Source organism: Alteraurantiacibacter aquimixticola, assembly GCF_004965515.1.
Classification (GTDB): Bacteria; Pseudomonadota; Alphaproteobacteria; order Sphingomonadales; family Sphingomonadaceae; genus Alteraurantiacibacter; species Alteraurantiacibacter aquimixticola.
The window spans coordinates 1189072-1243300 of sequence record NZ_SSHH01000001.1 but is presented as its reverse complement, the minus strand read 5'-3'; the positions used below and the strand labels follow the sequence as shown (position 1 = coordinate 1243300).

56 protein-coding genes, 4 tRNA genes and 1 other RNA gene (3 of these 61 only partly in view) are annotated in these 54229 nt (G+C 64.0%); 24 read left to right on the top strand and 37 right to left on the bottom strand.

The window, feature by feature from the left end; translation table 11 throughout:
• On the top strand, window positions 1-33 hold the end of the coding sequence (locus E5222_RS05730; RefSeq protein ID WP_136692722.1) for a hypothetical protein. The gene continues 180 nt to the left of window position 1, outside the view; the window shows 33 of its 213 coding nt (coding positions 181-213); its start codon lies beyond the left edge, outside the window; it ends in the stop codon at window positions 31-33.
• Here E5222_RS05730 and E5222_RS05725 read toward each other — a convergent pair.
• From E5222_RS05725 to E5222_RS05715, 3 genes are all read right to left on the bottom strand, one after another.
• On the bottom strand, window positions 1-730 hold the 5' portion of the coding sequence (locus tag E5222_RS05725; protein ID WP_136692948.1) for a CDP-alcohol phosphatidyltransferase family protein. 32 nt of this gene lie to the left of the window's left edge; the window shows 730 of its 762 coding nt (coding positions 1-730); the start codon lies at window positions 728-730; its stop codon lies off the left edge, out of view. The genes E5222_RS05730 and E5222_RS05725 overlap by 65 nt on opposite strands.
• Window positions 731-852: 122 nt before the next feature.
• Window positions 853-1602: a phosphatidylserine decarboxylase gene (locus tag E5222_RS05720; protein ID WP_136692721.1), complete on the bottom strand. Its 750-nt coding sequence runs from the start codon at window positions 1600-1602 to the stop codon at window positions 853-855.
• 308 nt (window positions 1603-1910) lie between these two features.
• Window positions 1911-1996, bottom strand: a tRNA-Tyr gene (locus E5222_RS05715).
• A 144-nt stretch (window positions 1997-2140) separates the two neighbouring features.
• On the opposite strand from E5222_RS05715, the gene rlmB reads away from it, so the two are divergent.
• Window positions 2141-2935, top strand: coding sequence for a 23S rRNA (guanosine(2251)-2'-O)-methyltransferase RlmB (gene rlmB / locus E5222_RS05710; RefSeq protein ID WP_211196093.1), 795 nt, complete (start codon window positions 2141-2143; stop codon window positions 2933-2935).
• A 26-nt stretch (window positions 2936-2961) separates the two neighbouring features.
• On the top strand, window positions 2962-3810 hold the full coding sequence (locus E5222_RS05705) for a hypothetical protein (protein ID WP_136692719.1): 849 nt from the start codon (window positions 2962-2964) through the stop codon (window positions 3808-3810).
• Between the two features lie 98 nt (window positions 3811-3908).
• Here E5222_RS05705 and E5222_RS05700 read toward each other — a convergent pair whose 3' ends face one another.
• The gene (locus tag E5222_RS05700; RefSeq protein ID WP_136692718.1) at window positions 3909-4181 is read right to left on the bottom strand and encodes an HU family DNA-binding protein; all 273 of its coding nucleotides are present in this window, start codon (window positions 4179-4181) and stop codon (window positions 3909-3911) included.
• Between the two features lie 251 nt (window positions 4182-4432).
• A complete protein-coding gene (gene lon, locus E5222_RS05695; protein ID WP_136692717.1) occupies window positions 4433-6817 on the bottom strand; it encodes an endopeptidase La in 2385 nt (794 codons plus the stop codon).
• A gap of 343 nt (window positions 6818-7160) precedes the next feature.
• On the opposite strand from lon, the gene E5222_RS05690 reads away from it, so the two are divergent.
• Window positions 7161-9230, top strand: coding sequence for a PAS domain-containing protein (locus tag E5222_RS05690; RefSeq protein ID WP_169053499.1), 2070 nt, complete (start codon window positions 7161-7163; stop codon window positions 9228-9230).
• Window positions 9231-9290: 60 nt separating this feature from the next.
• On the opposite strand, the gene E5222_RS05685 is transcribed toward E5222_RS05690, so the two are convergent.
• The 3 genes from E5222_RS05685 to E5222_RS05675 form a co-directional block, all read right to left on the bottom strand.
• Window positions 9291-10058 carry an energy transducer TonB gene (locus E5222_RS05685; protein WP_169053498.1) on the bottom strand — a complete coding sequence of 256 codons (768 nt, stop codon included), beginning with the start codon at window positions 10056-10058 and terminating at the stop codon, window positions 9291-9293.
• 161 nt (window positions 10059-10219) lie between these two features.
• Window positions 10220-10561, bottom strand: a complete 342-nt coding sequence (locus tag E5222_RS05680; RefSeq protein ID WP_136692714.1) for a YbaB/EbfC family nucleoid-associated protein — start codon at window positions 10559-10561, stop codon at window positions 10220-10222.
• 38 nt (window positions 10562-10599) lie between these two features.
• Entirely contained in the window at window positions 10600-12480 is a 1881-nt protein-coding gene (locus E5222_RS05675; RefSeq protein ID WP_136692713.1) for a DNA polymerase III subunit gamma/tau, read from the bottom strand.
• A 35-nt stretch (window positions 12481-12515) separates the two neighbouring features.
• On the opposite strand from E5222_RS05675, the gene E5222_RS05670 reads away from it, so the two are divergent.
• The gene (locus tag E5222_RS05670) at window positions 12516-13052 is read left to right on the top strand and encodes a DUF4188 domain-containing protein (protein ID WP_342773167.1); all 537 of its coding nucleotides are present in this window, start codon (window positions 12516-12518) and stop codon (window positions 13050-13052) included.
• Here E5222_RS05670 and ffs read toward each other — a convergent pair.
• An RNA gene (ffs, locus tag E5222_RS05665) (signal recognition particle sRNA small type) lies at window positions 13048-13142 on the bottom strand. The genes E5222_RS05670 and ffs overlap by 5 nt on opposite strands.
• Before the next feature lie 78 nt (window positions 13143-13220).
• Between ffs and E5222_RS05660 the strand changes: the two genes are divergently transcribed.
• Complete coding sequence (locus E5222_RS05660) at window positions 13221-13505, top strand: hypothetical protein (protein WP_136692711.1); 285 nt, start codon at window positions 13221-13223, stop codon at window positions 13503-13505.
• Window positions 13506-13721: 216 nt separating this feature from the next.
• On the opposite strand, the gene E5222_RS05655 is transcribed toward E5222_RS05660, so the two are convergent.
• Genes E5222_RS05655 through E5222_RS05640 form a run of 4 tightly spaced genes read right to left on the bottom strand, consistent with a single transcriptional unit; the run spans window position 13722 to window position 17898 of the window.
• Window positions 13722-14000, bottom strand: coding sequence for an ETC complex I subunit (locus E5222_RS05655; RefSeq protein ID WP_136692710.1), 279 nt, complete (start codon window positions 13998-14000; stop codon window positions 13722-13724).
• A 32-nt stretch (window positions 14001-14032) separates the two neighbouring features.
• Entirely contained in the window at window positions 14033-16459 is a 2427-nt protein-coding gene (gene hrpB / locus E5222_RS05650) for an ATP-dependent helicase HrpB (RefSeq protein ID WP_136692709.1), read from the bottom strand.
• Between the two features lie 23 nt (window positions 16460-16482).
• A complete protein-coding gene (locus E5222_RS05645) occupies window positions 16483-16872 on the bottom strand; it encodes a DUF1801 domain-containing protein (protein ID WP_136692708.1) in 390 nt (129 codons plus the stop codon).
• 3 nt (window positions 16873-16875) lie between these two features.
• Window positions 16876-17898 carry a polyprenyl synthetase family protein gene (locus E5222_RS05640; protein ID WP_136692707.1) on the bottom strand — a complete coding sequence of 341 codons (1023 nt, stop codon included), beginning with the start codon at window positions 17896-17898 and terminating at the stop codon, window positions 16876-16878.
• 114 nt (window positions 17899-18012) lie between these two features.
• Here E5222_RS05640 and E5222_RS05635 point away from each other — a divergent pair, with 114 nt between their 5' ends.
• On the top strand, window positions 18013-18312 hold the full coding sequence (locus E5222_RS05635; protein WP_136692947.1) for a chorismate mutase: 300 nt from the start codon (window positions 18013-18015) through the stop codon (window positions 18310-18312).
• A 6-nt stretch (window positions 18313-18318) separates the two neighbouring features.
• On the opposite strand, the gene E5222_RS05630 is transcribed toward E5222_RS05635, so the two are convergent.
• The 4 genes from E5222_RS05630 to E5222_RS05615 form a co-directional block, all read right to left on the bottom strand.
• Complete coding sequence (locus tag E5222_RS05630; RefSeq protein ID WP_136692706.1) at window positions 18319-19797, bottom strand: sensor histidine kinase; 1479 nt, start codon at window positions 19795-19797, stop codon at window positions 18319-18321.
• The gene (locus tag E5222_RS05625) at window positions 19730-20407 is read right to left on the bottom strand and encodes a response regulator transcription factor (RefSeq protein WP_136692705.1); all 678 of its coding nucleotides are present in this window, start codon (window positions 20405-20407) and stop codon (window positions 19730-19732) included. Before E5222_RS05625 ends, E5222_RS05630 begins: the two co-directional genes overlap by 68 nt.
• Before the next feature lie 95 nt (window positions 20408-20502).
• A complete protein-coding gene (locus E5222_RS05620; RefSeq protein ID WP_136692704.1) occupies window positions 20503-20832 on the bottom strand; it encodes a hypothetical protein in 330 nt (109 codons plus the stop codon).
• A 79-nt stretch (window positions 20833-20911) separates the two neighbouring features.
• Window positions 20912-21628, bottom strand: coding sequence for an SIMPL domain-containing protein (locus E5222_RS05615; RefSeq protein WP_136692946.1), 717 nt, complete (start codon window positions 21626-21628; stop codon window positions 20912-20914).
• 114 nt (window positions 21629-21742) lie between these two features.
• Between E5222_RS05615 and E5222_RS05610 the strand changes: the two genes are divergently transcribed.
• The 4 genes from E5222_RS05610 (at window position 21743) to E5222_RS05595 (ending at window position 25654) form a co-directional block, all read left to right on the top strand.
• Window positions 21743-23551, top strand: a complete 1809-nt coding sequence (locus E5222_RS05610) for an ABC-F family ATP-binding cassette domain-containing protein (RefSeq protein ID WP_136692703.1) — start codon at window positions 21743-21745, stop codon at window positions 23549-23551.
• 69 nt (window positions 23552-23620) lie between these two features.
• Window positions 23621-23842 carry a hypothetical protein gene (locus E5222_RS05605; protein WP_136692702.1) on the top strand — a complete coding sequence of 74 codons (222 nt, stop codon included), beginning with the start codon at window positions 23621-23623 and terminating at the stop codon, window positions 23840-23842.
• Window positions 23843-23900: 58 nt separating this feature from the next.
• Window positions 23901-25181 (top strand): SDR family oxidoreductase, encoded by a 1281-nt coding sequence (locus E5222_RS05600; RefSeq protein ID WP_136692701.1) that lies wholly within the window; start codon window positions 23901-23903, stop codon window positions 25179-25181.
• Complete coding sequence (locus tag E5222_RS05595) at window positions 25181-25654, top strand: DUF2269 family protein (protein WP_211196092.1); 474 nt, start codon at window positions 25181-25183, stop codon at window positions 25652-25654. Before E5222_RS05600 ends, E5222_RS05595 begins: the two co-directional genes overlap by 1 nt.
• A 15-nt stretch (window positions 25655-25669) precedes the next feature.
• On the opposite strand, the gene E5222_RS05590 is transcribed toward E5222_RS05595, so the two are convergent.
• Together E5222_RS05590 and E5222_RS05585 are read right to left on the bottom strand one after the other, a co-directional pair.
• Entirely contained in the window at window positions 25670-25954 is a 285-nt protein-coding gene (locus tag E5222_RS05590; RefSeq protein WP_136692699.1) for a hypothetical protein, read from the bottom strand.
• A 25-nt stretch (window positions 25955-25979) separates the two neighbouring features.
• On the bottom strand, window positions 25980-26450 hold the full coding sequence (locus E5222_RS05585; RefSeq protein ID WP_136692698.1) for a DUF6456 domain-containing protein: 471 nt from the start codon (window positions 26448-26450) through the stop codon (window positions 25980-25982).
• A 93-nt stretch (window positions 26451-26543) separates the two neighbouring features.
• On the opposite strand from E5222_RS05585, the gene E5222_RS05580 reads away from it, so the two are divergent.
• Together E5222_RS05580 and E5222_RS05575 are read left to right on the top strand one after the other, a co-directional pair.
• The gene (locus E5222_RS05580; protein WP_136692697.1) at window positions 26544-27116 is read left to right on the top strand and encodes a helix-turn-helix domain-containing protein; all 573 of its coding nucleotides are present in this window, start codon (window positions 26544-26546) and stop codon (window positions 27114-27116) included.
• A gap of 17 nt (window positions 27117-27133) precedes the next feature.
• Window positions 27134-28306 (top strand): glycosyltransferase, encoded by a 1173-nt coding sequence (locus E5222_RS05575; protein ID WP_136692696.1) that lies wholly within the window; start codon window positions 27134-27136, stop codon window positions 28304-28306.
• Between the two features lie 4 nt (window positions 28307-28310).
• Here E5222_RS05575 and secF read toward each other — a convergent pair whose 3' ends face one another.
• Genes secF through yajC form a run of 3 tightly spaced genes read right to left on the bottom strand, consistent with a single transcriptional unit; the run spans window position 28311 to window position 31235 of the window.
• Window positions 28311-29288: a protein translocase subunit SecF gene (gene secF / locus E5222_RS05570; RefSeq protein ID WP_136692695.1), complete on the bottom strand. Its 978-nt coding sequence runs from the start codon at window positions 29286-29288 to the stop codon at window positions 28311-28313.
• Window positions 29289-29304: 16 nt separating this feature from the next.
• A complete protein-coding gene (secD, locus tag E5222_RS05565) occupies window positions 29305-30897 on the bottom strand; it encodes a protein translocase subunit SecD (RefSeq protein ID WP_136692694.1) in 1593 nt (530 codons plus the stop codon).
• Window positions 30898-30914: 17 nt separating this feature from the next.
• Entirely contained in the window at window positions 30915-31235 is a 321-nt protein-coding gene (gene yajC / locus E5222_RS05560) for a preprotein translocase subunit YajC (protein WP_136692693.1), read from the bottom strand.
• Window positions 31236-31413: 178 nt separating this feature from the next.
• Here yajC and E5222_RS05555 point away from each other — a divergent pair.
• Window positions 31414-31490: transfer RNA gene (locus E5222_RS05555), tRNA-Pro, on the top strand.
• Between the two features lie 36 nt (window positions 31491-31526).
• Here E5222_RS05555 and E5222_RS05550 read toward each other — a convergent pair.
• The 8 genes from E5222_RS05550 to E5222_RS05515 form a co-directional block, all read right to left on the bottom strand.
• A complete protein-coding gene (locus E5222_RS05550) occupies window positions 31527-32834 on the bottom strand; it encodes a cytochrome b/b6 domain-containing protein (RefSeq protein ID WP_136692692.1) in 1308 nt (435 codons plus the stop codon).
• A gap of 103 nt (window positions 32835-32937) precedes the next feature.
• Complete coding sequence (locus E5222_RS05545; RefSeq protein WP_136692691.1) at window positions 32938-33453, bottom strand: MarR family winged helix-turn-helix transcriptional regulator; 516 nt, start codon at window positions 33451-33453, stop codon at window positions 32938-32940.
• A gap of 79 nt (window positions 33454-33532) precedes the next feature.
• Entirely contained in the window at window positions 33533-34906 is a 1374-nt protein-coding gene (locus tag E5222_RS05540; RefSeq protein WP_169053497.1) for an MFS transporter, read from the bottom strand.
• Window positions 34907-35038: 132 nt separating this feature from the next.
• The gene (locus E5222_RS05535) at window positions 35039-35833 is read right to left on the bottom strand and encodes a hypothetical protein (protein ID WP_136692689.1); all 795 of its coding nucleotides are present in this window, start codon (window positions 35831-35833) and stop codon (window positions 35039-35041) included.
• Window positions 35834-35857: 24 nt separating this feature from the next.
• Entirely contained in the window at window positions 35858-36235 is a 378-nt protein-coding gene (locus E5222_RS05530; RefSeq protein WP_136692688.1) for a DUF6152 family protein, read from the bottom strand.
• A gap of 18 nt (window positions 36236-36253) precedes the next feature.
• Window positions 36254-36667, bottom strand: a complete 414-nt coding sequence (locus tag E5222_RS05525) for a DUF6152 family protein (protein WP_136692687.1) — start codon at window positions 36665-36667, stop codon at window positions 36254-36256.
• Window positions 36660-37592 carry a hypothetical protein gene (locus E5222_RS05520; RefSeq protein ID WP_136692686.1) on the bottom strand — a complete coding sequence of 311 codons (933 nt, stop codon included), beginning with the start codon at window positions 37590-37592 and terminating at the stop codon, window positions 36660-36662. The genes E5222_RS05525 and E5222_RS05520 overlap by 8 nt, the downstream gene beginning before the upstream one ends.
• A 111-nt stretch (window positions 37593-37703) precedes the next feature.
• Window positions 37704-40166, bottom strand: coding sequence for a TonB-dependent receptor (locus E5222_RS05515; RefSeq protein WP_169053496.1), 2463 nt, complete (start codon window positions 40164-40166; stop codon window positions 37704-37706).
• Window positions 40167-40390: 224 nt separating this feature from the next.
• On the opposite strand from E5222_RS05515, the gene E5222_RS05510 reads away from it, so the two are divergent.
• The 6 genes from E5222_RS05510 to E5222_RS05485 all read left to right on the top strand — a co-directional run bounded on the left by E5222_RS05510 (window position 40391) and on the right by E5222_RS05485 (window position 45516).
• Window positions 40391-40804, top strand: coding sequence for a holin family protein (locus E5222_RS05510; protein WP_136692684.1), 414 nt, complete (start codon window positions 40391-40393; stop codon window positions 40802-40804).
• Window positions 40805-40893: 89 nt separating this feature from the next.
• Window positions 40894-41328, top strand: coding sequence for a type II 3-dehydroquinate dehydratase (aroQ, locus tag E5222_RS05505; protein WP_136692683.1), 435 nt, complete (start codon window positions 40894-40896; stop codon window positions 41326-41328).
• A 99-nt stretch (window positions 41329-41427) separates the two neighbouring features.
• A complete protein-coding gene (gene accB / locus E5222_RS05500; protein ID WP_136692682.1) occupies window positions 41428-41955 on the top strand; it encodes an acetyl-CoA carboxylase biotin carboxyl carrier protein in 528 nt (175 codons plus the stop codon).
• Between the two features lie 10 nt (window positions 41956-41965).
• A complete protein-coding gene (gene accC, locus E5222_RS05495) occupies window positions 41966-43318 on the top strand; it encodes an acetyl-CoA carboxylase biotin carboxylase subunit (RefSeq protein ID WP_136692681.1) in 1353 nt (450 codons plus the stop codon).
• Window positions 43319-43343: 25 nt separating this feature from the next.
• Window positions 43344-44336 carry a calcium/sodium antiporter gene (locus E5222_RS05490; protein ID WP_136692680.1) on the top strand — a complete coding sequence of 331 codons (993 nt, stop codon included), beginning with the start codon at window positions 43344-43346 and terminating at the stop codon, window positions 44334-44336.
• A gap of 109 nt (window positions 44337-44445) precedes the next feature.
• The gene (locus E5222_RS05485) at window positions 44446-45516 is read left to right on the top strand and encodes a hypothetical protein (protein ID WP_136692679.1); all 1071 of its coding nucleotides are present in this window, start codon (window positions 44446-44448) and stop codon (window positions 45514-45516) included.
• Window positions 45517-45537: 21 nt separating this feature from the next.
• On the opposite strand, the gene E5222_RS05480 is transcribed toward E5222_RS05485, so the two are convergent.
• The 3 genes from E5222_RS05480 to E5222_RS05470 all read right to left on the bottom strand — a co-directional run bounded on the left by E5222_RS05480 (window position 45538) and on the right by E5222_RS05470 (window position 47239).
• Window positions 45538-46275 (bottom strand): hypothetical protein, encoded by a 738-nt coding sequence (locus E5222_RS05480; RefSeq protein WP_136692678.1) that lies wholly within the window; start codon window positions 46273-46275, stop codon window positions 45538-45540.
• Window positions 46275-46667: a DUF6152 family protein gene (locus tag E5222_RS05475; RefSeq protein WP_136692677.1), complete on the bottom strand. Its 393-nt coding sequence runs from the start codon at window positions 46665-46667 to the stop codon at window positions 46275-46277. Before E5222_RS05475 ends, E5222_RS05480 begins: the two co-directional genes overlap by 1 nt.
• 104 nt (window positions 46668-46771) lie before the next feature.
• On the bottom strand, window positions 46772-47239 hold the full coding sequence (locus E5222_RS05470) for an Lrp/AsnC family transcriptional regulator (RefSeq protein WP_136692676.1): 468 nt from the start codon (window positions 47237-47239) through the stop codon (window positions 46772-46774).
• Window positions 47240-47452: 213 nt separating this feature from the next.
• Here E5222_RS05470 and E5222_RS05465 point away from each other — a divergent pair, with 213 nt between their 5' ends.
• The 4 genes from E5222_RS05465 to E5222_RS05450 all read left to right on the top strand — a co-directional run bounded on the left by E5222_RS05465 (window position 47453) and on the right by E5222_RS05450 (window position 50560).
• A complete protein-coding gene (locus tag E5222_RS05465) occupies window positions 47453-49264 on the top strand; it encodes a sensor histidine kinase (protein ID WP_136692675.1) in 1812 nt (603 codons plus the stop codon).
• A 30-nt stretch (window positions 49265-49294) separates the two neighbouring features.
• A complete protein-coding gene (locus tag E5222_RS05460) occupies window positions 49295-50293 on the top strand; it encodes a polysaccharide deacetylase family protein (RefSeq protein ID WP_136692674.1) in 999 nt (332 codons plus the stop codon).
• A 69-nt stretch (window positions 50294-50362) separates the two neighbouring features.
• Window positions 50363-50438: transfer RNA gene (locus tag E5222_RS05455), tRNA-Ile, on the top strand.
• Between the two features lie 45 nt (window positions 50439-50483).
• A tRNA-Pro gene (locus E5222_RS05450) sits at window positions 50484-50560 on the top strand.
• A gap of 108 nt (window positions 50561-50668) precedes the next feature.
• Here the strand turns inward: E5222_RS05450 and E5222_RS05445 are convergent.
• The 4 genes from E5222_RS05445 to E5222_RS05430 form a co-directional block, all read right to left on the bottom strand.
• Window positions 50669-50854 (bottom strand): hypothetical protein, encoded by a 186-nt coding sequence (locus tag E5222_RS05445; RefSeq protein ID WP_136692673.1) that lies wholly within the window; start codon window positions 50852-50854, stop codon window positions 50669-50671.
• Window positions 50851-51519, bottom strand: coding sequence for a hypothetical protein (locus E5222_RS05440; RefSeq protein WP_136692672.1), 669 nt, complete (start codon window positions 51517-51519; stop codon window positions 50851-50853). Before E5222_RS05440 ends, E5222_RS05445 begins: the two co-directional genes overlap by 4 nt.
• A 234-nt stretch (window positions 51520-51753) precedes the next feature.
• The gene (locus E5222_RS05435; protein ID WP_136692671.1) at window positions 51754-52377 is read right to left on the bottom strand and encodes a DUF6198 family protein; all 624 of its coding nucleotides are present in this window, start codon (window positions 52375-52377) and stop codon (window positions 51754-51756) included.
• A gap of 62 nt (window positions 52378-52439) precedes the next feature.
• A protein-coding gene (locus E5222_RS05430) for a glycoside hydrolase family 3 protein (RefSeq protein ID WP_136692670.1) crosses the window boundary here: on the bottom strand, window positions 52440-54229 show its 3' portion. 169 nt of this gene lie beyond the right edge of the window; the window shows 1790 of its 1959 coding nt (coding positions 170-1959); its start codon lies beyond the right edge, outside the window; the stop codon is at window positions 52440-52442.

The following is a 54229-nucleotide window of genomic DNA, read 5'->3' as shown; positions in this document are numbered from 1 at the left end:
TTCGCGCCGCAGCGGCCTTTCGCTGCCGCTTGACCTTCGCATAGCGGATTACGCCCACCGGCATCAGCGCCAGGTAGATCACGCAGATCAGCGCCAGCGTCCACCACGGCTCCGTCAGCAGAGCTGCGAAGAGCATTCCCACCAGCGCGATCGCCGGCAGGCGGATGTCCTTGCCCGGCCGGATCGACGCCCAGCTGAGCGTCGCGAGGTTGGAGATCATCAGCACGGCGATCAGCACGGTCCAGCCGGCCACCAGCAATTCGTCTCGGAAGAGGTCTTCACCGCTCGCCAGCCAGAAGAACATCGGCAGGAATGCGAGCCCCGCCCCTACCGGAGCAGGCACGCCGGTGAGGAAACCGGCCGATTTGTGCGGCTGTTCCTCCGTATCGATCTGGGCATTGAAACGCGCGAGGCGCAGTGCGCAGCAGATCGCGAAACCAAGCGCCGCGAACCAGCCGAAACGCGGCAGGTCCTGCAGCGACCACAGGAACAGCACCAGCGCCGGCGCCATGCCGAAGCTCAACGAATCCGCGAGGCTGTCGAGTTCCGCCCCGAAGCGCGATTGCGCTTTCAGCAGCCGCGCGATGCGGCCATCGATCCCGTCGAGGACGCCCGCCAGCACGATGGCGTAGAGCGCCTTTTCCCAATCACCGACAATTGCGAAACGGATACCCGTCAGCCCTGAACACAGCGCAGCGGCGGTGATGGCGTTGGGAATGACCGCACGCATGGACAGACCCCTGCCCTTGCGGAGCGCCGGTTCGGGCGGATCATCCTCGCTCGCGCGCGGCCCAATCCACTCGGCCTCGGTGTTGTCCTCGGGCTCCAGCCCTTCATCGTCGGTCGGCTCGCTCACAGGCTGACGCCTTCGAGCAGCCCCTGCTTGCCGGTCTCGGCGAGAATCGTTTCGCCCGCGATGACGCGCTGGCCCAGCAGCACCTTGGAATCGGTCCCGCGAGGCAAATAGACGTCGACCCGACTGCCAAAGCGGATCAAGCCGATGCGCTGCCCCACAGCCACCAGGTCGCCCGGCTTGACGAAGGGAACGATCCGGCGTGCGACCAGGCCGGCGATCTGCGTAAAGCCGATCGGCAAACCGTCCGCCCGTTCGATCAGGATGTGCTGGCGCTCATTCTCCTCGCTTGCCTTGTCAAGATCGGCGTTGAGGAAGCGTCCCGGCAAGTAGATGATGCGCCGCACCGTGCCGGCCACCGGGGCGCGATTGATGTGCACGTCGAACACCGACATGAAGATCGAGATGCGCGTCACCGGCTCACTGCCCAGCCCGCGCCCGCTGCCGTCATCGCCCTGCAATTCGGGCGGCGGCGGGACTTCGCTGATCAGTGAGACCAGCCCGTCCGCGGGCGAGACGATCAGGTTCTCCGCCTGCGGCACCACGCGTTCGGGATCGCGGAAGAAGGCGAATACGAAGGCCGAAAGGCCCAGCATCGGCCAGCCGATAATCTCCCAGTCGAGGCCCAGCAGCACAACGGCCGATGCGGCGATACCGATAAGGCCGAACTTGCGGCCTTCGGGGTGGATCGCGGGCCAACGCCATTCGGCATCCCCCCGCCCGCGATTGTCTTTAAGCTCTCCTGCCATGCTGCAGCATCTAGGGACAAGGAACGCACCGCACAAGCAGTAGGCGGTAACCAACGACACCGGATTGTGGAGACAGCGATGGTGAACAGGGCCGGAGTCCACCAGTTCAGACGCGGTTGCGCCTGACTAGGTCTTTGATTGTCCGGGAAAGGCGGCGGTGGTGGACAGGGCTGGATTGTCCGCTGCTTCGCTCTGGACGTCTCCGCTACGCTCCGCCTCCGAACCAGCGTCGAACCTGACGGTTCGATACGCTGGTTCAGGCACGAATGCGCCTGTCGCAACGGTCAGTGATGCATGGAAGGTTCCGGTGGTGGACAGGGCTGGATTCGAACCAGCGTACGCTTGCGCGGGCAGATTTACAGTCTGCTGCCTTTAACCACTCGGCCACCTGTCCACCGGATGCCGGAAATGGGAACGAACCCCAAAAAGTGAAGGGCGATTGGCACCGCCCCTCCGGCCGAGAGGCGCCCCAATGGCGAAGCGACGCTTGCCTGTCAATGGCCGTGCTGGCAGGAGCCGCCGGAAAGAAGGAATTACCATGGGTAAACGAGGCAAAGAGAAGAAGCTGCGCGGCCGTGCGGGCCGGATGCAGGGCGGGCGCGGATCGGGTCGCAGCACGCAGGGGCATGTGCGCCTGTGGGGCCGGCACGCGGTCGAAGCGGCGCTCAAGAATCCCGACCGCCAGCACCGCAAGCTGTGGGCAACGCACGAGGGCGTCGAATCGCTCGATGGCGAATTGCCGGCCGATTTCCCGCTCGAATATGCAGGGCCGCAGGACCTTGAACGCCTCGTCGCGCGCGATGCCCCGCATCAGGGCCTTGTCCTGGAATGCGAGCCGCTGGAGGAATTGCACCTTGAAGAAGTAATGGATGGCGATCCGGCCCGCCCCCTCGTCGTGCTCGACCAGGTGACCGATCCGCACAATGTAGGCGCAATCCTGCGCTCCGCCGCGGCCTTCAACGCCGCCGCCATCGTGACGCAGGACCGCCACGCCCCGCCCGAAGGCGGCGTGCTGGCGAAATCCGCCTCGGGCGCGCTGGAAATCGTGCCGTGGGTGCGGGTGGTGAACCTGTCGCGCGCACTGGAGGAGATGGCTGAGGCCGGCTATTGGCGCATCGGCCTCGCCGGGGAAGCAGAGGACGATTTCGCCTCCGCCCTGCCCGCCGGCCCTGTCGCCATCGTGCTGGGCGCGGAAGGCGAAGGCATGCGGCATAATATCGCCGCCCATTGCGACAATCTGGCGCGTCTGCCGATCAGTAACGCAATGGAAAGCCTGAACGTGTCCAATGCGGCCGCCATCGCGCTTTATGCAGCGGCGATGCGCGCGACCTGATTCACGTAATTCGGGAGACCCCGACAATGACCGTTCTTCGCATCGCCTTCGCCGCCGGAAAGACCGTGCTGGCGCTCGGCTCCGCCCTCGCCCTGTCCGGCTGTTTCATGACGCCGGGCCAGTTCACCGCAACGATGGACGTCCGCCAGTCGGGCGCCTTCAGCTTTGCCTATGACGGCGAGATCTTTATGCTGGCGCTGAGCGATCTTGCCGAAATGGCTGAGGCCTCGGAAATGAACAAGCCGTGCTATGACGAGGGCAGCTTCGAGGAGCGCCCCTGCACGCAGGTCGAGCTCAACGAGCGCCGCTCCGAACAGGATGAGGAAGCCGCGATGATGCAGGCCTTCCTTGGCGGCATGGACCTGTCCGACCCCGAGGCTGCCGGGGAATTCGCGGCCAAGCTGGAACGCCAGACCGGATGGAACAGCGTGACCTATCTCGGCAATGGCCTGTTCGACGTGGACTTCGCCATTTCCAGCCGCCTGACGCATGACTTCGCCTTCCCGACACTCGAGGACATGCCCACGGGCAATGTCTTTGTCTCCGCCTCACTTCGCGACGAAGACCGTGTGCGCATCGCGGCACCGGGCTTTGCGGCCCAGGGCGGCAATCCATTCCAGGCGATGATGATGACCGGCATGGCCGCAGCCTCCGCCGAAGCGGGAAGTGCAAAGGGCGGCAAGGGCTCCCAAGCCGCCACCATGCCCGACATGCCGCAGATGGAAGGCACGTTTCGGATCGTCACCGACGCGACGATCCTCGCCAACAACACCGATGAGGGGCCGCAGCCCGCTGCCGGCGGCCAGCTTCTCGAATGGCAGATCGAACCGGGCACCACCGCCGCGCCCACGGCCCTGCTGGTGATCGAACACTAAAACGCCGACCCGACGGCAAAAGAAAAGGGCCGCTTCCTCGTCGGAAGCGGCCCTTCTTTATTGCGGCAACCATTGCGGCTGCGCGCGCAAATCGCAGATCAGTTCACCGCGTCCTTGAGGCCTTTGCCCGCCTTGAACTTGGGCTGGGTGGAGGCCGGAATCTTCATCGGTGCGCCGGTGCGCGGGTTGCGGCCGGTGGACGCCTTGCGCTTGGCAACCGAGAACGTTCCGAAGCCGACCAGGCGAACTTCGTCCCCCTTCGACAGCGTGCCGGTGATGGTGTCGAACACGCTTTCCACAGCCTTTGTCGCATCATTGCGCGAGAGGCCGCTGGATTCCGCGACGGCTCCGATCAACTCGTTCTTGTTCATTGTCTGGAAAACCCCCTCACTGGTGTTGTCGTTCGACTGTTTTCAAATCGCGTCGCGATTGCGTGGGAATTGAGCGAGTTTTCCGCGCCCTGTCTAGGGCCAAAGCCCCGTTGAAAGGCGGAATCCTAGCATTTTTCGGGCCGATAGAGCCAAATCGCTTCAGACTGGAACGATCCCGCCGCTCCGCGCCCGCCCTTGTCGACAGGGGCAGGCGCGATTCGCTGCGTCGCAGCAAGCGGCGGCGCGATCGATCAGTGCGCGGTGGTGCCCGGTGCCGGTGCCGGATGCGGCTGGCTGGCGAGGTCGTCCGCCTCGGTCCATTCGATCGGAGCGGGCAGCGCGGTCAGCGCGTGCTCCAGCACCTGGTCGACATGGGACACCGGGATGATCTCCAGACCTTCCTTCACATTGTCCGGAATCTCGGCGAGGTCCTTCTCGTTCTCTTCGGGAATGAGCACGGTCTTGATCCCGCCGCGCAGCGCCGCAAGCAGCTTCTCCTTGAGGCCCCCAATGGCGAGCACGCGGCCACGCAAGGTGACCTCACCCGTCATCGCAATGTCCGGTCGCACGGAGACACCCGTCAGTGTCGAGACGATGGAGGTGACCATGCCGACACCGGCTGAGGGGCCATCCTTTGGCACCGCCCCTTCGGGCAGGTGGATATGGATGTTCTTGCGCTGGAAAAGGCTGGGCTTGATGCCATAGGCAGGCGCCCGCGCCTTCACGAAGCTGAAGGCGGCAGCGACACTCTCGTTCATCACCTCACCCAGCTTGCCGGTGGTCTTGATCTCACCCTTGCCCGGCGTGGTCACGCTTTCGATCGTCAGCAGCTCGCCGCCGACCGAAGTCCAAGCAAGACCCGTCACCGCGCCAACCTGTGCCTCTTCTTCCGACATGCCATGCTTGAACTTGCGCACTCCGGCGAATTCGGCGAGGTTTTCGGGCGTGACGGTCACGCTCTTGGTCTCACCTTCCAAGATCTGGCGCAGGCTCTTGCGGCACAGGCGCGCAATCTCGCGCTCCAGCGTACGCACGCCGGCCTCGCGAGTGTAGTAACGGATCAGGTCGCGCAGCCCCTCTTCTGTCAGGCTGAATTCGCCTTCCTTGAGGCCATGCGCTTCCACCTGCTTGGCGATCAGGTGACGCTGGGCGATCTCGACCTTCTCGTCCTCAGTGTAACCCTCCAGCCGGATTATCTCCATGCGATCGAGCAACGGCTGCGGAAGGTTGAGGCTGTTCGCGGTGCACACGAACATGATGTCCGACAGGTCGATATCCAGCTCCAGGTAATGGTCCTGGAATTTGGAGTTCTGTTCGGGATCGAGCACTTCGAGCAGCGCCGAAGCCGGATCGCCGCGGAAATCCTGGCCCAGCTTGTCAATCTCGTCGAGCAGGAACAGTGGATTGCTGGTGCCCGCCTTCTTGAGGTTCGACACGATCTTGCCGGGCATGGAGCCGATATAGGTGCGGCGGTGGCCGCGAATCTCGGCCTCGTCACGCACACCGCCGAGCGACTGGCGGATGAACTCGCGCCCAGTCGCCCGCGCAATCGACTTGCCAAGCGAGGTCTTGCCCACGCCGGGAGGGCCGACGAGGCACAGGATCGGGCCTTTCAGCTTGTTGGTACGCGCCTGAACGGCAAGGTACTCGATGATCCGGTCTTTCACCTTGTCCAGCGCATAGTGATCGGCATCCAGCACGTCCTGCGCCTTGGCGATATCCTTCTTCAGCTTCGACTTCTTGCCCCAGGGCAGGCCCAGCAGCACGTCGAGATAGTTGCGCACGACGGTCGCTTCCGCGCTCATCGGCTGCATGGAGCGCAGCTTCTTGAGCTCGGTCTCGGCCTTGGTCTTGGCTTCCTTGGAGAGCTTGGTCTCCTCGATCTTCTTGGTCAGCTCGGCGATCTCGTCGCCATCCTCACCATCGCCGCCGCCCAGCTCGGACTGAATCGCCTTGAGCTGTTCGTTGAGATAGTATTCGCGCTGCGTCTTCTCCATCTGCCGCTTCACACGGCCACGGATCTTGCGCTCCACCTGCAGGACGGACAGCTCGCCTTCCATGATCGAGAAGACCATTTCCAGCCGCTTGAGCGGATTGGTCTCCGCCAGCGCCTGCTGCTTGGTGGCGACCTTGGCGGACAGGTTTCCGGCGATCGCATCGGCCAGCTGGCCCGGATCCTCGATCTTCGCCAGCTCTTCCTCGATATCCTCGGGCAGCTTCTTGGAATGCTTGGCATAGTCGGTGAACTGGTCGAGCGCGGAGCGCATCAGCGCCGTCGCTTCAGCCGTTTCAACCTGCTCTTCGTCCAGCATCCGCGTCTGCGCCATGACGAAACCTTCGGTTTCGCGCAGCTCGGTCATTTCGGCGCGCGCATTGCCTTCGACCAACACGCGCACGGTACCATCGGGCAGCTTCAGCATCTGCAGCACTTGCGCCACCGTACCGACGGTGAACAGGTCGTCCTGTTCCGGATCGTCGCAAGAGGGGTCCAGCTGCGAGAGCAGGAAGATGTCCTTATTACCATCCATCGCCGCTTCCAGCGCCGCCACCGACTTGTCGCGCCCCACGAAGAGCGGGACGACCATGCCGGGAAACACGACGATGTCGCGCAAGGGAAGGAGGGGGAATGCAGTCATGTTCAATCAGTATCCATCGGGTTGCTTGCCTGCGAATATGGGGACGCCACCCCCGCCCTGCAATGCCAGCTTCTGGCAGGGCTGTGGATGGGGGCTTGGAACACATGGAACAGTGTCCTGAAGCGACAATCCCGCCGCCTCCCGCGCGAGGATAGAAATGCGCATGCTGCTGGGCAGAAGCAGGTCGGATCGACCATGATTGGAGGCGCTGCAACGGCTGTCCTGGCGTGGGAAAGCACAGGAATGCATGCCGCCCGGATAGGCAGTTCTGCCTAGGAGTGCGTTTCCGGTCTCGCGAAGATCGCCTGTCATTCATTGGTTAATGAAGGAACAGGATCCTCGCGTGACAGATGATCGGGGCACGGCAGCCGCAAGCGAGCGGCGCCGGATGGCGCAGTCTTTTCTCCGCCAGAGCCAGTTCATTGTGATGGCACTCGCCCTCACCGTCTGGGCCTGCGGAGCCTTTGTCCTTCTGGTCGGCTGGGCCCTGGGGAACGCAGCAGCAACGCATATCATCGCCGACCTCCCCGCCATGGTCCCGAGCACGGCCTTCCTCTTCATCGTGGCCAGTCTCGCCATATTGTCCGATCTCGATCTTGCCAGAACCGCACGGCGCCGGCTCCAACACGGTGCCAGCCTGCTGATTGCCCTTGTCGCCGCTGCCAACCTGTTGGTGATGTCCCTTTCCAGCCTGTCGGGCATCGACCAAGCCCTCTTCTCGGACATGAGCGGCCTTGGCGAGGATCACATGTCGCTCGGCACTTCGCTCAGCTTCCTGCTGGCCGCTGTCGCCATCGCGCGCCTGAGGGAGCGGCAGGGCGCAGACCGGATATTCGTCTCATCCGCCACTACCGGCCTGCTGGTCAGCCTGTTGGCCATTGTCGGGTCGGCCTTCCACGTGGAATCGCTCTACGCAATCACCGTCTTCGCCAATATGGCGTTGCACACTGCGCTTTGTTTCGCCGCTGCCTTTTCCGCCTTGCTCTTGCTGCGCCCCGCACGCGGCTGGATGGGCGTGTTGAGCGGGCGCGGAGCGGGCAGCGCCGCGGCGCGCCACATCATGCCGACGATATTGATCCTGCCTTTTGCCACCTGCCTGACAGTTCTGGCAGCGCTCGATGCCGACTATTTCGACTATCCCTTCGGCCTCAGCCTGATTGCCATAGGCATGGTCATCACCCTGACCGCAATGAGCTTGCTCGATGCACAGAAGGTCAACCGGCTGGAGGAAAACCACTTCGCGCAGGTCAGGGCGCTTGCCCGGCGCCAGGCTATGGCGCAGGCGGGACAGGCCAGCGAGGACAATTTCCGGGAACTGGCCGAAGCCTTGCCGGTGGCAGTCTACCAGACGAGCTCCGAGGGTCTGGTCACCTATGCCAATCGGCAGATGCAGGAATTGACCGGGCACGATCTCGACCATCTGCTGGGGAATGATCTGAGGGACCTGCTGAAACCCTGCCCGACCGATTACTCCAAGTGTTCGCAAACGCAGGCCGTGTTTCCCGGCGAAGGACAGTGTTTCATTATCGGCGAACAGGTGATCTGGGCCGTGAACGAGACGCGGCCGTTCCACCGGCTGGAGGATGGCGATCCTGGCATGATCGGCACGCTGCAGGACGTCAGCGAAAACCGCAAAGCCTTGGGCGAATTGCGCGCGGCGCGCGATGCCGCACAGGCTGCCGCGCATGCTAAATCAACCTTTCTCGCCAATATGAGCCATGAAATCCGCACACCGATGAACGGCATATTGGGCTTTGCCGAATTGCTGATGGAAAGCGATACCGACCCGCGGCGGCGTCAGTATGCCAAGCTCATCCACGATTCCGGAAAGTCGCTGGTCAAGATCCTCAATGACATCCTCGACCTCTCGAAGATCGAGGCAGGCAAGCTGGTCCTGCGCGAAGAGCCATTCGATCTCGGCGGCGCGATAACCCGCACCGCCCAGCTGATGCGCGGGGCGGCGCAGCACAAGCAGATCGCGCTCGACCTCTCGCTGGACCCCGCCCTGCCCTGTCAGGTCTTCGGCGACGAGCTGCGGCTGGGACAGATCCTCACCAACCTCGTCGGCAATGCGATCAAGTTTTCCGATCGGGGAAGCGTGCGGATCGACGCGCGTTGCGACGACCGCATGGGAACGAGATGGCTGACGGTCACCGTGACCGATCAGGGCATCGGAATCGATCCGGAGCGGCTGGAATCGCTGTTCGGCGAATTCGTCCAGGACGATACCGGGCGCATGCGGCAACATGGCGGCACCGGCCTCGGCCTGCCCATCGCCCGCCGCCTCGCCGAAACCATGGGCGGCCGGCTTACGCTGGATAGCACGCCGGGTGAAGGCACGGTGGCAAAGCTGGAGGTGCCGGTGGTTGTGGCTGGTGGCAGCGGAGCGGTGAAAAGGCGCGCGGTGGCTTGAAGCCCGTTTCACCGGTCGGTCTGGTTCACCACGCAAACAACCGAGCGAGCGAAAACTCCCTCAGGAGGTCCGATACGCTATGCTCGTGACCCAATAGCTTTCGATCGGATCGCCATTGGCATCCAGGGCCGGATCAAATTTTGCATGGTCCATCAATGTGCGGCAAGCTGCTTCCTCGAAATCCGGATGTCCGATAGCAATGGGAATGTGGCAGGAAACGGCGCGCCCATCCGTTCCCACGATCAGACGCACGCGAACGATCGCATTCTCGCCCCGCCTGATCATGCTGCGGGGGAAGCCGGTATTGACGATTGTGTGCACCCAGCCGTCGTAGTCTTTCGGCTCGACCTGGCGTTGGAGCGACCTGTGAGCTTCGACGTCGATACCCCAATGGGTCAGCAATTCATCCATGCAGTTGCGCAAGGCGCCTACCGGCGCTGCCATGGACCCGGTCTGAAAAACGGTCTCTTCACGAAGGATTCCGCTGATCGAAATCCCCGTCATTGCCGCCTCACGCGTTTCGCGGACCGCCACCGTTTCCGGCTCCGCTTCCGCTTCGCCATCCGCGACAGGATGGAGGCTGATATCAAGAGTTATACCCCGCCCAAAGCCCTCGACCTCAAGAAGCTGCGCATTTTCACGGCTCTGCTCCTCACCAACCGGCTCGAACCGGAACAACGCGGGCCGCATCCTCGTCCGGAGCGGCTCGCCATAGGCAGTGAACATCATGCCGTCACCGGGCTGGAACTGGCGAAGCTCGATCACGACTTCCTGCCCTTCGGCACCAAAGGCCCGCCGCAAGGCGCAACTGTCCTCAGCGTAATCCATTAACCAAGGGGAAGCCGGTTCAAGAACTACCGTTTCGGCGTGGGCAAGATTCGGCATAGTGGCCGCAAGAGCCGAAGCAACTACAACTGCTGCATGATATCGCGCGAATTCCCCCTTTGGCCGCTTCCTATAACGTCATCACGCCCACCGGAGCGTGCCGATCAACCCATCCCCGGCAGATTGAACCCCGGTGGCAGGCCCATGCTGCCCTGGATTTCCTTCATCTGCTCATTGGCCGCGCGGTCGGCCTTGTCGCGGGCGTCGTTGAAGGCAGCGGTGACGAGGTCTTCGAGGATCTGCTTTTCCTCCGGCACCATCAGGCTGTCATCGATATTGACACCGAGGATGCGGCCCTTTGCAGTGGCGCGGATTTTCACCAGGCCGCCGCCGGACGAGCCCTCTACCTCGATCGAATCGAGCTTCACCTGCGCGTCGCTCATCTGCTTCTGGATGTTCTGGGCCGCTTCCTGCGCCGCCTTCAGCATCTCTTCCATGGATTCCATTGGTCGTCTCTCGCTTGTTCGTGTGAAGCCAATTTAGGCTATCCAGCACGCCGGTTCCAGCGCGCCTCGCCCACCGGCATCTCTTCCGCGTCGAGCAGTTCGGCGGCGGGAAAGGCCGCCTTGGTCGCCTGCACCAGCGGATGGCTTTCGATCCGCGCGCGGTCGGCGGCCTGCGCCGCTTCGGCGCGTTCGCGCAAACTCGGTTGGCCCTCGCCCGCGCCTTTCGCCACATCCCACCGCTCGCCCGTGGCGCGCAGCAGCGCATCGCGCAGTTCGGGCAGGATATCCTCGTCGAATTCGTCCGAATGGGTGAAGCGCAAATAGCCGTCGCGTAGCTCGATGATACGTATCCAGTCGCGCATCACCTGACCCATGCGCAGCAGGCCTTCCTGCTCCACCCGGTCGCACATGATCGTCCATTCGATATGTGCATCGGGCATGGAGCCAGCCGCTTGCGGACCGTCCTGCGAGGATGCAGCGGCGCCCGGAGCAGCGGGAGCTTGCACGGCCCCCACACCGCGCTCGGCGGCCTCCTTCAGCAGCTTCTCCAGCTTGCCCGGATCGGGCATGTCGGCGGCGTGAAGGATGCGCAGCAGCGCCATTTGCGCCGCGACCAGCGGATCGGGCGCGCCCTTCACCTCGTCATGGCCCTTCAGCAGTAATTGCCACAGGCGATGGACCTGCCCGGCGGAGAGGCGATCGGCCCATTGCGCGATATCCTGCCGCTCTTCCTCGCTGACCGCCGTCACTTCGCCCTCACCCAGCTGGGCGACGGCAATACGATGCGTCAGCTCCATCAAGCCGCGCAGCAGCGCCAGCGGCTCGACGCCGAGCGAATACTGGTCGTTCACGGCAGCAAGCAGGCCCTGCGGGTCGCCATTGAGCAGGTGAGCGAATAGCCGCCTTTGTGCGCCCTTATCGGCAAGGCCCAGCATTTCGCGCACCTTGGCCGCGGTGACCATGGTCGCGCCGTCGCCTGCATCCATGTCGGCATGGGCGATCGCCTGGTCGAGGATGGAGAGGCCGTCGCGCGCCGAACCCTCGGCAGCGGCGGCGACCATGGCGATCGCTTCGTCCTCGGCCTCGACACCTTCCTGCCGGCACACGCTGGCGAAATGCTGGTGGAGCAATTCGGCCGGAATGCGCCGCAAGTCGAAGCGCTGGCAGCGGGAGAGCACCGTCACCGGCAGCTTGTCGACCTCTGTCGTGGCGAAAAGGAATTTCACATGCGCAGGCGGCTCTTCCAGCGTCTTGAGCAACGCGTTGAAAGCGTTGCGGCTGAGCATGTGCACTTCGTCGATAATATAGATCTTGTAGCGCGCGGAGACGGCGGCATAGCGGACCGCCTCGATAATCTCGCGCACATCGTCCACGCCGGTATGGCTGGCGGCGTCCATCTCGATCACGTCGATATGGCGGCCTTCCGCAATGGCCTGGCACGGCTCGCACACACCGCAAGGATCGATGGTCGGTCCGCCCTGCCCATCCGGGCCGACGCAGTTGAGCGCCTTGGCGATCAGGCGCGCGGTGGAGGTTTTGCCCACCCCGCGCACGCCGGTCATCAGGAAGGCATGCGCCAGCCGGTCGCGCGCAATGGCGTTGGCGAGCGTCTTCACCATCGGCTCCTGGCCGATCAGCTCGCTGAATGTCTGCGGACGGTATTTGCGCGCCAGCACGCGATAGGGGCCGGAATTGGCCGGCGGAGGTGCCGGGGCCGCAGCAGGCTGCTCCACGGACGCAGGCGCGGCCTCACTCGCCACGGCAGGGTCCTCTACAGGCGGGGGCGCGGCATCGCCGAACATGGCGGACTGGCCCGCAGCCTCAAGCTCGGCTGCGGAGGGCCCTGCCTGCTCCTGGGCCTCCTCTTCCTGCTCATCATCCCAGGGCGGGAGGTCGGTATCGTCTGGTGAATCACCCATCGCTTCAATCTAGGTGCGGCGCGTGCCGATGTCGAATGGTACAACAGCTTTGCCCCCCGTGCCATTCGGCAGCACCACTGGAGAATGTGATGATAGAGCCAGGTCGACTTACCGACAGACATGAAGGGTCGCTTGTCGTGTTCCTGATAGGAATGCGCATCAACCACTTCCTAAGGCCTCGGCAATGGTTGCCGGTGGCCCGGTCCATGGGGCCGATGATCGCCGAGTTGGAGGACAACCCCGAAAGCGGCTTCATTGGCGCCGAAACGTTGCTGGCAGGCATGCGTACCGTGTTGCTCGTACAATATTGGCGCGATTTCGCACGCCTCGAAGCCTATGCTCAAGACCGTGATCGCAACCATTGGCCCGCCTGGAGCGCTTTCAACAAGGCTGTGGGGGACAATGGCTCGGTTGGCATCTTTCACGAGACCTACTGCGTACCGGCCGGTGGCTTCGAGACGATAAGCGTCAATATGCCGCCTTTCGGCCTCGCTCGCTTTAGTGGGCGGCAACCGGCCACGGGCTCGCGCGTCGCCGCGCGCGATCGCATGTCTGCCATGTCTGAAGGGTAAAGGAGCCGAGCGACCCGCCGCAATTCACCTGGGCTGCTTCCTTCCGGACCTGACCCGGTGAGCGAACGCAAACGTCCACCCGACTCCCGGACCGCGATATGGCGATGCGGTTATAATTTTGCAACCCATCAGCGCTATCCGCCTCAAGACCTTTTGGGGAGGGTATTAATGATCAAGATTATCGTGCCGGCAAGTATGGTTCTCATTCTGGCAGCTTGCGGCGAACCGCCAATGGCCGCCAATGACCTGACGGCACCAGGCAATCCGGAGCTGGCCGCAACGGTCGATTTCGGTGACGACAATGGCGACTATTCGAATGATAGCGAATGCGACGACCCGCGCTTCGAAGGTCCGGGCATGACCGCTACGCCGCTGCTGGACGAAGATATCCGCCACGACGCGACCGACTGCCGCACGGCATTCGAACGTGGCGAGCTGCAATTGCGGAAATAATAGACGGAACATTGCGGGCGTAGCACGTCTTCGGGCCAAAGGCCCGCAAGCGCGAATGCGCGCCCCCTTCGGCTGGCTGCCTGCAGCAGCCGCTCAGGATAAACTACTCCACCCCGTAGTCCGTAGGACGAAGGGACTCAGGCGAGGATAGTCGATGCGAAGCACTGCCTAAGGCAGAACGCTGCGGATGCAGCCGCCGGCGATTGAGGCCGAATATTATCTAAAATTATCGGCGTAGGCCTGGATCTTCAGGCGCTTGGGCGGGACTGTGTGGACCACGGCGGGAATGCCGTGCTTGTCCGCATAGGCCTGCGCCGCCTCGCAGCTTTCGAATTTCAGCTGCACCTGCTGCTGCGTATCGCCGCTGCCGGCCCAGCCCATCAACGGGTCGGGCTTCTTCGCCTGCGCCGGAGCGAAATCGAGGATCCACTGGTCCACCAGAGCCTTGCCGCTCTGCATGGCGTTCTTCGGGCGTTTGTAGATACGGGCCTGCATAGGTTTCCCTTTGTTGATTCTCGCCCGCGAAATCAAGTGCGATTGAAGGCGTTCTTGGTCTTGAGGCTGGGCTTTTCCGCCCATGGTTCATCGGGCCAGCGGTGCTTGGGATAGCGGCCCTTGCCGTCTTTCTGCACATCGCGCCAGCTGCCCTGCCAGAAGCCGGGCAAGTCGCGCGTGGCCTGCATGGGCTTGCCACCCGGGTCGGTCAGTTTCAGCAGCAGAGGCGTGTTGCCGATCATCGGATGACGTTCGAGGCCGAAGACAGCCTGCACGCGCACTTCCACGCAAGGGGCATCGTCGCCTGCATAATCGATGGCGTGGCGCGTTCCGGCGGGGCTGGAGAATTCGCGCGGAGCCAGCCGGTCGAGCTGCTGGCGCTCGTCCCAGCTCAAGCGGCCGAGTAACGCATCGACCAGCTTGCCATTAGGAAGGTCGAGCCCGCGGCGACCATGTAGCAACGGGGCGAGCCATTCGGGTGCTTCCTCACCCAGCCGCTGCAGAGAGAGCGCTTCCAGCCCGGCGAAGCGAGCGCGCGCCAGAAGGTCGGCCGGGAGCAGTTCCCCCAGCTTATCCACAGCCTTCTCCACAAGGAGGTCCACAAGCGCTTGCGGGTCCGGATCGGGGTCGGGGCCGCTCTTCAGCGTGATCGCCCCTAGGCGACGCTCCAGCCGGGCCTCCACCCGCTTTTCGCTCGCATTCCAGCGGGCCGAATGGCGCCGCTCGATCCGCTCGCCAAGCCATTGCTCGACTTCGCCGGGGTCTAGCTGCATCGCGGCAGTGATCCGCGCGCCGCTCGCCCGGCCCTGCGCATCGGCGATCACCAGCCACTCGGCACGTGCGAGCGGCGATGCGGGATCGAGCTGGTAGCCGCGCCCGCCCGCCGACAGCCAGCTCTCCCCGCTCGCATCGCGGCGCTTCGCGACATTCGCGGGCAGCGCATGGGCGAGCAGGATGGCGAGTGGCGGACTCTCGCCCTTCTCGCTCTTCACCAGATCGCCTGCCTTGCGCGCCCAGCCATCGGCCAGCTTGCGCGCCGCCTCTGCTCTTTTCGAGCGGTCGCCGTTCCAACGCTGGAGGCGCTGCGCCAAGTCCTCGCCGCGCCCACCCAGCCCGCGTTCCTGCATCAGCAGCGCCAGCCGCGCCGCCTCCCTGCCCGCTTCGTGCTGCGCGCCATAGAGCACCATGGCGGCTTGCGGTGGCGACATGGGCAGCGCGGCAATCTTGCGCCCCCAATCGGTGATTCGACCCTCATCATCGAGCGCATCCAGCGCCTGCAAGCGCTCGTGCGCGGCGGAGAACGCAGGTGCTGGCGGGACGTCGAGCCATTTCAAGCTCGCCACATTCTCCACTCCCCATTGCGCCAGCGACAGTGTCAGCGGGGCGAGGTCGCTGGTGAGCATTTCGGGCGGATCGAAAGCCTCGCGCCCGGCATGGCCGCCTTCTTCCCACAGGCGATAGGCAACGCCCGGTCCTTGCCGCGCCGCGCGCCCCGCCCTTTGCCCGGCCGATGCCTGGCTAGCGCGCCGGGTGACGAGATGGGTGACGCCCGCTGCCACGTCGAATTCCGCGCGCCGCGACAGGCCGCTATCGACCACGACCGACACGCCATCGAGCGTGATCGAAGTCTCGGCAATGCTGGTGGCGAGCACGAGGCGACGGCGGCCTTCGACATCGCGGCGTATGGCCATGCGCTGGTCCGCTGGCTGCACCTGTCCGTGCAGCGGCAGGATGGGCACATTGGGCAGTCGCTCTTCCAGCCGCTCGCGCACGCGCTCGATTTCGCCAACGCCGGGCAGGAAGGCGAGGATATCGCCCTCCTCCTCGCGCCATGCTGCAAGGATCGCGGATGTCATCGCCTCCTCGATCCGCTTTTCGGGCGAGGCGCCGAGCCACTCCACCCGCAGCGGGTGCGCCTTGCCCTCGCTCTCGATCACCGGAGCGCCCTCGCCCAACAGCCGCGCGAACCGCGCGCCGTCGATGGTGGCGGACATGACCAGCAAGCGCAGGTCTTCGCGCAGCACGCCCTGCGTTTCCAACGCCAGTGCGAGGCCGAGATCGCTGTCGAGATGCCGCTCATGCGCCTCGTCGAACAGCACGGCGGAGATACCTTCGAGTTCCTGGTCGGAGAGGAGCCGCGAGACGAAGATCGCCTCGGTCACGACAAGGATGCGCGTCTTGGGGCCGGACTTGCTGTCCATGCGGGTGAGGTAGCCGACCGTCTCGCCCGGCTTCTCGCCCAGCATCTCCGCCATCCGCTCCGCCGCGGCGCGTGCAGCCACGCGGCGGGGGCTGAGGACGATCACTTGTCCGCTGCACCATTCCTCACCGATCAGCGCAGGCGCAACCGCGGTGGTCTTGCCCGCGCCGGGAGGTGCGATCAGCACGGCGGAATTGTGCGCACGCAAAGCGCCGAGCAGTTCCGGCAGGACGGCGTTGATGGGAAGATTCTGGGCCACGGCTTCGCCCTAACCGAACTTGCTCAGTAATTCGACAGGTCGCGCGGATCGCCCAGTTGCGCGTTGAGATCGGCAGCCTTGCGCGCCAGCTCTCCCAGCCGTTCCGGCAAGTCCTGCGAACCTTCGCGGAAGACGATATTGGCCAGTTCGTACTTGCCGCTCGCTTTCAGGCGCGGTTCCAGGTCACGCAAGCGCTTGCCGCGGAAAAACCCCAGGATCACACATTCCGGATCATGCCTGATGAGGATGCATTGGCCGTTATGCAGGAAGAAGAGATTGCCATGGCGGATCGCCATTTCGAACGGTGCCGCGTCAAGAATGGCCGCCCTGAACTTGTCGATTAGCGGCTTCTGCCAGTCTTCGGCATCGGCGAACCACTCTTCGGGCGAGGCATAGGCCTTCATCCCGGCCATCAATCAATACCCCCGCGTCACCGCGAATTGCGCCGCTTCCACCATCGCCCGGCGTGCCTCACTGTCGGGGAAGATAGCCAGCGCATCGCAGGCGCGCTGGGCATAGTGGCGCGCGCGTTCGCGGGTGTCGGCCACGGCATTGTGCATGTTGATGAGCGTGACCGCCTCGGCGAGGTCGGCGTCGGAGATGGTGAAACCGGCGATGCAGTCCTGCCAGAAGCGCCGCTCTGCATCGCTGCCGCGCGCATAGGCGAGGATGACGGGCAGCGTCATCTTGCCCTCGCGGAAATCGTCACCGCGATCCTTGCCCATTTCGGCAGCGTCCGAATCATAGTCGATCGCGTCATCCACCAGCTGGAAGGCGATGCCGAGATTGCGACCGTAATCGTCGAGCGCCTTTTCCTCCGTCTCGTCCCGCTCGGCCACCACGGCGGCGATGCGACTGGCGGCGGCGAAAAGCGCGGCGGTCTTGGCGCCGATGATGTGGAGGTAGCGCTCTTCCGAAGTCTCGATCTTGCGCTGCGAGACGAGTTGGTCGACCTCGCCCTGCGCGATGATGGCGCTGGCGGAAGACAGGATTTTCAGGACCTTGAGGCTGCCATCTTCCACCATCAGCTCGAAAGCGCGGGAGAAGAGGAAATCGCCCACCAGCACGGTGGCGGGATTGCCGTAGACGATGTTCGCTGCTTCCTTGCCACGGCGCGTTTCGGAGCCGTCCACGACATCGTCATGCAGCAGCGTGGCGGTGTGGATGAACTCCACGGCAGCGGCCAGCTTGTGGTGGCGCGTGCCCTGGTATCCGATCACCTCTGCCCCGGCGATGGTGAGCATCGGCCGCATCCGCTTGCCGCCGCCCGAAATCAGGTGTCCGGCCAGCGCCGGAATCAGGGGAATCTCGCTCTGCATCCGGTCCAGGATCACCTGGTTGACCGAATTCATCGCCGTAGCGGTGAGCGACAGGATCGGCGCGAGCGAGGGGCGGCCCTGCTCACTGCCGCGCTTGAGGGGGACGACATTGGACGTCATGGCGGCCCACCCCATGAGCGACCACGCGGGTGTTGGCAAGCGCGCAATTGCTGCTAGCTAGGGTCTATGGCAATGCGATACCCCCAACCCGAACCGCCCCAGCCGGTGGAGCAGATGACAAACGACACGCATTTCGACCCGGTTCTGGCCGCCTATCGCAAGAGCATCGACAATATCGATGCTGCGCTGATTCACATGCTGGCGGAACGTTTCCGCATCACGCAGGCGGTGGGCGAGTACAAGGCGAAGACGCATATGCCGCCCGCCGATCCGGGGCGCGAGCAGAAGCAGATCCAGCGCTTGCGGGCCCTGGCGGAAGACGCAGACCTCGACCCCGAATTCAGCGAGAAGTTCATCCGCTTCGTGATCGACGAGGTGATCCGCCACCACAATATCGCGCGGGGCGGAAGCTAGAAGCGGTCAGCTCGCCCGCGGCATCTTTGCCTTCACCAGCAGGCCGCCGAGGTCCTCGCTCTCATCGAGTTCCACCTTGCCGCCGTAAATCTCCACGACGTCGCGCACGATGGCGAGGCCGAGGCCCGTTCCGGGCTTCTCGGTGTCGAGCCGCGCACCACGGCTGAACAGCTCGTCGCGCTTGGCGACGGGGATGCCCGCGCCGTCATCCTCCACCCATACGGTGCATAGCTCGCTGTCCGGCTCTGCATCGACGGTGATGAACACGCTGCCGCCGCCATATTTGGCCGCGTTCTCGATGAGGTTGCCGAGGATTTCCTCGAGGTCCTGCTTCTCGATCGCAACCGCCGCATCGCCCTTCCCGGCAATATCAAAACGCACCTCAGGATAGAGGCGTGAAACGGCGCGTTCGACCGCCTGGGTGCTGTCCATGACGTTGGAACGCGCAAGGCCGATCGCCCGCCGGCCCACGGCCCGGGCGCGGGCGAGGTGGTGGTCAACTTGCCGCCGCATCACCGCCGCTTCGCGCAGCACGGTATGATCAAGATCGGGCGCATGCGCGCTCGCTGCATTGGTCAGCACGGTGAGCGGGGTCTTCAGCGCATGGGCGAGGTTACCCGCATGGGTGCGCGCTTCCTCCGCCTGCTTTTCCGAATGGGCGAGCAGCGCGTTCAGTTCCTCCACCATCGGCTGCACTTCAAGCGGCAGCGGATCGGTAACGCGGTTGGTGCCGGTGGTGCGGATGCGGGCGATGGCGAGGCGGATGCGGCGCAGGGGACCAAGGCCGTACCAGGTCTGCAGCATGGCCATCAGGAACAGGCCGATGGCAAGAATGGCGAAGGACCATGTCAGCACCGAGCGGCTGACCGCGATCTGCGATTCGGGATCGGACAGGGTGCCCGCCACCACGAACTGCCATTCGACCTCGCTGCCAGGTATGCGCAAGGTGCGCTGGGCGATGCGCACTTCGTCACCCGTCGCTGTCTCGCCATCGTAGAAGATCGGCTGTTCGGCGCGGACGTCCTCGCGGATTTCGATGGGCTCGTCCCACAGCGAGCGCGAGAGATAGGGCACGAACTCACCGCCCGAGATCTGCCAGTAATAGCCGCTATTCGGCTCGAGATAGCGCTGGTCGCCCAGGATACGGTTGAAATAGACCTCGCCGAAAGGATCGATCTCGGCCGAATTGGCCATGGCAGTGAGCGCGATTTCCAGCTGCTCGTCGAACTGCCGGGTGATGAGGTTGGTAAGCACGCGGTCGAGCGCGAAACCGCCGAGGCCGAGCAGGATCGTGATCCAGACCGCCGCGATCAGCATCATGCGGCGCTGGATACTACCGGTGTGGTTCAGCTCCTCCGTTTCAGGCACGGCGGCCTCTCCCGCATCAGCAGGACCAGCCGCCTGCGGGTCGCCCCCGCTATTCGCGCGGCTGGTCTGCGGGGTCGTCGAGGCTGTAACCGAGGCCACGGATCGTGGTGATGACATTGGCACCCAGCTTCTTGCGGATGCGGGTGACGAAGACCTCGATCGTATTCGAATCGCGGTCGAAATCCTGATCGTAGATATGCTCGATCAGTTCGGTGCGGCTGACCACCTTGCCCTTGTGGTGCATCAGGTAGGACAGCAGCTTGTATTCCTGCGCGGTCAGCTTCACCGGCTCGCCTGCCCTTGTGACGCGACCGGACCTTGTGTCCAGCCGCACGTCGCCGGCGGTGAGTTCGGAGGAGGCATTGCCCGAAGCACGACGGATCAGCGCGCGCAGGCGGGCGATCAGCTCTTCGGTCTGGAAAGGCTTGGCGAGGTAGTCGTCAGCGCCTGCATCGAGGCCTGCGACCTTGTCCGACCAGCTGTCACGCGCGGTGAGGACCAGTACGGGGAAGTTGCGCTTTTCCTTGCGCCACATGCCGAGCACGGTCAGCCCGTCGATCTCCGGCAAGCCAAGGTCGAGAATGGCCGCGTCGTAATCCTCGGTCGAGCCGAGGAAATGCCCGTCCTCACCATCGGTGGACAGGTCCACGGCATAGCCGTTCTGCTCCAGTGTATTCTTCAGCTGCTGACCCAGAGTGGGTTCATCCTCGACAATCAGGATGCGCATTCAACTTCCCCTGCTAGGCGCGCATTGGCGCCACATGTTGCCCGTTAAGTGGTCATTTGGGATCAACGCGTCAACCGAGCGAGCGTTTCCATGCCCTATCGCGATACGCGGAGGACGCGAGCGGTGCGCGCATCGACATCGACCCAGATCAGCCGGCCATCGCGAATGAACTTGAGGCGATAGGCCTGCGCAGAAGGATCGTATTCGAAGCCGATATACTCATCACCATCCATGCGCGGGATGATGCGCCGCTCGATCTCGCGAATCGGCATGTTGCGCCCGGCCTGCATTTGCTCACGGGCACTGGCCTGCTCGCCCCGCTGCTGTTGCTGCGCCTGCTGGCGGTCCTGCGCAAGCGCATCGCTGGCGGCGAAAGGGCTGGCCAGCATGGCAACAGCGGCAAGGGAAGCGAGAATCCGTTTCATGACGGCCTTTTGCCTAGGCTCAGCGCGTTGAACAAGCTGTGAATGCAAAAGGTGACGTTCAGAAAGAATGCCGCTTTCCTTAACGAGTCATCTCATATTTCACACTGACCGTCACGCTGGACTGCACCTGGCCAGGTACGACAGGTGTCGACTTCTCGGCCATATCCAGCGAGGCACGCTGCACCATCGGCATCGGATAGCCTGCCTGAACATTCTCGCTCACTTCCAGCAGGCGAATATCCGCATAACCCGCCATTCGCGCATAGGTCAGCGCCTGTTCGCGGGCATTGGCGAAGGCGGTATCGCGCGCCTGTTCGCGCGCCGCGCTGGCATCGTCGACCGACCAGGATATGCCGCCAAGGTCGGTGGCGCCGGCGGCCACAAGCGCATCGAGGACCTCGCCCGTCCGATCGATATCGCGCAAGGTCACGCTCACCCGGTTGGAGACGCGATAGCCGCGAAACACCTGTTGCTGCGCGCGCTGGTCGTAATCATATTCGGCATTGAGGGAGATGCCGCTTGTCTGGATATCGTCGCGATCGACGCCCTCCGCCTCGATCTGTGCGATCACGCGGTTCATCGCCTGCGTATTGAGGCGCATCGCCTCCACCGCGGTGCTTGCCTGCGTGGTCACGCCCGCGCTGATATCGGCGATATCGGGATCGCTGGCGACACTCTCGGTGACCGATAGTTCGACCACCGGACCTTCAACGGCGATCTGCACCTCGGCCGCCTGAGCGGCGCTTGCGGGCAGTGCCATGGCGGCAGCGGCGAGCGGAAGGGCGATATTCTTCATGGCGGTGTTCTCCATCACATATTTGCCGGCACGAATGCCTTTGTGCGAATTACGGCTGACTGAACCTGTCAGTTCCTTGCCAGCAAGCTTCGCCGCGCCTAACTGCGCCGCATCATGGCGGAACCACCGATACTTTCCTGGGAAGGACTGGGCCTGCATCAGGGCGAAGGCTGGCTGTTTGGCGGGCCTGACACCGATGGGCTGGACCTGCATATCGCCCCGCGCGACCGGCTGGCGCTGATCGGCCGCAACGGCGCGGGCAAGACCACCTTGCTCAAGCTCATTACCGGCGAGATCGAGGCCGATCGGGGTGTCCGCAAGGTCAAGCCCGGCACGCATATCGTGCTGCTCGAGCAGGAGCCGGATTATACCGGCTTCGCCACGCTGATGGACTATGCGCTGTCAGGCGACGACGCCCCCGCCCCGCACGAGGTGGAGGCGATTGCCGGGCAGCTCGGCATCGACATGACGACCGAGGCGAAGGGCGCATCGGGCGGCGAGCGACGCCGCGCCGCGCTCGCCCGCGCTTTGGCGCAGAATCCGGACCTGCTGCTGCTGGATGAGCCGACGAACCACCTCGACCTGTCCGCCATCGACTGGCTCGAAAGCTGGCTGGAGCGCTACAAGGGCGCTTTCATCGTCATCAGCCATGACCGCACCTTCCTGAAGCGCCTGACCCGCTCGACCATCTGGCTCGATCGCGGGAATTTGCGCCGCAAGGATGTCGGCTTCGGCGGCTACGAGGCTTGGGAAGAGCAGGTCTATGCCGAGGAAGCGCGCGCGGCCGAGAAGCTCGACGCCAAGCTGAAGATCGAGGCGCACTGGCTGGAACGCGGCGTCACCGCGCGGCGCAAGCGCAACCAGGGGCGGCTCGAAAAGCTGTGGCAGATGCGTGCCCAGCGCGCGTCGATGATCAACCCTGAAGGCACCGCCAAGCTCAAGCTGGCGAGCGATGCGGATTTCAAGTCCAAGTCGGTGATCGTGGCGGAAGAGATCACCAAGTCATACGGCGACCGCACGATTATCAAGCCCTTCTCCCTGCGCATCCAGCGTGGCGACCGCATCGGCGTGGTCGGCGCGAACGGCGCGGGCAAGACGACGTTGCTCAAGATGCTGACCGGTGAGCTGGAGCCCGACAGCGGCAAGGTCACCCATGCGAATACCCTGTCCGGCGTGATGATCGACCAGCAGCGCAAGCTGCTCAGCCCGGAGAAAACCGTGCGGCAGGTACTGGCCGAGGGCGGCGACTGGATAGACGTGCGCGGACACCGCAAGCATGTGCAGGCCTATCTCAAGGACTTCCTGTTCGATCCCTCGGTGATCGACGCCAAGGTCGGCAGTTTCTCCGGCGGTGAGCGTTCGCGCCTGCTGCTGGCGCGCGAATTCGCCCGCACGTCGAACCTCCTGGTGCTGGACGAGCCGACCAACGATCTCGACCTCGAAACGCTCGACCTGCTGCAGGAAGTGATCGCCGATTACAAGGGCACCGTGCTGATCGTCAGCCATGACCGCGACTTCCTCGACAAGACGGTGACGGTGACGCTCGGCCTTGACGGCAGCGGCCATGTGGACGTGATCGCGGGCGGCTATGCCGACTGGGAAGCGAAGCGGGCCGAGCGACGGTCTAAACCGGCCAAGAAGGCGGAGAAACCGGCCGAAAAGCCCTCAGCACCCCCTCCCCCGCCGCCAAAGTCGACCAAGCTCAGCTACAAGGACCAGCGCGACTACGAATTGCTGCCCGCGCGGATCGAGGAGCTGGAGGAGCTGATCGCGAAAGGCGAAGCGGCGCTGGCCGATCCGGACCTCTATTCTAAGGACCCGGATCGCTTCGCCCGCATCAGCAAGTCGCTGGAAATGGCGCGCGAAGAGAAGGACGAGGCGGAGCTGCGCTGGCTCGAACTGGCGGAGCTGGTTGAAGGCTGACGCAAGCGCCCTTGCCGATTTGCGCGCAATCAATTTTCCGCTGCAGCGCAACATGTATATACTGCCTCCATGGCCGACTCGATTGAACCCGTAGATCTCCCTCCGCATCTCGCCATGTTCGAGACGATGCTGGCCACGTGGAACGAGGCGATGCTCGCGGCAACGGACCAGATGTTCCGCTTCTGGTGCATGCCCTTCTGCGCCCCGCACCACCATGCGGCGCTGTTCCCCTTCCAGCTCGAAATTCCCGAACCTTTCGAGGATGACGAGGATCCGGACCTCTTCGCCTGATTAGTGGCTGACACGCCAATGGCGGGCGACTAGACCTTTCCCGCAAGGGGGTGGGTCAATGCATGTCTTGCTGCTCGGCGCGGGCGGATTCATCGGTCGGCATATCCTGACGGAATTGCTGGAACAGGGTCACGAGGTCACCGCCGTTGTGCGCGGGACCGGCACCCTCGCCCATGCCTTCCCGCAAGCCCGCTTCCGCGCGTTGGACCTGTCCCTTGCCACCAGCGAAGCCGACTGGGCCTCGCTTTGCACCGGCGTCGATTGCCTGGTCAATTGCGCCGGACTGCTGCGCGGCAAGGCGATGCAAGCGGTTCATGCCGACATGCCGCGCGCCCTTTATGCTGCCGCCGCGCACGCTGGTGTCAGGCAGGCGATCCTGATCTCCGCCATCAGCGCACGTGCGGATGTGAAGACCGACTATTCGCAGTCCAAGCTGGCCGGGGAAGATGTGCTCAAATCATCCCGCCTCGACTGGACCGTGCTGCGCCCGTCGCTCGTCTATGGCGAGGGCAGCTATGGCGGAACCTCGCTGATCCGCGGCATGGCTGGCCTGCCGCTTGCAGTACCGCTGCCCGGAAAGGGTGATTTCGCCTTCACCCCCATCCATGTGCGCGACCTTGCGCGCGGGGTGGTGCGCATTTGCGGCGATGCAGCCATGGCCGGCAGGAGCCTCGAACCGGTCGGGCCTGAGCGCCTGAGCTTGCGCGAAGTCCTTGCCCTCTATCGTGGCTGGCTGGGCTTCGGGGAAGCGCGATTCCTGTCGGTCCCCATGCCGGTGATGCGCTTCTTCGCGCGGGTGGGAGACCTGTTCGGCGCCGGGCCGGTCTCGACCAACAGCCTGGCGCAGATGGTCGCGGGGAACGACGGCGACAGCGCGGCCTATGAAAGCGCAATCGGCTTTCCCCAGCGCAGCATGGCCGCAGCGCTCGCTGCCAGCCCGGCGCAGGTGCAGGACCGCTGGCATGCGCGACTCTATTTCCTCGCCCCCGCGATCAAGGCCGTGCTGGTACTCATGTGGGTCGCCTCGGCGCTGCTCGGCTTGTTTTACGGCAGCGAAGCGGCAAGCGCGTTGTTGCACAATCTGGGCCTGCCGCAGCAATGGGTTCCCGCCAGCCTCGCCCTTGGGACCGCCATCGACCTCGCGGTGGCCGCCGTCCTGCTGCTCGACCGCAAGGCGCGCTGGTCCACCGCGGTCCAGCTCCTTGTCGTGCTGGGTTACACCGCCGTGCTCACGATCGGCCTGCCGCAACTGTGGCTCGAACCGCTCGGGCCGCTGCTTAAGAACCTGCCTGTGCTGGCACTGATATTGGTGCATGGCGCAATCGGAGACCGGCGCTGATGGAACTCTATCTGCTCGTCAAATGGGCTCACATCCTGTCCAGCACCGTGCTGTTCGGTTTCGGCGCGGGCACGGCCTGGTATTTCTGGAACGCCCACCTCAGCCGCGATCCGGCAACGATTGCCACGGTGGGCCGCATGGTGGTGCGGGCGGACTGGATATTCACCGGCACCAGCGGCGTTGCCCAACCGGCCACAGGCTTCTGGCTGGTCGGCATGCTGGGATACCCGCTCGATGCCCCATGGCTGGTCCTGACCTACCTGCTTTATCTGCTGGCCTTCGCCTGCTGGGTGCCGGTCGTATGGTTGCAGATCAGAGCCACGCGGCTGGCCGAAAGGGCGGAGCGAGACGGCACGCCGCTAGGTCGCGACTACGAAAGGACCATGCGCGCATGGTTCATCCTCGGCTGGCCCGCCTTCCTCGGCCTGACCGGCGTCTTCTACCTGATGGTGGCCAAGCCGCAGCTATGGTGAACGGGCAATGGCGCGCTATCGCCTGTCCCTGTGCACAATATCGGCCTCGGCGCCCTCTCCGAAACCCTGTATCACGCTGTCCTTGGCCTTGAAGCAGAGCCGGGCGAGCACGAGGAGGACGGCAGATACGAGCAATCCTGGCCAGTGCGTGACAAGGCTGAATACCTCGCTCGACAGTGACAGATAGCCGCCGAAAACGCCGAGCAGGGCAAGGACCGTACCGATCAGGCGGTTGACGCCCTTTTCTATGTCCCGGCCAACCTTGCGCCGGTACCAGCCCTCGTCCTGTTCCTCGTCCATCGCGCCCTCCCCGAAGGGGCGCAATCTATCGGATGCGGTAGAAGTCCGCCACCCGGTCCAGCGCCAACTTGAGCACCAGCTTGCCGCTGCGCGCGGGCCATTGCAGCGCCTTTTCGGCGACCGGCAGCGTCTCGCCCGCGCAGACGACGCGCCACAAGATATCCTCCAGCCCCCTGCCCGCCTGCGCCAGCGCGGCGTGGAAGCGTTCACGGGCGGCAACCTGCCGCTCGGTCTGCGTCAGCCCCGCTTCGCCACCCTTCACCCGCACCGGGTCCCAGCGCATGGTGACGCTCGGCCCCATCTGCGCGCGCTCATAATCGGCACGCAGGCGTTCACCCGCATCGAACAGGCGATCTTCGAGATGGCCATGCGCATGCAGCCAGCCCAGCGGGCTTTCGGCGACATTGACGGTGACGCTGGAGCTGCGGCGCCCCACTCCTGCGCGGCGGCGCGGCCCCTCACTGGTGAGTTCGCGTTCGGCCAGTTCCTGCTTCATAGGTGATTCTCCCTTGTGGTGAAGCGGCCCCTTGCCAAATGGAACCACTTGTAGGAAAGAGAAACCAATCTGGTTATTTTCAGGAGCTGCGCCGTGATCAACCGCATTCGCGACATCCGCAAGCAAAAGGGCATGACGCTGGCCGAGGTCGCCGCCGCCTGCGATCCGCCCACCACGGCGCAGACGATCGGGCGGCTCGAAACAGGCATGCGCAATCTCTCGCTTGTCTGGATGAACCGTATTGGCGAGGCTCTGGGCGTCGACCCGGAATTGCTGGTGAAAGGCGAGGAGGAGGCCGTGCCGCAGATCATCGCCCGCCTGACCGATCAGGGTGCCGAAGCGCTCACCAAGCCGCGCGATGCGATCCTGCCCACGCAGCTGAGCGATGGCGAGGCCTTGGTCTGTCTTGCGATCGAAACACCGCAAGGCGAATATCGCGCCGGTGACCAGCTGTGGATGCGCCAGGTGAAGCCGGAAGATGCGGGCAGCATCATCAATCGCGACGTGCTCGCCCCGCGCAGCGGCGGGCGCTTCGCCTTCGGAAGGCTGATCGACCGGCAAGGCACGCTGGTTGGGCTGCTGCCGCCGGGCATCGGGCAACGGCAAATCGTGATCGACAAGCCCGCCTGGCTGGCGGTGGCGGAAATGCTGGTGCGCAAGCTCTGAGAGCGGGGCGGCATGCAATGAAACGGGTCCTGTCCATTGCCACGCTCTTCCCGAACGCGCACCAGCCGCGTTTCGGGACCTTCGTCGCACGGCAGATGGAGGCGCTGGCGAAGCGCGACGACTGGGACGTGCATGTCATCAATCCATTGGGCATGCCGCCCGTTGCCATGGGCCGCTATGCCCGGCTGCTCGACGCCGCCATCAGCGGGCGCGAGAACGGCGTGAATGTCCACCGCCCGCGCTTCACGCTGATCCCGGCGGTGGGCGGGCCGTTCAACCCGGCGATGATCGTGCGCGCCGCCCTGCCCCTGGCGCGGCGTCTCCACGCGATCCATCCCTTCGACCTGGTGGACGCGCAATTCTTCTATCCCGACGGTCCCGCAGCCGCCCGCATTGCCGAGGAGCTGGGTCTGCCGCTTTCGATCAAGGCGCGCGGGGCCGATATCTCGCTTTGGGGCCACAAGGCCTATGCCAATCGCAAGATGCGCGCCGCCGCCGCTCAGGCGAAAGGCCTGCTGGCGGTGAGCGAGGCGCTGAAGCGCGACATGGTCGCGATCGGCCTGCCCGAAGAGAAGATCACGGTGCATTACACCGGCCTCGACCAGCAGCGCTTCCGCCCGCAGGACCGGGCGCGCAGCCGCGCTGCCCTTGCCCGCGATCACGGCGTGCCGATAGAAGGCCCGCTGCTCGCCAGCGTAGGTGCGCTGATCCCGCGCAAGGGGCAGCACTTCGTGATTGAGGCGCTGGCGGAGCTTCCTGATGCGCAGCTGGTATTGGTCGGCGAAGGGCCGGACGAGTCGGACCTGCGCGCGCTGGCAGCCATGAAAGGCCTTGCTGGCCGGGTGCATTTCCTCGGCTCGCTCAACCATGACGGGCTCCCGAAAGTGCTGAGCGCGGCGGAGGCCATGGTGCTCCCCTCGGCCAGCGAGGGGCTCGCCAATGCCTGGGTGGAGGCGCTCGCCTGCGGTACGCCACTGGTGATCACCGATGTCGGCGGGGCGCGCGAGCTCGTGACCTCTGACACAGCCGGACGTATCGTCGCGCGTGAGACCCCCGCCATCCTGCAGGGCATCGGTGAAGTGCTGGCGGCGAACTACGCACCCGCAGATGTCGCCCAATGCGCCGCGCGCTTCAGTTGGGACAACAACGCAGCGGCGCTGGGGGAGTATTACGAACGGCTGCTCGCCTGAGCGATCAAGCCTCCCCGCGCGCCTTCTTCTCCTGGATATCGGTGATCGATTCCTGCGGCACGAAGCTGGTGGAGGATACCCCAAGCCAGATCAGGATCGGCGCCGCCATATAGACCGAGCTGTAGGTACCCACGAAGATGCCCAGCGTGATCGCGGCGGTCAGGCCGAACAGGCTGGCCGGGCCGAACAGAAGCAGCGGGATCAGTGCCACCAGCAGCGTCAGCGATGTCATCACCGTACGTGCCAGCGTCTCGTTTACCGAGAGGTCCAGCAGCTCCGGAATATCCATCTTGCGGTACTTCTTCAGGTTCTCGCGGATACGGTCGTAGACGACGATCGTGTCGTTCAGCGAGTAGCCGATAATGGCGAGGATCGCGGCGATGATCTGCAGGCTGAATTCGAGCTGGAACAGCGCGAACATGCCCAAGGTCAGCGACACGTCATGGAACAGCGCGAAGAGCGCGCCGACACCGAACTGCCATTCGAATCGAATCCAGATGTAGATGGCGATGGCGATCATCGCGAAGAGCAGGCTCATCAACGCGGTTTCGCGGAATTCGCCGGCGACCTTGCCCGAGACCGTCTCGTTCGCGTCGCGGCGCACATTCTCGAATTCGCCCTGGATCGTGCTGATCACCCGCTCACCGATCTCGCTCGCCGCGCCGGGAGTTTCCTCCACCCCTTCGGGCAGGCGCACGCGGATCGAAACCGAGTTGGGATCGCCGAACCGCTGGATCACCGGATCGCCGAGGCCCATGCTGCCGATTTCCTCGCGCAGCTGCCCGATCGGCGCTTCCTCAAGGTCGGCGAAAGTGACGCGCACTTCCTGACCGCCGGCAAAGTCGACGCCGTAATTGAGGCCCCTGTCATAGACGAGGAACCAGCTCGCCGCGATCAGCAGCACGCTGACCACGTAGAAGGGCAGGCGCCACTTCAGGAACTTGATGTTGGTATCGTCGGGGACGAGTTTCAGCAGTCGCATGGTCTTTCCTCCCCGCTCAGATGGTGATGTCCGTGGGCCGCGACTTGCGCAACCATCCGGCAACCCACATGCGGGTCATGGTGACGGCGGTGAACACGCTGGTGAACAGGCCGATGATCAGGACGACGGCGAAGCCGCGCACCGGACCGGAGCCGAACAGGAACAGCAGCACGCCGGCGATGAAATTGGTGACGTTCGCGTCATAGATGGCGCGGCTCGCCTCACGATAGCCGTTCTCGACCGCGGCGATGACGCGGCGGCCTTTCTTGCGCTCCTCGCGAATACGCTCGTTGATCAGCACGTTGGCATCCACCGCCGCGCCGATGGTCAGCACGAAACCGGCAATGCCGGGCAGTGTCAGAGTGGTATTGAGCACCGCCATGATGCCCAGGATCATAAGGACGTTGAGCACCAGCGCCGCGGTGGCATAGATGCCGAAACGGCCATAGGTCGCGATCATCAGCAGGACCACCAGTAGCGAGCCGATGCCCATCGCGATCATGCCCGCGCGAATCGATTCGGCGCCGAGGTCCGGGCCCACGGTCCGCTCCTCGATCACCGCCAGGTCCACCGGCAGCGCACCGGAGCCGAGCGAGATCGCCAGCTGCGTCGCATCGCGCACGGTGAAGCCGCCGGAAATCTGCGAGGTACCCGACAGGATCGGCTCGCGCATCACCGGTGCGGAGATGACCTCGCCATCGAGAATGATGGCGAATTGCTGGCCGACGTGGTCAGTGGTGAGGCGCGCGAAGCGGCGCGTGCCGTCGGCATTGAAAGTGATCGAGACGGCAGGTTCATTGGTCTGCGCATCGAAGGTCTGTGTCGCGCTGGTCAGCGAATCGCCGCGCACGCCGCCGAGCCGCTTCACCGCGAGCACCACACCTTCATAGTCGCCGCCCACGGCGCCCGGCACCAGCTCGCTGCCGGGGCGGGCAATGCCCTGTTCGATCTCGCTGGGGGCTGCCTGCGTATCGAGAAGCTTGAATTCCAGACGCGCGGTCTGGCCCAGCAGTTCCTTCAGCTCTTCGGGATCCTGCAGGCCGGGTACCTGCACCACGATGCGATCATCGCCCTGGCGGATGATCGTGGGTTCGCGCGTGCCCAGCGAGTCGATACGGCGGCGCACGACGTCGGTCGCGCTGTCCATCGCCGTGGTCACGGCATTGTCGAGCCCCGATTCCGTGGGCGTCAGCTCCAGCCGGTTCTCGTCCAGCACCTGCAGCGTCCATTCGCTGACAAGGCCGGGGCCGTTCATGTAAGGCAGGATCACCTCGCGCGCGGCATCCACCTGGCCCGGATCGTCGAGCATGACCGACAGGCGGCCATTGGCGGTCGAGACGTCGCCGAAGCCGATATCGGCTTCGTCGAGCGCCTGGCGCACCGATTCTTCCATGTTCTCCAGCCGCTGCTGGGCGACCTGGCTCTGGTCCGCCTCCAACAGGATGTGACTGCCTCCGGCAAGGTCCAGGCCCAGGTTGACCGTGGGACTGGGCAGCGCGTCGGGCCAGCGAACGCTAGTGGTCGACAGCAGCGATGGCAGCGCCGCCAGCATGGCGATCAGTGCGATCGCCCAGAGCGAGTTCTTCTTCCAGGTCGGAAAATCGAGCATGGGGCGCGCCTGACCGGTCAGTCGTTGGCGGGCTTGCCGGTGCCGGGCTGCAGCACGTCACCGATCATGTTCTTGACGATCTTGACCTTCACGCCCTGCGCGATCTCGGCCTCGACATAGTCATCGTCCACCTTGGTCACCTTACCCATGATGCCCCCAGAAGTGACGATCTGGTCATTGCGCTTCACGCCACCGACCTTTTCGCGATGGGCCTTCTGCTGCTTCATCTGCGGACGGATGATCAGGAACCAGAAGATCAGCACCATGCCGATGATCGGAATGAAACCAATGATGCCGCCTCCAGCGGAGGCTCCACCTGCGGCGAGATAATCAAGCATAGTTATTGCCCATCCGGAACGTGTTCACACGAAGCGTTGTAAATGGCCGCGAGACGCCTGGCTTCAAGCCCTCCCCCAGCATGTCGGCGCAGCGCGTAGCAGCAATGCAACACTAGGGCAATCGACCCGCTTGCCTTGTGTGGGAGACGTGCCTATAGGCGCGGCTCTCCACTGGTATCGGGACGTGGCGCAGTCTGGTAGCGCACTATACTGGGGGTGTAGGGGTCGCTGGTTCGAATCCAGTCGTCCCGACCAGTGGAGCCTTCCTGAAAATTCAATCCACAGCGCTGTTTAGCGCGAGGCGTCGAAAGCGAATCGCAGCTGCACATTGCCGCCGAGATTCTCTGCGCTGGAGCCCGTACCGACGCCGAATGCGTTGCGGTCGATCGTGCCGCTACCGCTGACCGAACGGCGATTGCCCGACCCCGAGAGGGTGAAATTGATCACCTGCGGGCGGCTGGTACCCTTGATCGTCAGCGTCCCGCGCGCACGATAGCTGTTATTTCCCGTGCTGGTGACATCGGTCGAGCGGAAAGTCGCAGTGGAGAAAGACGAAACGGCGAAGAACTCCGCCCCGGTCAGCATCTGGTCCTGCGTGGCATCGCCTAGCGTGGCGCTGCCCAGCTCGACATTGATGGCGAGATTGGCGCTGGCAGGCGCCGCCGGGTCCATCACGATGCTCCCGCCCCAGCGGCTGAAGCTGCCGTTGAGCGGCGTGCCACCATTGTCCACGGTAAAGCGCAACGAACCTCCCGGCTGGATCGACCAGCTGGGCGGTGGCGCCGCGGCGGCAACGACAGGTTCCTCGGGTTCCTCGGCTCCCTCTTCTTCCGCTTCTTCGACAGCTTCGGTTTCCTCCGCTGCTGCGGCTTCTTCCGCCGCCTTTTCACCTTCCTCGGTGCCGTCCTCACCTTCGGCGTCGTCGAGCTCGGCCGGGATCGCTTCGGCGTCCCCTAGGGCAGCTTCAACCTCATGATCGTGGTCATCATGCGAATCCGGGCTGCGAACCAGGGCGAAGGTCGCGCCGCCAAGCAGAACAACCCCAGCAAGCAGGCCCAGCACCATGCCGGCCGAATTGCCCGGAGCCATGCGCAGCAACAGGTGGTCGCGCATCAGGAAGTGGTGCCGCAGCGCACCCGCCACATGCAGCACGAACAGGGCGATGCCCAGGAAAGCGAGAATCTCGTGCACTTCTTCCACCGGTTCGTTGAGCGAGGCGGGAAGCGGCAGGTGCGGCCATGGTACCACGCCGAACAGCAATGTGGGTACATCGATCGGCGCGGTGGACACGATCGCCCAGCCCGTCAGCGGCGCGGCGATCATGAAGACATAGAACAGGACGTGGACGCTCGAAGCGAGGAATCCGTTGAACCCGCCTTCCAGCTTGGGTGGCGGCTTGTGTGTAAAGCGCCAGCCCAGCCGCAGCAGGCTGAGCAAAAGGATGGTGATGCCGATGCTCTTGTGCAGCTGGAACAGCGCGAAACCGCTGGCATCGTGCGGCATGCCGAACCCGATGGCGATTTCCGCCGCCAGCGCCAATGCGATCAGCCAGTGAAGCAGGATGGCTCCCTTGCTGTAGCGCTCCACTCCGATACCCATCCTGATACCCTTTCTGTTTCTGTTTTGGGGCGACCACTGGTGCAGTTGTTTCCGTTATGCTGCGCTGCAATGCAAGGGCAGCGCGAGCCAGGCGGCCCTGAGTTCAGGACGTCCCGCCTTCAAGTGCCTCTTCCATCAGCATTTCGGCGCGGCCGATCATATGTTCCACTACCTTGCTCAGAACCGCCATGTCTTGCGGATCGATGCCTGCAGTCAGGAATTCGTCACGCATCACGGCGCGCTCGACCATCTTGGCGCGCAGTTCGAGCCCGCCCTTGGCGAGCCCGATCTCGATCTCCGGTCCACCAGGCTTGCGCGTCCGCGTCAGCAGCCCGCGCTCGACCATGCGCTTGACAGTGCGGCTGAGCTGTCCGCGATCCTGCACCAGCCGTTCGGCAAGGCCGTTGAGCGAAAGTGGCATGCCCTCGCTCAGATTGGTCATGATCCGCCATTCGATCTCGGACAGGTCGAACAGGCGGCGCTGGGTCAGGATCGTGCTGCGGCGCATGAGGTTGAAGAGCACCACCATCCGCATGCTCACCAGGCTGTTGAGCTGTTGCTGCTCGGGCAAGGAATTGCCGGCAGCATTGCCTTCGGATTTCGGCGGCACCTGGCTCATCTGTCTTGCGAATCCCTTCAAACCGTCTCTTTGAACGTGTCAAAAAGCTTGCCGGGCTGCAAATGGCAAGTTGCTTCGGTCAACGGCCATCCGCAGCTTCCTCTGCGGCCAATCTTTCCACTTCCTCGCGATAAGGCTTCCAGCCGATCAGCGTCACCAGCAGCGCGGCGGGCAGGAAGATCGCGTGGAGCAGCAGGATCGACCAGCGCAGGTCTTCGGGCGATGTGAAGAGGTAGTCGGTCGTCGCCCCGGTGATGACCGGAGCCAGCCCCTGCCCGATCACAATGAAAATAAACAGGTAAAGCGCCATCACCTGTCCGCGAATCTGGTTGGGTGTGACGATCAACAGCACCGCATTCAGCATCGGCCCCGTCATCCCGACGAGGACAAAGTAGGCCGCGAAACAGGCCATGGCGAGTTCGCCTGTCGGCATCAGCGGCATCGCTATGGCGAACGGGATGTTGAGCGCGCGCGTATAGACAATCACCCGGAAAGGGGCATCCACCAGTCCCCGAGCCTGCAGATAGTCGACCCATTTCACGCCGGTCAGCAGCCCCCCCAGCATGGCGATGATCGCAACAACGCCCGCGACAATGCCGTAGGTCGATGCCTCCCAGCCATAGGTGCGCTGGAAGAAGGGCGCGGCCCAGGCCCTGCCACCGGCATCCAGCGCCCCAAGCGCGAGACCAATGAAGAGCGGTCCGAAAACAGCCAGATGCAGGCCCATATAGCGGATGGCCCCCAGCACCGGCACTTGCGACACCTGCGCCTTGAACGTGCGACGCGGCGGCTCCTTCAGCGTCGTCAGCAGCAAGGCGATCAGGAGGCCCGGCAGGCCAACGGCGAGCAGCACCGTCTGCCAAGGGCGTAATTCACCGACAAAGGGCAATGTCGGCGTCCCAATGGAACCGATGATGTAGATCATCGCGCCCCCGAGCAGCAGCGCCAGCCCGTTCCCCGCCACCGCACCCACCTGCATGCCGTAAACCGCCTTGGGCAGCTTCTCGCGCGGGAAATAGTCCGAGAGGATGGAATAGGCGCTGGGCGAGTTGACCGCCTCCCCCGCCCCCACCAGCATGCGCATGAGGAGGAGCTGGACGAAATTCATCGCCAGTCCGCAGGCGGCCGTGGCGAGGCTCCATACGGTTACGCCGATGACCAGCAGCCGCGTGCGCACCCAGCGGTCGATCAGCGGCGACAGCGGAATGCCGACCAGCGCATAGACGAAGGCGAAGGCGGGGCCGAGCAACAGGCTTGCCTGCGTGTCGGTTAGGCTGAAGTCATCGATGATCTGCTGGATCAGCAGGCCGAGAATGCTCTGGTCGAGCGTGGCGAAAGTGGTGGTCAGCGCCAATATGCCCACCGCATACCAGCCCTGTCTTTCCGGTGGATAGGGCTGCGCGGCGCCCACCTGCGCCTGCGCATCGCCCTCAGTCTCGGCGAGCGTCGCCATCCGCATCCCTCCCATGCAGAGGGGCCTTCCGTCATGCGCGAAAGTGCCCCATCGGACGGGCGGCAGGATGCAGCAATTCAAGCTGCGTGCAATGGCTATTTTGCCAACCGGCGCCGTGCCGCCCGAGCGGGATCAGAGGTAGAGCGTCTCGCCGTCCTCATTCACGGGATTGCGATCGTTCTCCGCACACTGGAATTCGATCAGCGCGCCATGCCGGTCGCGGCGATAGCTGACAGTCACTTCGTAAGGCTCCGCCAGCGCGACCGGATCGGTCATGCGCATCTCGTTCACCAGCACGTCGGGATTTTCGGGGTCCAGATGGATACGCTCCTCCAGACGGAACTGGTCGGAATGCTTGCCGCCTTCACCGAACTCCAGCGTGTCGGAAATGGCAATGGTATCGACCACCAGCGTATCGCCTTCCCAATGGCCGATCGAATGGCCGTGGAAAGTCGGATCCGGGTCTTCCGGATGCTCGCGGCCATCGGTCCAGATCGTGCGCGTCTGCATCCAGGCTTCCTGGTTGATCGTCACGCGACCGGGCGTGAACAGGAACTCGTAGGGATACTGTGCCAGCTGCATGATGCGCGGCAGGCCCGGCGGGCTGCAATTGGAGCGGCTGCGCAGCTCCACCCCGTCATTCTCGATCACCTGATCGCGCCAGCGTTGCCAGCGTTCAAGATATTCGCCCTTGAGGCTCGGCTGCGGCAGCGGGCCGCCGCGGGCGAGGAACCAGATGCCACCCCAGTCGGGCAAATTATCCAGCTCGTGATAGCGGCCCTTGGCAAAGCCCGCGCTCTGTTCCGCTTCGATGCCCTCGGGTACGGGAGAGCTTGTTGCCGCCCCCAGCTGTGCCTGTGCCGCGCCCGCCATTGCCACAAGGGCGACACCTGCCAGGGCGGCCATCGCGCCGCTTTTCATCACCATAACCTCCACCCCTCTCCCGGGTTGTTATTCTTCGACTGTACCCAAAGTGCGCCCGTCCGCCAGGCGGATGCCGGCATAGGCGCCGCCGCGTGCGCCGCTACGCAGGGGATGGACGTAAAGTTCCACCCTGTCACCGGTGCGCAGCATGGTGCGCGTCCAGCCTTCCTGCACGAGGTTGTTGGGACTGGTCATTTCGATCGACCACTGTTCGACCTCGTTGCCGACCGGAACCTCCACGCGGATGAAGGCGTGCGGGTTCTGCCAGCGGAACTGGACGACCTTGGCATCGAGCACCACGGTCTTGGTCATGTCGAACATGGAATAGCTGTGATGCGCCGCCACGGGCACGGTCAGCACGCTCATGCTGCAAACGGCCAATGCGAGCTTTGTTGAAAGTTTCATCGCCGATACCTCCTGCGATCAGAATTGCGGCACGTTGACCGGCTGCCCGTTCTTGGGAAGTCCGGAATCGAGGACGGTGCCGTCCGCCTTGGTCAGGTCGAGGAACAGCCCGCCATGCTCTCCATTGCGAAGCGGCGCCATGCGCAGCGTGATCCGCTCACCCGGACGCAGCGACGTGCGGCGCCAGCCCTGGCGGGTCAGATTGTTCGGGCTGTTGAGCTCGATGCTCCACGATTGCTTGGTGCGGCCGTTGTCGACCTCCAGCTCGATAAAGGCATGCGGATTGGTCCACTGGAATTCCTTCACCGTGCCTTCCAGCGTCATCATCTGCCGCTGGTCGAACATGGCAAAGCTGTGATGCGATGCCGCGGGTGCCGCCAGCGCGACCACGCCCAGGCTTGCCAGCACGGCGAGTGCCGCTTTTCTACTCATCGTCGGAGACTCCCTCGATATTGCTGTAGCCGCGATCCTCGGCCGTCTCGCTGCCGAGGTCGGTGCCCGGCAGGTTGGCGTTGTAGGCAAGGATGCAGTTGCTTTCGTTGATGTCGGTATAGTCCTGGCGGCCGAAGCGCTTGGTGGAGCGCCACTCGCCTTCCCACATGTTGGGATCGGTCATGATGAACTCGATCTCCATCACCGTCCCGCCTTCCAGCAGGCGGATCCGCTCCTCCATCTCGAAGTCGTAGGAGATGGGGATGCCGCGATCGATAAAGTGGTTGTCGGGCTCGAAATACTTGCTGCGCACGACCAGCGTGTCGCCTTCGAAATGGCCGATGCTTTCGCCATTGTAGCTGGGCACGACGATGTTCGGATCGCTGAACTCGCGCCCGTCGAGGAAGATCGTACGGACCGAATTGTTGAAGCCGGAGATCATGTAGATCGCCGTCGGCAACTGGATGAAGGCATGCGGCCAGACGCGCGTCATGATCATCGGCATGCCCGGCGGGTAACACTGGCCGATCGCATCGCGATAAGTCTCGTTGCGTGCGGCGGCCTTCGGCGCCTCGATCAGCGCCTCGATCCCCTCCGGACCGAACGGGGGATAGTCCGGCCCGAACAGGAAGTGACTGAAACCTGCCGACAGGTCCACGAACCATGTGCCGGTCACATTGATCGGCGCCGGCGGACGATCGGCATTGAGATTGGCAGGCGCCAGCGCACCCAGATAGCCCGGATGCTTGGGCACCATCTCGTTCAGCCGTTCCGCACTGATCGGCGTATATTCGAATTCGATGACCGGCTGCTCGGGCGCATCCTGTTCTTGCGCGTGGGCCGCCTGGGTAAAGCCAGCCGCCAGCGCCATGCCGATCGCAAGGCCGCGCACAGCGCCGCCGGTTCCAAAATACCTTCTCACCATCACAATCCCAACCCTGATAGCTTTTTGACTATATCAAAAACGTGGATGAAGCCAAGCTTAAAAGCATCCCCGCCCGTGCCAGCCTGATAATGGCACGGGCGGGAACACCTATCAGAAGTCGTACTGCAAGGTCACGCCCACCTCGCGCGGTTTCCCGCGCACGACGAAGAGGGCCGAACGTTCCGGCGCCGAAGCGGGGATCTGGATCTGGACTGGCCCGCCGCGATCCCAATACCCGCCACCAAACCGCGTGGCGAAGCTGGCATAGGTGTTGTCGAACAGGTTGTTGGCAAACAGGCTGACCGTAACCGGCGCATTGGCTGGCTCGTAGCGCAATCGCAAATTGACCAGGTCAATCGCGGGCAGCTCATACGCGGAATCGCCCGCATCGCTCGGATGGGTCGGCTGTTCGCTGGTGTGCGCCCAGCTGAGGTTCATCGTCAGGTCGCCGCCGAAGATCTCGGTCATGTAGTTGGCGCCGATGTTGAAGCTGTATTCCGGGGGCCCCGGGAACAGGTTGGGCCCGCCATTGGCGACCGGGTCCTTCAGGTCGTATCCGGAGTAGCCTGCCGATCCGTCGAGCCAGAAGTCGTCGGTGATGAACAGCTGTGCATCCACCTCGACACCGTAGATATCGACATCGCCGGTATTGCTGATCTCGATACGGAAGCCGGGCGGCTCGGGACAGCCGGCCTGGCCAGAACATTGCGCCTGCCGGGCCGCCTGGCGGTTCGACCACTGCATGAAGAACACGGTCGGATTGAGGCGCAGGACACCGTCGAAGGCCTCGATACGCATACCGGTCTCGTAATTGACGACCTTCTCGGGATCGACGGGGAGCAGGAACTCGCCGCTCTGCTGCTCGCCGGGAATGAGATCGACGATCTCCAGCCCGCCATAGGAGCCAGCCTTGTAGGCCTTGGATACGGTCGCGTACCACATCCACTCCGGCGTGAAGTGATAGTCGATCGAAGCGCGCCAATCGACCTGGTCCCAGCTATAGTCGGAATAGACCGTCGTGCTGTCCGTTCCGGGGGCCGGAGTGAAGGTCTCATGCGCGAATTCCGTCGACTCGTATGACTTGTAGTCGTGCGCGTAGCGAAGTCCGCCGGTGAAATTCAGGTCCTCGGTGACATGCCATGTCGCACTGGCGAACAGGCCGACCGAATCCGATTTCTGCGTCGTTTCGGTATCGGTGCGGTGGAACAGGCCGAGGTCGGCATTGCCATTGGCCTGCGGGATATTGGCGTTCGGCCCGCCGCGCGGCGTATCGCTGGTGCCGCGACGGTTGATCACTTCCTGATCGTTGAACGACTTTTCGTGGAAGTAGCTGCCGCCCAGAACCAGGTCGACCGCATCCTCGAACAACGCGGCGTTGAGCTGCAGTTCGGAATAGAACGTATCCGAAGTGATCTGGTTGTAGCGCGCCTCGGTACCGAGATACTGCCAGTCCAGGTTGCTGCGATTGTCCAGACCGGAGATACCGGTGACGCTCGACAAGCTGACCGTGTCCGACAGGTCGTAGGTGAGGTTTGCCGAGGCCTGCCAGTATTCGGTATCGTCGAATTGCAGGCACGCATCGTCGAAGTCGGGATCGAAATCGTCGATCAGGCAGAAGCCCGGTGCGGTGAAGTCGTCGATCACGATGCGCGGATCGTTATAGGCGGCGATCGGGTCCTGCCCGTCGGCCTTGAGCGCATCGTTCAGCCAATCGCCGTAATTGCCTTCCCAGAAGCCCTCGAGGCCGGGCCGCATGTCGAACTCCTCGAATACGTGCGGCGTGCCGTTGCTGCTCGAATCGGAATAGATAAAGCCGAGATCAACGGTGAAATCGCTGCTTGGCTCGAACATGAGGTCCGCGCGGCCGATATAGTCGGTGGTGCGGCCCAGGTCCTGCGGCCCGCGCTGCACCCAGCCACCCTGGTTCAGATAGGCGCCCTGGACGCGCACGGCCGCATAGTCGCCCAGCGGCACGTTGAGCGCTGCGACGAGATCGTGCCGCTCCATATTGGCAACAGTCGCGCGGATATAGCCCTCGGTCGCGCTAGGATCGGGCCGCTTCGTGAAATAGCGAATGGCGCCGCCGGTGGAATTGCGCCCGAACAGCGTGCCCTGCGGCCCGCGCAGAACTTCTACGCGCTCGATATCAAGCACGCGCAGGACAGAACCGTTGGTGCGCGGCACATAGATGCCATCGAGATAGAGGCCTACACCGCGTTCACCCGTGGCGCCCCCGCCGCCGGAAACGCCGCGGATCGAGAAGGTCGGATTGGAATTGCCGCTTCCGCGCCCGCCGGTAATGTTGAGGTTCGGCGTAAAGGTGGCGAGATCCTGCAGGTTCTCGATCCCCTTCGCCTCGATTACCTCCGGCGTGACTGCGACGATCGACAGCGGCGTATCCTGCAGATCCGTCTCGCGCCGTTCCGCAGTCACGATGATCGTGCCGCCCGGGCGCGAGGAAGCCTGCTCCCCGCCTTCGTTTTCCTGTTGTGCAAATGCCGGCATGGCAAAGGCCGCGACACCGCAGGACGTGGCAAGCGCCACCCTGCGGGCAATTCCGCTCTTCCAGCTCATATCGTTCTCCCAACCCCGCCTCCGAAAAGCTCTTTGCCGTACCGGGACGCAGGTCCCGACCGTCGGAGGTCGCATCCGCCACCATATTTTTGACGATGGCAAAAGCAAGTTATTTGTGAAAGTCAAATAGAGGAGGAGAACCTCCCGCGATCATTATGCGCTTTCCTACAGTCGTATGAACCCGCCAACCCGTTGACGAGTCGCAATAATATGGAACGCATAACATGGCCCTTCTCGAATCCCTCATCGGCCCCGTCACCTCGATCATCGACAAGGTTATCCCTGACAAGGCTGCGCGTGATCGCGCCAAGCTCGAACTGCTCAAGCTCGAAGGGACACAGGAATTGCAGCTGATCGAGGCACAGATCGCCGCGATCATCGCCGAGGCGAATTCGCAGGACCCCTGGACAAGCCGTGCCCGGCCCAGCTTCCTTTACGTCATGTACACGCTGCTGCTGTTCGCCCTGCCCATGGGCATGCTCGCCGCTTTCCTGCCCGGCACCGCGAAGGACATCGCCAAGGGCATAAACGATTACCTCAACGGCCTGCCCGAACCGCTCTACGCCCTCTTCGGTACCGGCTATCTCGGCTACACCGCCGCGCGCCAGTGGGGGAAGATCAAGGGCGTGGAGAAATAGGGAGGCGCAAGCGGGCAGCACGCGCTGCCCGCTTTACCCCGCCCCGTTCTTGCCGCTATGGCCTGCGGCGAGAAGGGGAATATGCTGACATGGCAGACAAGGTCTATGTCCTGAACGGACCGAACCTGAACCTGCTCGGGCTGAGAGAGCCGGAGATTTACGGGTCGGACACGCTGGACGATGTGGCAGGACGGCTGGAGGACCGGGCGAAGGCGCTCGGCCTCGAAGTCGATGTCCGCCAGTCCAATCACGAAGGCCATTTGTGCGACTGGCTGCACGAGGCGCAGGCAGAAGGCGCGAAAGCCGTGCTGCTCAATGCCGGCGCGCTCACCCATACCAGCCTGGCGCTTTATGACGCGATCCGCTCCATCAAGGTGCCGGTGATCGAGGTGCATATTTCCAATCCGCACGCGCGCGAGGCCTATCGCCACAAGAGCTTCGTCGCCATGGCGGCCAAGGGTACGATTTCCGGCCTTGGCACCTATGGATACGAACTGGCGCTCGAAGCCGCCGCACAACTCTAACCCGCGCGAAGCCGCTTGATTTGCCGCGCGCGGGCCTTGCCTTGATGCGCCGCACCTTCTAGCGACCTTGCCACAAGATTAACCCAGCAAGAGGTTTGCATGTCCGACAACAAGGGCTCCCACGGGCGCAAGACTGCCATGAATATCGACGCCAAACTGGTGCGAGAACTGGCCGAACTGCTGGCCGAAACCGGCCTGACCGAGATCGAGGTGGAAGATGGCGACCGCAAGGTGCGCGTCGCGCGCGGTGGTAGTTCCGGTATCTCGCAGCTTTCACCCGAGCAGATTGCGGCAATCGGGCAGGCGGAGGCCGCGCAGGCAGCAGCCCGCGCTCCCGTAGCCCCTGCCGCTCCTGCGGCAGCAGCACCTGCTGCCGAAGCCCCTGCCGACCTTTCCAACGCGGTGAAATCGCCCATGGTCGGCACGGCCTATCTCTACCCCGAGCCCGGCGCCGCGCCTTTCGTGCGGGTCGGCGACAATGTGAAGGCGGGCGACACGCTGCTGATCGTCGAGGCGATGAAGGTGATGAACCCGATCACCGCGCCTGCCGATGGCACCATCAAGCAGCTGCTGATCGATAATGGCCAGCCGGTCGAATATGACCAGCCGCTGGTCGTGATCGGCTGAGGCGGGCGCCATGGCCATCAACCGCATCCTGATCGCCAATCGCGGCGAAATCGCCCTGCGCATCCACCGGGCGGCGCATGAAATGGGGATCGAGACGGTGGCGGTGCATTCCACCGCCGATGCCGACGCCATGCATGTGCGCCTGGCCGACCAGGCCGTGTGCATCGGCCCGCCCTCTGCCGCGGAAAGCTACCTCAATTTCGCCGCGATCATCTCCGCCGCCGAAGTTTCCGGCGCGGACGCGATCCATCCGGGTTACGGCTTCCTGTCCGAGAATGCGCAATTCGCCGACATCGTCGAGGCGCATGACATCAAGTGGATCGGCCCCAAGCCCGAGCACATCCGCACCATGGGCGACAAGGTGGAAGCGAAGAAGACAGCCGGCGCGCTGGGCCTGCCGCTGGTGCCCGGCAGCGAAGGCGCGGTTTCCGATTTCGACGAGATGCGCCGCGTGGCCAAGGAAATCGGCTATCCGGTGCTCGCCAAGGCTGCTGCCGGCGGTGGCGGCCGGGGCATGAAGGTAATCCCGAGCGAGGACCAGCTCGAAAGCCTCGTCAAGCAGGCCATGTCGGAGGCCAAGGCGGCTTTCGGCGATGACCGCATGTACCTTGAAAAATACCTCGGCAATCCGCGGCATATCGAATTCCAGGTCTTCGGTGACGGCAATGGCAATGCCATCCATCTGGGTGAGCGCGACTGTTCGCTGCAGCGCCGCCACCAGAAGGTGTTCGAGGAGGCCCCTTCCCCCGTCATCACGCCCGAAGAGCGTGAGCGGATGGGCGGCATCGTCGCCAGTGCCATGGCCGATATGGGCTATCGCGGTGCGGGGACGATCGAGTTCCTGTGGGAGAATGGCGAGTTCTACTTCATCGAGATGAACACCCGCCTGCAGGTGGAGCATCCGGTGACCGAGGCGATCACCGGCGTCGACCTGGTGCGCGAACAGATCCGCATTGCCGACGGCAAGGCGCTGTCGGTGAAGCAGGAGGAGCTGGTCTTCTCCGGCCATGCAATCGAATGCCGCATCAATGCCGAGGATCCGTTCACCTTCGTGCCCAGCCCCGGCAAGGTCACGCACTATCACCCGGCTGGCGGCATGCATGTGCGCGTCGATAGCGGGCTCTATTCGGGCTACGTCATCCCGCCCTACTACGATTCCATGATCGCCAAGCTGATCGTTTACGGCCGCACGCGCGAAGGCTGCATCATGCGGCTGAAGCGCGCGCTGGAGGAAATGGTGATCGACGGGGTGAAGACCTCGATCCCGCTTCATGCCGAGCTGATCGAGCAGCCCGATATCCTGTCGGGCGACTACACGATCAAATGGCTGGAAGAGTATCTGGCGGAGCGGGACGCCGACTGACCATGTGTGCTGATCGGGACATCGGATGACCGATATCCTGCTTCTGCTGGCCGGTTTCGTCATGCTGCTGGTGGGCGGCGACGTGCTGGTGCGCGGCGCGGTGCGCCTGTCCGAATTGCTGGGCCTGTCGCCGCTTCTGGTCGGGCTCGTGATCGTTGGCCTCGGTACTTCGCTCCCCGAACTGGCGACATCGGTGCAAGCCGCCATGCGCGGATCGCCGGGCATTGCGCTGGGCAATATCGTCGGCTCCAACATGGCCAATGCCCTGCTGGTGCTGGGCGCGGTGGCTCTGATCCGGCCGATCGAGGTCGAGCGCAACATACTCTGGCGCGATGGCGGCGTGGGGCTGCTGTGCACCGTGATCCTGTTTGCCGCCGCGATGACGCTGGGGCTGGACAGGCTGTTCGGGCACCTGCTGATTGCCGTCCTCGCGATCTATCTATGGCGCGCCTACCGCATGGAGAGCGGCGTGGGCGAACTCGCGGCAGACCACGGTGCGGCCTATGATCGCGCGCTGGCCGCAGAGGATCTCGACCCCGCGCTGATCCCGTCGGACGAACCGAGCGTGACCTATGCCAAGGCCGTGGCCCTGCTGGTCGCGGGCCTCGCCATCGTGGTCGGCGGCGGTGTCGTGCTGGTGGATGCGGCCATCGCCATCGCCACCGATTACGGCATTTCGGAGAGCGTCATCGGCCTCACCATCGTCGCTTTCGGGACCAGCGCGCCCGAACTGGCGACATCGGTAATCGCCGCCATTCGCGGCAAGTCGGACATTGCGCTGGGCAATGTGCTGGGCTCGAACATCTACAATATCGCGCTGATCGGCGGGCTGACCGGCCTCGCCGCGCCGGGTCCGGTGCCCGAGAAGATCCTCCTGCTCGACCTGCCGCTATTGCTGGCGGCGACCATCGCGCTGCTGGTCTTCGCCTATAGCGGCATGCGCCTCAACCGCTGGGAAGGCACTGCGTTGGTCGCGGGCTATGGCGGCTACATCTTGTGGACCGCTGCTCTGGTCTGATTCGCAAAGACACAGCGCCTTTTCCATGGGAGGGATAGCGTTTGCACCAAGGCCGCATCAGACGTGGGGACAGCAAAATATCAACCAATCTAATCCAAATACTTGCTGGATGAGCAAGACTAGAGGTTCGATTGCGGCCAAATGCCTGGCCGTTGGAATTGGCCTGACCTCTGCGTGCGCGCCGGTCGCAGCGGCCTACCATGGACTGCAAGACGAAGAACCGGTCGAGCAGAGGGAGGCCCAACCTCAAGCGTCAGCTATCGAAGAACAGACGCTCGATCAGCAGGATGCCTATTTGCTTGAGAGCGAAGGCGAGTCCACGCTTGTCCTCACAACCTCAAACGCGGCGGTCTATTTTCGCGGATTTTACCATCCGGAAGACCTTGACGAAGCGCGCATCGAAAGACTCGGTCGAAGTCTGCTTCGCGCTGATGTCGTCGTGCTGCAACCGGGCACCGAGCAATTCGAGCCCATTGAAATCCTCACGTGGGACGTAGCGGGCCGGGAAGGTTCGGTTTGCCTGGGCTTGATGCAGATCGTTCGAGGTTCCAATGCGGTTCAGTCAGGCCCGACCATCGAAGAGATGAAGGAGGAATTGCGGAGCTACCTTCCTCCCACGCCGCTGACCGAGTCCTGCACAGAGGGCGACCTACCCCCGATGCCTGCCCAGTTTGAGGAACGGGCGGAAATCGAATATTACGGGCCGGTCCTGCGCGAACCCCCGCGCCCATGCGCAACCTTCCGCCGGGAAAGCCATGGGGCAATAACATTCGCCCCCAACATGCGTATCGACTTCCACAGCATTGTCGGGAGCGAGACCATGCCGAGGAACAGTTTTGACCAGATGAACCGGCATATTGGCGGCTTCATCAGGACTTTTGCCAGTTCGCTCTATCGTAGCGGCTACGGGTCACCGCAAATCATGAAGTACGGGAATTACCAGCCCCGCCCGCACGATCTGGTCGTCGAAGTGCGCGTGGTCGAGGACGTTGCGGCGGGTGTGATTTGCTATGTGGCGGATGTCTCGCAAGGGGAAGCGCTGGAGCGCTTCGTTCACATCGAGCAAAGCAATGGAAAGACCTTGCGCTGGACCAGCCAGCCAGGGCGCGAGTTCGTCGTAGATGCCGAAATCCGGGAATTTGGTACGCGCGTTGCAGCCACGCTCGGTGCCACCGACTAGGCGTCCGGGCGGCGGTACGCTCTACTCAGCACCAATCCCCTGATATTCCAGCGCAAAGCTGGGATCGCATTCATAGGGATAGACATGCTCGCCCTCGCGCTTCGACCAGCTGATGAAGCGCGCGCCGTCATTCTCGATCACTTCGCGGTCGCGGAACCACTGCGTCGCCATCAGCTGCTCGCCATCGTCGGACAGGCGATAGCGTTCGCGCATCACGATGCCGTCCGTGTGGTTGAGGCCGTTATTGGTGATGGTCGAGGCGGCGAGATGCGTGGTTTCGACGATCAGCTCCTCACCCTCCCAGCGCCCGGTCGAAAAGCCCATCTTGGAGTGCGGGTAGCCCTCGCCCGGATGCTCGCGGCCATCCATGAAGACGAGCCGCGTCTGGTCGAAATACTCGTAGCGGATGACGATCACGTCATCGAACTGGTGAATCTCGAAGGGAAACGGGCCCTGCAGCGAATAGACGATGCCCGGCGGCAGGCACACGCGCGCAATCGACATCTCGGTTTCAGGATACCATTCGATGGCCTGGTCCTCCGCGAAGGGCGTCAAGACCAGCTCGCCGAATTCACCGCGCGGAAATTCCTCGACACCCGTATCCTCGACCATGCCGACATCGTCGGGCAGCTTGTCCATCAGCTCTTGCGGACGCTCGACCGGGCCGAAGTCCGGGGCCCAGAAGCCGGAGAGGTCCGGATGGTCCTGCGCAGCGACGGGACTTGCCACAAAGGCCAGCGCGATCAGCAGCTTGCGCATCAATCTTCACCAACGGTGAAAGCTTGCCCAACAGGTCGTCCATCGACTGTCGCGCTGCGCAGGCGGAGATAGGGCTTGCCGTCGCGCGCGGGCCAGCCATCGATCCGCACATGGTCGCCCGCCCGCAAGGAGCTGCGCGACCAGCGCCGCCGTTGCAGCACCACGGGAGCGGTCGTCTCAACCCGCCATTTCTCAACCTCGCCCGACGCACTGGTGACGTCGAGCGCGATGGTCCCGTGCGGATTGGTGAAGCGGAAGGAGGTGACTTCCCCCTCGATCGAAACGGTGCGCGTTTCGTCGAAGAAAACTGCAAAGGAATGATGCGCCATTGCCGGCAGCGCCAGCGCCGCCATCCCCGCGGCCAGAACGGCCACCTTACCTCGACCGGTCATTCGCTCTCTCCCTCGCTCGCCCGTCGTTACAACGTCAGTAGTAAGAGATGGAGCCATGTGCCGCAATTGCCCACCAGCATCCCTGGCGACGAACGCCGGGGCAATCACACGTCCAGCGGGACGCCGGGCTCGTGCTTGGAGGTGCGGATCGTCAGCGATGTCTTGACGCTGGCGACATTGGGCGCAGGCGTCAGCTTGCTGGTGAGGAATTCCTGGAAGCTCTGCAAATCGCGGCTGACGATCTTCAGGATGAAATCGATCTCGCCATTGAGCATGTGGCATTCGCGCACTTCGGGAAGCTGGCGAATGTGATTCTCGAACGCGCGCAGGTCTTCCTCGGCCTGGCTGCGCAGGCTGACCATGGCGAAAACGGTGATGGCGAAGCCGAGCTTGGACGAGTCGAGATCGGCATGATAGCCGCGGATCACGCCCGCTTCCTCCAGCCCGCGCACGCGGCGCAGACATGGCGGCGCGGTGAGGCCGACCCGTTTGGCGAGGTCGACATTCGTCACCCGCCCTTCGGCCTGCAGCTCCGCCAGAAGCTTCCTGTCGATTTCGTCGAGCGTCGCCATTGCCCTGCCCCGCATTTTGAGAGTCACGATCACAGCCGGTCGCGAAACGATAGGCTTTCAAACAAAGCCTCGGCCGAAACATTATTGTGTATGACGGCAATTGTCCCGCTTTGCAACGCACGAAGCGGCGGCAATGCCGACCGGCCCTCCACTCTCTATTGCCCTGATGAGCGGGAATGTGCCCGCGCACAAGCCGGATTCGCGCCTCATTTAATGCTGTTTGACGATCGCCTAGCCACAGTCCTGCGCTCCCCGACACGGGGCGAGGCGGCGGCGCGCACGCAGTTTCGGCAATTGCTCGACCTGCTGGGCAGCGCGCCCGCCGACGAGGAGGGGCTGACTATCGAGGGCTGGCGGCAATTGAGCGAGCAGGCCGCCGAGCTGACGCCCGAGGAACGCGAGCAGATAATGCTGCGCCCGGCGCTGGAGATGCGTGACCAGCACCTGCTCACCTTCCTCGCTTTTTACCGGCTGGGTGAGCTGGCGGAGGCGATCCCGGCGGAGGAGCGCTCCCGCATCCTGCGCGAACCCGGCTTGCGCCTGCGCAACCGGCGGCTGGTGCATGTGCTGGCCGAAGGAGATGCCAAGCCTGCCGCCGCCGCGGTCGCCACCGCACGCCTGACCGAAGAGGACTGGCTGGCGCTGATCCCGCAAATGCCGGTGATGGCGCGCGGTTTCCTGCGCCACCGCCGCGACCTCCCGCCGAGCGCTAAAGAGCTGCTCGCGCAGCTGGGCGTGCGCGACCACGTGCTGCCTATGCCGGAGGGGATGGAGATACCGTTGGCAGAGCCGGAAGCGGAACCGGTGCCCGAACCTGCTGCGCCGGCGCCCGCGGTATCCGTAGCTTCGGCCGGAGCATTGAAGGACCGCGATGGTATCCGCACGCTTCTGCTCCGGATCGAGGCTTTCCGCGAAGGGCGCCGCGATGCCGCTTCCGCGCCGCGCCTGCCGCTGGGCGATACGCCGGAGGACACGTCCGATACCCTCACCCAATTCGCCTTTACCACCGATCGCGAGGGGCGGATCGACTGGGCGGACATGCCGCTCGCCCCGCTGGTGGCGGGCATGCGCCTGGATGCCGAAGGTCCGGGCGTGATCGCCGTGCTTGAAGACGATGCGGCCAAGGCGATGCAGCAGCGCCGCCCCCTGCGGAACGCTCGGCTCACCATCGACGCCGCGCCAGCCATCGCGGGCGAGTGGCGCGTGGATGCCGCACCTGTCTTCACCGAAGCCGACGGCTATTTCACGGGCTTCAGCGGCCGCATGCGCCGCGCGCTTCCGGCCCCGGTCGAGGCGGTGGAGGAAGGCTCTGACACCGCCGCCGACCGCATGCGCCAGCTGCTCCACGAATTGCGCACGCCGGTGAACGCGATCCAGGGATTTGCGGAGATCATCCAGCAGCAGGTCTTCGGCCCCGCCCCCAACGAGTACCGTGCCCTCGCCGCCGCCGTGGCGGTGGATGCGGCGAAGCTGCTGGCAGGCTTCGACGAGGTCGACCGCATGAGCCGCCTCGAAACCCGCGCGCTGGCGCTGGAGCCCGGCGACGGGGACTTGCGCGAAGTGGTGGTGGACACGCTGCGGCGGCTCGACGGTGCCTTGCGCTCGCGCGGCGCGGGGTTCGACTTAATCACCCGTGGGTCACCCTTCACCCCCGGCATCGCCCGGCCCGACCTGCTCGGCCTTACATGGCGCATCCTCGCCAGCCTTGGCGGCGCGCTTGCGCCGGCGGAGCGTTGCGAGGTGGAACTGACCAGCGATGGCGAGCACATCGCCATGCGCTGCCAGCTGCCCGCCTCCCTCAGCGAGATGGAAAATCCGCTGTGCGCACCGCTGCCCGAAAAGCGCCCGGCGCTCAGTTCCGGCATGTTCGGCACCGGCTTCTCTCTGCGGCTGGCACGGGCGGAACTTGCCTCGGTCGGCGGCTCGCTCATCATCGCCGATGGCTGGCTGGAGGCGAGGCTTGGCATATTGACCCCGCGCCCTGCGCTCCATAGCACGGGCGAGAGGAATGACGACGCGGCGTAACAGGTGCCGCCAACAGGGAGAGCAAGGCCGGTGCGCAGCCTGACAGAGCCTCCTCCGCGCCATGCCAAAGCGCAGTTCCGGCCGGATTTCGGCCAGCGCTTCCTCGTCACCGTGGACACCGAAGAGGAATTCGACTGGGAAGCGCCGCTTTCGCGCGATGGCCATTCGTTGCGTCATCTGGACCGCATCCATGGCTTCCAGCAACTCTGCGAGGCGCACAGCGTGGTGCCGCTATGGCTGGTCGACTGGCCCGTCGCCACCTCCCCCGAAGCCGCCGAATTGCTACGCCCCAGCCTCGAATCCGGGCGCGCGGAGATCGGCGTGCAGCTGCATCCCTGGGTCAACCCGCCTTTCGAGGAAGAGGTGAGCGAGCACAATTCCTTCGCCGGCAATTTGCCGCGCGAGCTGGAGGAGGCGAAGCTCACCCAATTGCGCGATACGATCGAGGCAAATTTCGGCAAGGAGCCGCTCGTCTATCGCGCCGGCCGCTATGGCCTCGGCCCGAATACCGCCGCGATCCTCGCCGAACAGGGCATCGCCATCGACACGTCGGTGCGCCCGCTATTCGATTATGGGAGCATGGGCGGCCCCGATTTCCGGCACTTCCCGCTCGCCCCCTATTGGCTCGACGAGGAGCGCATGCTGCTCGAACTGCCGCTGACCACCTGTTTCTGGGGCATGTTGCGACGGCAGGGCGACCTGATCTTTCCGCGCTTGTGGCGCATGCCCGCCATGCGCGGCGTGCTGGCGCGGCTGGGCCTGCTCGAACGCATTCCGCTCACGCCCGAGGGAATCAGCGTGGACGAGGCGATCCGCGGCATCGACATGGCGCTGGACGATGGCCTGCCGCTGCTCGTCTTCTCCTTCCACTCGCCCTCGCTCGCCCCCGGCCACACGCCCTATGTACGCAGCGAGGAGGATCTGGAGCGCCTCTACGACTGGTGGCGCGCGGTCTTCGCCTATCTCCAGCAGCGCAATATCCGCCCCACCAGCGTGGCCGAAATCATGCAGGCGGTATTGCGAGGCTGACACCGCTTGCCAGCGCGCGGCGCTGCCGCTAGTCCCCCGCAGCGCGGAAGGGGACTTCCCCAATGGTCAGGGCCTGTAGCTCAGCGGTTAGAGCTGGCCGCTCATAACGGCTAGGTCGCGGGTTCGAATCCTGCCGGGCCCACCATCCGCGCAAAGCACATCTGTGCCGGGTTCCGGCATGGAATAAGGTCGGGGAGTAGCGCAGCCCGGTAGCGCATCTGTTTTGGGAACAGAGGGTCGCAGGTTCGAATCCTGTCTCCCCGACCAGCTACCTTCACCAGTGTTTGGCGGTAATTGCCGCCTGTTGCCCCGGCGTTACGTATTCGGGGAGCTGAGTCTAGCTGGAATATCATCGTTCAACGCAGCGTCGGTCAGCTAAGTCGCTGTCCCGGAATTCAGCAGCGCCATCTTGTTCCCGCGCGCTTCGAGGTCGAAGCCGATGTCGACAAGTAATTGATTTGCGCGAATAGCATTCGCATCTGCTGTGCTGGTCCTGATCTCACTCGGAAACAGATGCTGGATTTCGAACCGCAGGTTGATGTAGCGCGTGGTGTCGCTCATTGCGCGTCCTCCACGATCCGACATTCTTCGAGCGCAAAGGCGTCCTTCATGCCGATGTCGATGATGGCCTGCGCCAGCGCATCCGACATGAATATCTTGTTGTACAAGACTTCCTCGAACCAGAGATCGGGGCCCTGCAAGGCGCCAGGCGACAACGCTACCGGGTCTTTTTCCCAGTCATTGGTTTTCCAGAATTGGATGCCGGTTTTCTTTTCCACCACGAATTTCACTACCTTGGAGCTAAGTTCCGGAAGCAGTGTATTCTTCCTGCACCCGAAATTGAGCAGGAAGAACTCGCCCGGATATGGCGTTTCCAGATCGGCCTGGTAGATGGTGAAGGGGATCAGTCCGCCTTCGCCCAGATCGAAGCGGGCAAGCACTTCGGCGAGCTTGCCGCGCACCACAAGAAACCCGCCAGTATAGAAGATATCTCCCAGAAGCTTGAAACGCTTCTCATTCCAGACAGCTGCGGCTTCGGGGAGTTCCTCGCGTCGTAATGCGAAGCCCTCACCGGCACGTTTCATGTTTGCGTAGACATCATCCGGTGCCAGCGGAATCTTGAACTCCGCTGGCGTCCAGTCATAGCCATAAAACTTGCTGCGAAGGCCAGGCTTATCACCCAGAGCATAGTTGCTCTTGACACTACTCATCCACACGCGGCTCATGCGGCTTCTCCCAACTTGTGCTCAGTTCCCGCGATCCGGCATTCTTTGAGCGCGAAGGGCAACAATAGACAGCCACCCAGTCCGCCGAGAACACTCCTTCTCGCCATCATCCCCCTTACTCCCCCTTCGCCCGCATCTTCTCCAGGACTTGCGGATCGACGCTGCGGGCGACGATCGGGTGGATGGATACCGGTCTGTCTCCCACGATCTGCCTGAAATTGCCGAGCCCCACCCTCAATGCCCCATATACCGCCCCGGCTTGTGATAGGCGACGAGCACGAAGCTGATCGCCAGCATGCTCACCATCGACCAGAACCACGCCTCAAACTCCAGCGTCACGAAGGCGGCGATCAGGATCGCGCCGTCGAAGAGGATATGCAGGCGGCCGACATTCCAGCCGTGCCGCTTCTGCAGATAGACGGCGATGATGTTCACCCCGCCCACGCCGGTATTGTGCCGCAGCAGGGCGAGGATGCCTACGCCCGCGGCCGTGCCGCCTGCCAGTGCGGCGAAGGCAGGGTGGACGTGGCCGATCTCCATCGCCTTTTGCGTCAGCGCCACCATCGCGAAGATCAGCACGATCGCCACGGCCGTCTTGATCACGAATTCGCGGCCCAGTGCGGTCATCGCCAGCGCGAGGAAGGGCAGGTTGAAGAGGAAGAACAGCACGCCGACATCGAGCGGCACGTGATAGGATACCAGCAGCGCGATGCCCGCCACGCCTGCGGTGGCAATACCCGCAGCCTCCATCAGCACCAGCCCCAGCGCCAGCAATATGCAGCCCGTGCCCATGGCATAGACGTCCTCCAGCAGGCTGTGCTCTGTGGGGTCGCGTAGCGGGTGGTTTTCGTGATCCATTGCGCCAGCCCTATAGGTGCGCGCCGGGCACACCGGCAAGCGCTGGCCCGGCGTTAGCCCCCTCAGTTTTCGCGGCGATAGCCAAGCGGATAGAGCGGGTCGGCACTATCCGCCGCCGCGCCCGGCCGCTGCGCCTCGACCGCCGCCATGGAGGACGGCAATTCGAACGGCAGTTGCCCACGCGGGGCCACCGCGCCCGTCAGCACGTCGAACAGCGCATCATCGCTCGCGCCGAAACTGGCGATGAGCGTGGTGGCGCGCGGCCGGAACGGCCTGAGGATCGCCGGCCGGTCGAGCTGGATATCGGCAACGAGCGGCAGGCCCTCGGGCAGCGAGGCCATGAATTGCACCGCCGGATGGTCGGCTGGAAATGCCAGGCTGCCTTCCTGGTGCATGGCCCCGAAGGCATAGCCGGGATGCAGCATCTCGGCTGGCGAGCGCGTGCGCAATATCGCCAGCTGCGCCTCTGCCGGGTCGTTGACGGGGATCAGCCCCGCCCGCCGCGCGGCGTCCTCCGATACGCCGGAGAGCAGCACGCGCGTGCCCTCCTCAACCGGGAAACCACTATCCGCTTCCAGCAAGACCATGGAAGCCGCCTGCGCCTCGCGCCCGCGCACCTTCTTCTCGTCGCTGCCGATCTGTGCCGCCGCCGCGGCCGGATCGACGTATGGGTCCTCGAAAATCCCCATCGCGAAACTCTGCTCCAAGATGCGGCGGACCGAGGCGTCGATACGCTCCTCCTCCACCAGCCCGGCCTCGACCACGCGGACGATGGGAGAGGGATCGTCGACCCCGCCGAACTGGTCCATGCCTGCATGTATCGCCTTGGCGAAGCGCTCCTCCACAGACAGGTCCTCAGCGCCCCATGCGGTGGAGACCTCGGCAAAGCTGGGCGCCTGGCCCGCGGGCGCGCCTTCCACGCACTCCCGGTTGCAATCGCGCGTGATCGCCCAGTCGGACAGGAGCACGCCGTCGAAGCCCAGCTCCTCGCGAAGCACGCCGGTGAGGATGCGGCGGTTGTAGCCGACGCCCACCTGCTCCACCGGTTCGCCGTCCAGCTCCAGCTCCTCGAGGATCGAATAGGCGGGCATCACGCCTGCCGGATGTGCCTCCAGCGCGCCGATGAAGGGGCGCAAATGCTGCTCCCATTCCTCAAGGTTCAGCCGCGAATGCCGCCCGTAATAGTTATGCGCATCGAAGCCGGTGGAGGAGGCGCTGTAGCCCGCAAAATGCTTGATGACGGAAGCGACGCCATTGCGCTGCAACCCGTCCGCCCCACCCTGAAGCCCGCGCACGAAAGCGGCGGCAGTTGCGGCGGAAACCTCGGCATCCTCGCCATAAGTATCGAAATTGCGCGGCCAGCGCGGCTCAGTGGCGAGGTCGATTTGCGGGCCGAGCAGCAGAGCGAAGCCCGCCGCGCGCAGATCGTCGCGAACCAGCGCGGCGTAGCTTTCCACGAACTCGGGATCGTCGAACGCGGCAAGACCCACGCCATTGGGCCATTGGCTGAACTCGCCACCCGCCACGCTCGCCCCGGCAAGCTCGGTAAAGCCGTGGCGCGGATCGGTCACGATGACGGCGGGGATGCCGAGCCGATGCGCTTCGGCGGCTTCCTGTGCGGCATTGTTGGCGGCGGCCACGTCCTCGGTCTTCGTCGAGAGGCGCGAAATGAAATGGGTCGCGTGGGTGCGCTCCAGCAGCTCGGTGAAGGCGGCTATGTCGTATCCGGTCGCAGGCTCTCCCCAGGGCGCATTGCCGGGCAGCGTGGCCACCACCATCACCCCCGCTTTCTCCGCCAGCGTCATGCGCGCGGTGAGGTCGGCAGCGCGTTCGGCGGGCGAGAGGCGCCAGT

What these genes read in the sequence shown, in the direction of transcription:
- E5222_RS05720 (WP_136692721.1), bottom strand. Translation starts at nt 1,602, where the DNA reads ATGGCAGGAGAGCTTAAAGACAATCGCGGGCGGGGGGATGCCGAATGG.
- rlmB (WP_211196093.1), top strand. Translation starts at nt 2,141, where the DNA reads ATGGGTAAACGAGGCAAAGAGAAGAAGCTGCGCGGCCGTGCGGGCCGG.
- E5222_RS05705 (WP_136692719.1), top strand. Translation starts at nt 2,962, where the DNA reads ATGACCGTTCTTCGCATCGCCTTCGCCGCCGGAAAGACCGTGCTGGCG.
- E5222_RS05700 (WP_136692718.1), bottom strand. Translation starts at nt 4,181, where the DNA reads ATGAACAAGAACGAGTTGATCGGAGCCGTCGCGGAATCCAGCGGCCTC.
- lon (WP_136692717.1), bottom strand. Translation starts at nt 6,817, where the DNA reads ATGACTGCATTCCCCCTCCTTCCCTTGCGCGACATCGTCGTGTTTCCC.
- E5222_RS05685 (WP_169053498.1), bottom strand. Translation starts at nt 10,058, where the DNA reads ATGGATTACGCTGAGGACAGTTGCGCCTTGCGGCGGGCCTTTGGTGCC.
- E5222_RS05680 (WP_136692714.1), bottom strand. Translation starts at nt 10,561, where the DNA reads ATGGAATCCATGGAAGAGATGCTGAAGGCGGCGCAGGAAGCGGCCCAG.
- E5222_RS05675 (WP_136692713.1), bottom strand. Translation starts at nt 12,480, where the DNA reads ATGGGTGATTCACCAGACGATACCGACCTCCCGCCCTGGGATGATGAG.
- E5222_RS05670 (WP_342773167.1), top strand. Translation starts at nt 12,516, where the DNA reads ATGGTACAACAGCTTTGCCCCCCGTGCCATTCGGCAGCACCACTGGAG.
- E5222_RS05660 (WP_136692711.1), top strand. Translation starts at nt 13,221, where the DNA reads ATGATCAAGATTATCGTGCCGGCAAGTATGGTTCTCATTCTGGCAGCT.
- E5222_RS05655 (WP_136692710.1), bottom strand. Translation starts at nt 14,000, where the DNA reads ATGCAGGCCCGTATCTACAAACGCCCGAAGAACGCCATGCAGAGCGGC.
- E5222_RS05645 (WP_136692708.1), bottom strand. Translation starts at nt 16,872, where the DNA reads ATGGCCGGGATGAAGGCCTATGCCTCGCCCGAAGAGTGGTTCGCCGAT.
- E5222_RS05640 (WP_136692707.1), bottom strand. Translation starts at nt 17,898, where the DNA reads ATGACGTCCAATGTCGTCCCCCTCAAGCGCGGCAGTGAGCAGGGCCGC.
- E5222_RS05635 (WP_136692947.1), top strand. Translation starts at nt 18,013, where the DNA reads ATGACAAACGACACGCATTTCGACCCGGTTCTGGCCGCCTATCGCAAG.
- E5222_RS05630 (WP_136692706.1), bottom strand. Translation starts at nt 19,797, where the DNA reads ATGTCATCACCACGATCCGTGGCCTCGGTTACAGCCTCGACGACCCCG.
- E5222_RS05625 (WP_136692705.1), bottom strand. Translation starts at nt 20,407, where the DNA reads ATGCGCATCCTGATTGTCGAGGATGAACCCACTCTGGGTCAGCAGCTG.
- E5222_RS05620 (WP_136692704.1), bottom strand. Translation starts at nt 20,832, where the DNA reads ATGAAACGGATTCTCGCTTCCCTTGCCGCTGTTGCCATGCTGGCCAGC.
- E5222_RS05615 (WP_136692946.1), bottom strand. Translation starts at nt 21,628, where the DNA reads ATGAAGAATATCGCCCTTCCGCTCGCCGCTGCCGCCATGGCACTGCCC.
- E5222_RS05610 (WP_136692703.1), top strand. Translation starts at nt 21,743, where the DNA reads ATGGCGGAACCACCGATACTTTCCTGGGAAGGACTGGGCCTGCATCAG.
- E5222_RS05605 (WP_136692702.1), top strand. Translation starts at nt 23,621, where the DNA reads ATGGCCGACTCGATTGAACCCGTAGATCTCCCTCCGCATCTCGCCATG.
- E5222_RS05600 (WP_136692701.1), top strand. Translation starts at nt 23,901, where the DNA reads ATGCATGTCTTGCTGCTCGGCGCGGGCGGATTCATCGGTCGGCATATC.
- E5222_RS05595 (WP_211196092.1), top strand. Translation starts at nt 25,181, where the DNA reads ATGGAACTCTATCTGCTCGTCAAATGGGCTCACATCCTGTCCAGCACC.
- E5222_RS05590 (WP_136692699.1), bottom strand. Translation starts at nt 25,954, where the DNA reads ATGGACGAGGAACAGGACGAGGGCTGGTACCGGCGCAAGGTTGGCCGG.
- E5222_RS05585 (WP_136692698.1), bottom strand. Translation starts at nt 26,450, where the DNA reads ATGAAGCAGGAACTGGCCGAACGCGAACTCACCAGTGAGGGGCCGCGC.
- E5222_RS05575 (WP_136692696.1), top strand. Translation starts at nt 27,134, where the DNA reads ATGAAACGGGTCCTGTCCATTGCCACGCTCTTCCCGAACGCGCACCAG.
- secF (WP_136692695.1), bottom strand. Translation starts at nt 29,288, where the DNA reads ATGCGACTGCTGAAACTCGTCCCCGACGATACCAACATCAAGTTCCTG.
- secD (WP_136692694.1), bottom strand. Translation starts at nt 30,897, where the DNA reads ATGCTCGATTTTCCGACCTGGAAGAAGAACTCGCTCTGGGCGATCGCA.
- yajC (WP_136692693.1), bottom strand. Translation starts at nt 31,235, where the DNA reads ATGCTTGATTATCTCGCCGCAGGTGGAGCCTCCGCTGGAGGCGGCATC.
- E5222_RS05550 (WP_136692692.1), bottom strand. Translation starts at nt 32,834, where the DNA reads ATGGGTATCGGAGTGGAGCGCTACAGCAAGGGAGCCATCCTGCTTCAC.
- E5222_RS05545 (WP_136692691.1), bottom strand. Translation starts at nt 33,453, where the DNA reads ATGAGCCAGGTGCCGCCGAAATCCGAAGGCAATGCTGCCGGCAATTCC.
- E5222_RS05540 (WP_169053497.1), bottom strand. Translation starts at nt 34,906, where the DNA reads ATGGCGACGCTCGCCGAGACTGAGGGCGATGCGCAGGCGCAGGTGGGC.
- E5222_RS05535 (WP_136692689.1), bottom strand. Translation starts at nt 35,833, where the DNA reads ATGGTGATGAAAAGCGGCGCGATGGCCGCCCTGGCAGGTGTCGCCCTT.
- E5222_RS05530 (WP_136692688.1), bottom strand. Translation starts at nt 36,235, where the DNA reads ATGAAACTTTCAACAAAGCTCGCATTGGCCGTTTGCAGCATGAGCGTG.
- E5222_RS05525 (WP_136692687.1), bottom strand. Translation starts at nt 36,667, where the DNA reads ATGAGTAGAAAAGCGGCACTCGCCGTGCTGGCAAGCCTGGGCGTGGTC.
- E5222_RS05520 (WP_136692686.1), bottom strand. Translation starts at nt 37,592, where the DNA reads ATGGTGAGAAGGTATTTTGGAACCGGCGGCGCTGTGCGCGGCCTTGCG.
- E5222_RS05515 (WP_169053496.1), bottom strand. Translation starts at nt 40,166, where the DNA reads ATGAGCTGGAAGAGCGGAATTGCCCGCAGGGTGGCGCTTGCCACGTCC.
- E5222_RS05510 (WP_136692684.1), top strand. Translation starts at nt 40,391, where the DNA reads ATGGCCCTTCTCGAATCCCTCATCGGCCCCGTCACCTCGATCATCGAC.
- aroQ (WP_136692683.1), top strand. Translation starts at nt 40,894, where the DNA reads ATGGCAGACAAGGTCTATGTCCTGAACGGACCGAACCTGAACCTGCTC.
- accB (WP_136692682.1), top strand. Translation starts at nt 41,428, where the DNA reads ATGTCCGACAACAAGGGCTCCCACGGGCGCAAGACTGCCATGAATATC.
- accC (WP_136692681.1), top strand. Translation starts at nt 41,966, where the DNA reads ATGGCCATCAACCGCATCCTGATCGCCAATCGCGGCGAAATCGCCCTG.
- E5222_RS05490 (WP_136692680.1), top strand. Translation starts at nt 43,344, where the DNA reads ATGACCGATATCCTGCTTCTGCTGGCCGGTTTCGTCATGCTGCTGGTG.
- E5222_RS05485 (WP_136692679.1), top strand. Translation starts at nt 44,446, where the DNA reads ATGAGCAAGACTAGAGGTTCGATTGCGGCCAAATGCCTGGCCGTTGGA.
- E5222_RS05480 (WP_136692678.1), bottom strand. Translation starts at nt 46,275, where the DNA reads ATGCGCAAGCTGCTGATCGCGCTGGCCTTTGTGGCAAGTCCCGTCGCT.
- E5222_RS05475 (WP_136692677.1), bottom strand. Translation starts at nt 46,667, where the DNA reads ATGACCGGTCGAGGTAAGGTGGCCGTTCTGGCCGCGGGGATGGCGGCG.
- E5222_RS05470 (WP_136692676.1), bottom strand. Translation starts at nt 47,239, where the DNA reads ATGGCGACGCTCGACGAAATCGACAGGAAGCTTCTGGCGGAGCTGCAG.
- E5222_RS05465 (WP_136692675.1), top strand. Translation starts at nt 47,453, where the DNA reads ATGCTGTTTGACGATCGCCTAGCCACAGTCCTGCGCTCCCCGACACGG.
- E5222_RS05445 (WP_136692673.1), bottom strand. Translation starts at nt 50,854, where the DNA reads ATGAGCGACACCACGCGCTACATCAACCTGCGGTTCGAAATCCAGCAT.
- E5222_RS05440 (WP_136692672.1), bottom strand. Translation starts at nt 51,519, where the DNA reads ATGAGCCGCGTGTGGATGAGTAGTGTCAAGAGCAACTATGCTCTGGGT.
- E5222_RS05435 (WP_136692671.1), bottom strand. Translation starts at nt 52,377, where the DNA reads ATGGATCACGAAAACCACCCGCTACGCGACCCCACAGAGCACAGCCTG.